Source organism: Desulfosporosinus metallidurans (genome assembly GCF_001936615.1).
Taxonomy (GTDB): Bacteria; Bacillota; Desulfitobacteriia; order Desulfitobacteriales; family Desulfitobacteriaceae; genus Desulfosporosinus; species Desulfosporosinus metallidurans.
In genome coordinates, this window is the sequence record NZ_MLBF01000005.1 from 115,344 (window position 1) to 160,733 (window position 45,390).

Sequence of the window (45,390 nt, forward strand, 5' to 3'; positions counted from 1 at the left end):
GGGCGGGCAAGAGGTAGAGGTTATTGTCGTGGATGATGGTTCCACAGACAGCACAGCGGAGATTGCCCGCGAATACTGCGGTCGCTTTCCCGGAATTGTCCGCCTTGAGCAGAAAGAAAACGGTGGCCATGGCTCGGCTGTCAACCGCGGACTGGAGGTAGCCACGGGTACTTATTTCAAGGTTGTCGACAGCGACGACTGGCTGGATACTTCGGACTACCTGTCGGTGCTTACGTTGCTGCGCAGCATTGGCTCCGTAGACCTGCTTATCACGAACTATGTTTATGAATATTCCTATAACGGTAAGCATAAAGTGATGCGATTCAGTAATGTTTTTCCACAAGGCAAGGTTATTTCATGGGACAGTATGCATCGTTTTCGCTTCGACCAGCTCATGCTCATGCACTCCATGTTTTGCCGGACGGATTTGCTGCGAGAGTGCGGCCTCAAACTGCCGGAACACACATTTTATGTGGACAACCTTGTGGCCTATCTACCTCTGCCTTATGTGAAAAGCTTAGTTTATCTGGACTGTTCTCCGTATCACTATCTCATTGGCCGGGGTGGTCAATCCGTCAACACGCAGGTCATGATCAAACAGATTGACCAGCAGCTTAAGGTGACGCGCATGATGATTGAGGCGTACGATCTCTTTAAGGACATTGAATGTGAGAAGCTTAGACGCTACATGATTTTCTATCTTTCAATGATGGTAGCCATCACCGTTACTCATATCTATATCGCAGAGGACGAAAGGCTTAGCTGCAAGGCAGACGAGCTTTGGGACTTTATAAGGCAAAGGGATGAAAAGCTGTATGCTGTACTGCAGCGGAGCTTTCTCAATTCCTGCATAATGTTCGGGCAGAAAATCAGCCCACGCCTTATAGCGCGAGGCCTTAATCTTATCAAACACATCTATAAGTTCAGTTAAAATAAGCTTGCCAAGTAGTATGACCTTTTTTCATAGCATGATTGCGTGTACCGTCGGGTTCACGAGTCCTAGTTTTAATCCCTCATGTCCAATTATTAAGGGTCCACTTCGTCAGACAACGCATAGCCAAAAGGACAGAGCTGCTCATAATTCATTCAGAATTATGAGCAGCTCTGTCCTTTTTGATCGTCCTGTCGTTGATGCTGTCGTATTATACACCTTGAGATTGAGCATGATCAACTGGACTCCTCTGCCTGCGGCGAAACCATTTCTCATTATAGCAAATGAGGACTTTTTACATCATGCCTCACGGAACTTCGTGTTCAGTCCTCCCACGCATAGCGTGGGGCTTAATATCTTACTCAACTGGACATGCCTATTTTTCCATTGGCATGTTTGGATCTGCTGCCCACTCATAAATAGATGCCTCGTAGTTTCTAACTTTATCAAAGCCAACGGCTCTGAGGACCGTGCTAAGGTAGCCCGATCTCATACCCATAGTTCAGTAAACTACAAAATCGTCTTCAGGTGTTACCCCCAAATCCACCATAATCTTTATGATTTCTTCAGGTGATTTTGGAGTTCCATTTTCATTGAGCACGGATGACCATACTAGGTTCTTTGCCCCCTGAATATGTCCTCCTCTTGCTTCTCCTGCATCTCGGCTTCCTTTATATTCCCTTTCTATCCTAGCATCTATGATGACCGTTTTGCCAAGGTTTGCATAGATAAAAATATGTTATTCTCCGTATATTATAATATTCCTTCATATAAAGTATTCCATTTTGGAATACTATCAGCTATAAAGCCCCCTGTCTACAATTAGTTCTAGGATCATATGAAAAAGTGTGTTATATTTTCTGAGTTTAAGAAAATATAACACACTTTTAGGCATCTAACTTGTACTATCACTATGTTCCGTCTTTATTACAGATTTCCGATCTCTTCCAAGGATTCATTGGGTTCCACAACATGATCCCTTATCATGACAAAGCTCAAGAGCAACGTGACGATGAGAGCAATACCATTAATCAGGAAAAGGTTACTAAGCCCAACGGCTGCAATCACTCTTCCGCCAATTGCCGTACCGATACCGCCTCCACCCATGAAAAAGAATGCTACCAGGGACATGGCGGCTCCTCTAGCCTTCTGGGCAAACTCTGTAGCTCTTGTAAGCAGCGTAGAATGAGTAAAGATGAAACCAAGTCCTAACAGGGCAATCCCTAGGATCAGCATCCCCAATACATCCCCATACAGATAGATAATGATATCCCCAACAGCGGCTGACACAAGTCCCAAGCTCAATACTTTGCGCGCACCCATTTTAGCCGCTAACTTACCACTCATTCTTCCGCCAATAACTGACATGATTCCGAAGGCCGTCATAATTAAACCAATATACAAATAGTTGAATCCATAGGTTTGGGCAATGTAAGCTCCTGCGTAAGAAAAGCTTCCGATGATGAATATACCCTCCAGTAAAACGATGATATACGTAAACAGACTCCTGCTCGTTCCCAACAGCTTAGCATACGGCGCAAATAGTTTGCTGTCAGGATGCTTTTCCGAGGGGAGAAGCTTGTAATTTTTTAGGATCAGTAAGGTTGGAATTATGGCAAGTATCGCATAGACACCAAAAACTCCTCTCCAATTAAGGAAGTAAGCAATTGTCCCTCCTATGGCCATACTGAGTCCTTGCCCCAGAAACGATATACCCATAAACGTTCCTATCGCACCCTGTCTTTCCTGGACCGGGAACATATCTCCGATTAAGGCTAAGGATATTGGCATAACCGATGCGGCAAACACTCCCGTGAGCGCTCTGAATATTGCCAAGCTGGTTAGGCTCGAACCTAACGCACAAAGCCCAGTCGCTATCGTAAACATGATCATCGCAAACGTTATGACTTGCTTTTTCCCATATCGATCTGCCAAGGGCCCAAAGATGATTTGAAAAATTCCAAAGGGAATCATATAGGCCGAGATTAAGAGCCCTGCTCTTGAAATATCAATCGTCAAATTCTGAGCAATGGCCGGTAGTATGGGAGACACCACCCAGTTGTCTGCCATAACGATAAAACCCGCTAAACCGAGCAACATAATAATCCTATTTCCATCCTTGTTCATATAACCGCCACCCTTCGATCCTTAGAATATTCTCGTTCGTTCATACGTTTGATCATTCGTTTTTGCTTTGAGATAATTGGTGATATTGCAAATCTTGACATCATTCTTGGCATCCTCCACATACACCCCTTTTTTACTAAATAATATTTTTATAATATAATAATATTAGTATACTACAATTTTTAAATTCTACAAGAGCTATTTTCAAAAGAACAAGACCCATATTTACAGAGATCCAAAAACGAATGATCCTATTGACTAGTTCTGCGACTCCTTGTTTTAACAACTAATCCATGCCCTAGCTGTCTGCTTTCAAAACGTATAGAAAAGAGACGCGCCACCTTAGACACGTCTCCCAAAGGAAGTATTTGATTATTAACAACCGCAACTACACGTTGTTTTAGGCCCACCTGTATCGCCATAATATTGAATTGCTTCTGCCGGACACAACGCCTGACAACCTGTACAGCGATCAATACATCCATCGGGATAAATGACCATCGGTTTTGCACTCTCTTTGTCGTAAACACCATGCGAACATTTATTGATACAGGCCCCACATTCAATACAATTCTCATAATTAATAATTGGATACCAATTCGTCGTCATTCTGATCTCTCCCCTATAAATTTATTCTTATTTCTGCCCTCAGCAACCGCAGCCACAACCTCCAGAGGACCCAGTTCCTACCATGGCAAGACCTTTAGCCACCTGATCTCTTTGAGCAGCCCTCAATACCTCGTCAAACTTGGTCGTTATCTCGCTGGCAAGTTTTTCCACCATGGCTTTGTGTTCATCCGTCAGGTTTCTGGTGGACAAGGCTCCTGCTTCGGCAACTTCTTTTCCTATAAAATCCGTAACATCGATTGCGGCACTCACTTTACCACTATATTTCTCAGTAGCTCTTTTAGCACAAGCTTTAGAACAGCCATCCACAGAAATGGTCGGGAACTTTTCGGCAAATCCTCGTTCTTCCACTCCACCTGCTAGAAAAAGCGGCAAACATATCGTCACAGTTGCATCCGGACGAACTTCGTCCAGCATTTTTCGAGTTGCCAATCTAGAGATCGTCCCTCCCAGACAGTCCTCGCCACTACAGGATACAACTCCGATTTTCACCATATTTATGGACATTTTTAGCCCTCCTTCCTTAATAATTTAACCTTTTCGGCGATTTCGCTCGCTATTTCATCTGCAATTAGCCAGCCTTCTTCCGTGAGTTCCGTGGCTGTTCCTGGCTTGGCTCCTTTGTGTTTCCGAAAGGAATCGATGACCCTCACCTTTTCTGTTACAATGCCACCGGCCAGCTCCGCATTTTTAGCCGCACACATAGCAGGGCATCCATCAAGGGTAATACACTTTTGTCCTTCAATTAATTCCTTGGCCTCTTGATCCCCTGTCACGATATAGGCGAGACAGACCGTACTAGCTTCCTGCGGACACAGCTCTTGGATAACCTTTAACGCGCTTTCCCTTGCCACAAGGCCGTAGACCTTGCCCATCCCACTGCAGGGAATTACTTTGATCCTCTCAGACATGGAACTCATCTACCTTTCTTTTTAAAATTGTGAAATATCCCTCAAAATCAAGCAAAAATTCTTTATCGCTTTCCAAATCGGATAGCTCCACTTCAGCGATCCAGCCTTTTTCATACGGATTCTGATTAATAAGTTCAGGGGCAACGGAAAGTTCTTCATTGACAGCGGTAATCTTACCTGACACAGGAGATACCACTTCGAAGACTGCTTTCCCCGATTCAATCTCGCCTAGCTCACCAAACTGCTCCACTTCGTTGCCGACGGCGGGTGGGGTAAAAAACATGATATCCGATAAGCTTTGCTGGACATAATCCGTCACGCCTATGCGAGCTTTGTTGCCCGATATATACACCCAACTATCGTTTTCATTGAATAACAGGCCTTCTTTGGGCACTCGGAAAATGAATTTGTCCTTTTTGTAAACTTCATAATCATACGTTTCAGGGTAGACTGTTTCGTTTTCTGCTGCCGTTTTACTTTCTGTAGCCTTTTCCGCTTCCTTCTCCAGAAGTAATTCATCGGCAACCATCTCAGCCAGTTTCACTTCATTTTCTCCGAGCCTTAAGGAGTCTCCCAGCTCAAACCCCCTAGTTTTTGCTTCTTCTGTTACCGTTATTTTGGCGGTAACTTTTAAGCCCTTTTCCGAAGCAAGCTTGCTAGCGCACCGCGTTTGGCAGCCATCAATCACAAGGAGCGGCTTTTCTTGGGCCAGTTTAGTATATCTGGCATCTGCCACTCGATATAATACAGGGCAAATTATGTCACTGTCTGATTTTTCGATAAGGTTTACTGCGATTTCCCGGGCGATACAACCTGCGCCTTTGTCCAGCCCATTACAAGGTAAGATAGCAAAGCTATTACTCATTGCCTGCCATCCCCTTTCGGGTTACCTTGATCTTCTTGGTTGTCTCTCCCTTATCCGGGAAGGTTATGGCATCCACGCCACAGGTTTTGCCGCACGCTCGGCAGAAGACGACGCAGTTATCTGGATTTTTTACAATTAGCTTTTTCTCCTCAGTCTCCCGAACTTCATACACTTGGTGTGGGCAAAATTTGACACACTCCATGCAGTAGTTGCATTTGTCATAGTCAATAATCGGGCTCCAGTCGATGGTATTTCTCGGGACCCCCATAAACGTTTCTTCACTCATGCTTATCCCTCCGCTTCGATTTGTTCTACCAAATCCTCCACCTTTTTGAACGCCGCTTCATTGGTCATATCTCGAATATCGAGCATATAGGCATCCTTTTCAATGTCCAGCCCGGCATCTTTAAAGGCCTGTTTGAACATCTTCCTCTGCATATTCGGGGCACAGGCGCCAATGATAACCTTTCTGTGGGCTTTCAAATAATCTGCCAGAAACCGGTCTCCATCTTCTTCACATAACTGCGGGTGAATAAATCCGTATTCCACCGGCAGCTCGACTCTGACCTGATTGATGAAATCCCAGATATCCATACTTTGAAAACCTGGGCATTTCCCCGTACAGACGCACATAATAAACCCTGGTAACTGCTTTTCCGACATTTTGATTCCTCCAACTTCATATTTAATAAGATTACTTCTAAGGAACTCCTATTTGAGGTTCGAACACAATTGGATTAGCGCTTTATCACTCGTAATAACGCTCCGACATCCGCCAACTAGGTCATCCCCAAGGACACCAATGCATAGGGATAGTTCCTTGCTGTTGATCGCCGAAACACCTCCTTGCTATTATATAATTATCATATACTAATATTATACTACCGTTCTATTTTCTTTGCACTATTATTTTTTCCAAAGTTGTCTCAATGACATTGAAATATGCCATATTAAAATTAAGCTAAAGCAAGCTGTTCATGAAATGGAAAAGCAAGAGAGGCAACTTACTTTCTGTACAAATGCCTCCCTTGCCTCTTAAGCCTGATCGAATCATTCCTTTGTCTCGATCTCTTGCATTAGCCGATGTTTATAGTTTAACGCATTGCTTATCAGCTCCTGACTTTTCTGCAATACTGCCAAAATCTCCAGGTGTTTAACTCGATACATAACTTGCAGCCCCTGTTTTCTCGACTCGATAAGATTTTCCCGACGCAGCACCGCCAAATGCTGGGATACATTCGACTGCCCAAGCCCAAGCTCGGAAATTATTTCGCAGACACACCGTTCACCGGAACTCAAATACTCCAGAATTTGCACCCTCGACGGATGAGCAATTGCTTTGAAAAGATTACTCGTCTTGTTTAACATTACAATTTTCATCGTAAGCTCCTTCGAAATTTCCTCTATTCAAAGATTGATATTGTCCTCAGCTACCTCTCTCACCGCCTGCAGAGCCGTCTCAATCTCCTCCTCACTCGTGAAATGGGAAGGACTAAAGCGAACGACCCCCTGTTCCAAAGTTCCTAGCATCCTGTGGGCATGGGCAGCGCAGTGTAACCCAGCTCGGGCGATGACTCCAGCTTTCTCTTCTAATATAAAGCTGGCTTCTACAGAATCGAGTTCCCCAATATTAAAGGCCACAATGGGAGACCGCCTCTCTACTAGCTCACTCCCGTAAAGCTTAACACCCGAGATCTCCCGTAAATCGTTCCATAATTTTCGGCAATGCGCCTGTTCTCGAACCCTTATTTTATCCACACCTTCCCGGAGTATGTAGCGCACTCCCGCTCCTAATCCGGCAATTCCTGCGCCGTTCAACGTGCCGCTTTCCAAGGCATCCGGCAGAAAGTCCGGTTGACGATCCTCCTCGGAAAGACTCCCCGTCCCACCGTAAATCAACGGTTCCAAGCGGATCCCCGGCTTGACGATAAGCCCTCCCGTTCCCTGAGGACCCAAAAGGCCTTTATGTCCTGGAAAGGCTAGTAAATCCACGGCTAGGCGTCCTAAATCGATAGGGAAAACCCCCGCAGTTTGTGCGGCATCCAGCAGATAGTAAGCACCGTGTTCATGGGAAATTTGCCCTATTGCTTTCACTGGTAACAAGGTGCCTGTTACATTCGAGGCATGTAAGGTCACCACTAACTTAGTGTTAGGGCGAAAAGCCTTGTCATAAGCTTCTAAATCAAACTCTCCCCCGAGTATCCCCTGAACTTCGCTTACCTCCACCCCTCGCTGTTTCAAAGCCCAGAGCGGTCGGGCCACCGCGTTATGCTCAATCGACGACGTGATGACATGATCTCCCGGCTGCAAAAGCCCAAATAACGCCTGATTCAAAGCATGGGTAGCATTCTGGGTAAAGATAACCCGGTTCGGATTATCTGTGCCAAATAAAACACACAAGTCTTCCCTTGCCTGGTGAATGAGTCTAGCCATTTGCATCGCTGCACCATGTCCCCCCCGGCCGGCATTTCCACCTTTGTGCATAAGAGCCTCTTCAATAGCATCCACAACTTGTTGTGGCTTTGGCCAAGTTGTTGCTGCATTATCTAAATAAATCATCTCACGACTTCCTTTCATCGAGCCTAAGTGGAGTCACAATCGATCATCGAATTTAGGTATGATCACCAGACTATTGAGAAGAATCCCTCTTCCCGTGCTTCGTACATCCCTGTCAGTACCACTCCGTCATCAATAAGATCATCAATGATCTCTTTGCGTTCCAGTGGAAAGCACAAGGCAGTGTTACAACCGGATCTCAAACGAATTGGGGTAGGAATAGTGGCAAAGGGACACTCATAACGGGAAAAAACCCTCTCTGCGCCCAGAGCCTCCGTTAACGATGGGAACGTGAGTAAAGCTCGATATTCTTTCAATTTTCCATATAACATTATTATCCCCCTCGCTCTTTAACGCTTTAGGAAGACTCAATCGTGCTTACAATTCAACTTCATTATTTCAAGCTAACCTGATTATTAATAATAATATTACTATTTTATAATATACTTAACATAATACTTTTAAGGACTCTTTGTCAATATCTGCGCAAAAATAATCAAGGTCCGAAGTCGCAATGACCTTGGACCTTGATTTACCCTTCAATCTTATTTCGCATTAAATCCAGCACGACTATTTACAAACATTCAAGCAATCGTTATAATGTATTTAAAATAAACAAACAAAAAAGGAGGACTCAGTTTGAACCGTCCAGGTCATCATCACCTCTGCCAAACAGATTGCCATACTCCACAACGTTTAAGTGAGTTATCTCATTCTGTAGCAGAGATCGAAGGGGTTACCCCTATTTTTAAAGCTCTCGCTGATGAAACACGGGTGAAGATTATTTATGCCTTGCTCCTAGAACCCGATCTTTGCGTCTGTGATATTGCTCAAATTACAGCGTTAACGGTCTCAGGAGCTTCCCACCATTTGCGTCTCCTTAAAGCCATGGGTCTTGCCCGTTCCCGCAAAGAAGGAAAGCTCGTTCGCTATAGCATCCACGACGAACACGTTAAGATTATCTTAGAAAAAGCACTCGACCATAGCAACCATCTTATGAAATAATCTGATTAGAACTCAAAAAATTTTAACCAAACATTCAAGTGTATGTTTTAATGTCAATATTATAAAATAAATCTTTAATCATAAACGAGGAGGAGATAACCATGTCAAAGCCTAATGAATCATCTGTTAAATCCCTAAATCATGAGCATGAGCATGAGCATGATCACAAACACGATCATCAACACGAGGCAACCCATGTTCATAATCAACCGGGGGCAGGTCACGCAGATGATCATGCCGGACACAACCACAGTGCACTCGGTGGACACGTGCATGCCACTGGAACCAAGTTAAAATGGGCCTTTTTAGCTACCTTCTTCATCTTGGCAGTGGAAGTCGTTGGCGGAAGCTTAGCGAATAGCCTAGCCCTTCTCAGTGATGCCGGACACGTCCTGACAGATGTTGCTGCCTTAGGCCTTGCTTGGTTTGCAGCCGTTCAAGCGCAGAAATCTCCCACCCTTGATAAAACATTTGGTTATCATCGCACAGGGATCTTAGCCGCTTTAGCCAATTCTCTTACTCTGATTATTATTGCTTTCGTGATTCTTTATGAAGCCTTCCACCGGTTTCAAAATCCCCAACCCGTAGAAAGCACAATTATGTATTTAAGTGCTGGGGTTGGCGTGATTGTTAATCTGGCAATCGCCTTTGGCTTCCGAGGCGGGGAAGATAATCTCAACGTCCGTTCTGCCCTTCTCCATGTTTTGGGAGATGCCGCAGCCTCAGCGGGCGTCATCATCGGTGCCATCATCATGCAATTTACCCACTGGTATGTGATTGACCCGATCATCTCCGTTTTGATCGCCCTGATGATCGCTTGGAACGCTTGGAAGATTGTCAAAGAAACCCTTCATATTTTAATGGAAGGAGCACCAGACAATTTTGAATATGATCGCTTATTAGCGTTTGTTCGGACCTTACCAGGTGCCCAGGATATCCACGATCTTCATGTTTGGAGTGTGACACCGGAACGTGTTGCCCTCAGTTGCCATCTCATCGTTGATCCCGAGGGTTCACTGGAGCGAAGCACAGAAATCATCAAACAGTTCAAGCAATATATTTTGAAAGAATTTGGGATATCTCACTCGACAATTGAACTAGAAATAGACCAGTGCGGATGTCCTGGGCTTCTTTGCCCAGAGACTCTCTGGGAAAGTGGAAAAGGTGCGCATTAAGCCAGTGGAGGAAGAAAATGAGCAACGTTTTAAATATTGGACTCGATGTTGGTTCCACAACGGTCAAACTTGTTGTGTTAGATCCGGAGCAAACGATTGTCTATAAGAACTATCTCAGGCATTTTTCCAATATCCGCACGACAGTCGTTGCCATGCTCGGAGAGGCCAAAGCCATCTTGCATGGGCATATATTGACCCTGATGGTGACAGGGTCTGGTGGCTTTAATATTTCCCAAACCTTAGATGTCCCTTTTATTCAAGAAGTGATGGCTTGCTCGCAGGCCATTAAAATCCTTATTCCCAAGACCGATGCCGCTATAGAGCTGGGCGGTGAGGATGCCAAAGTCACTTATTTCGGAGACTCTCTGGAGCAGCGTATGAATGGGACGTGCGCCGGAGGTACCGGGGCCTTTATTGATCAGATGGCTTCCTTATTACAAACGGATGCTCAGGGTTTAAATGAACTCGCTAAGAACTACCAAACAATTTATCCAATTGCCTCTCGCTGTGGCGTGTTTGCCAAGACGGATGTCCAGCCCTTATTAAATGAAGGAGCCGCCAAAGAAGACATTGCTGTCTCTGTCTTACAGGCCGTTGTCAATCAGACAATTAGCGGCTTGGCCCAGGGCCGTCCGATTACGGGCAACGTTGCTTTTTTAGGAGGTCCCCTGTTTTTTCTCTCTGAACTGAGAAAGCGTTTTACTGAAACTCTGAGATTAGAAAACGAAAACATCCTCTTCCCGGACGATTCTCAATTCTTCGTGGCGATTGGAGCCGCCCTTTCCTCACGGGAGCATGAGCCCTTTGCACTGGAGTGTTTATACGAACGCGCCCCCTTGATTTATGCCATGAATAATGACGGGAACGAAGATTTAAACCCTTTATTTGCCAACCCTGCAGAGTATGAGGCTTTTAAAGAGCGACATGCCCAACATAAGGTCCAGCGAGGGGATTTAGAGAGCTATGTTGGAAATGCCTATCTAGGCATCGATGCTGGGTCAACCACCACCAAGATCGCCCTAATCGCCAAAGACGGAGGTTTGCTGTATTCCTATTATGGCAGCAATCAAGGAAACCCGTTAGAATCAACCATGGAAGCCTTGAAAACCCTGTATAGAAAGCTCAATCCAACGACCCACATTCTCCACTCCGCCGTTACCGGATATGGAGAGCATCTCATCAAAGCAGCACTCCAAGTGGACATCGGAGAAATCGAAACGGTTGCCCATTATACCGCCGCCAATTTTTTCTTACCTGGCGTTGATCTTGTTTTAGATATTGGTGGACAGGACATGAAAAGTTTAGTCATCCGGAATGGAGTTATTGACTCCATAACCTTAAATGAAGCGTGTTCTTCAGGATGTGGCTCCTTTGTGGAAACCTTTGCCAACTCTTTGAATATGAATGTTCAAGAATTTGCTCAAATCGGGCTGGAATCCAAGCACCCGGTCGATCTGGGGACGCGCTGTACCGTCTTCATGAACTCCAAAGTCAAACAAGTCCAAAAAGAAGGGGCTGAGGTTGGCGATATTTCGGCGGGAATCTCCATTTCCGTCATCAAAAATGCCCTTTTCAAAGTGATACGCCTGAGGAACGCGGAAGGACTGGGGAAAAAGATCGTCGTCCAAGGAGGTACGTTCTATAACGACACTGTCCTCAGGGCTCTAGAACAAATTGCGCAGCGAGACGTGGTACGCCCAGACATTGCCGGACTTATGGGTGCCTTTGGAGCCGCTTTAATTGCTAAAGAGCGTTTTGAACAGGGCTATGCGACGACCCTCCTAACCGGAGAGGCACTCCAGAAGCTCTCTTCGGAGACCACCAACCAGCGCTGCGGGCTATGCGGAAACAACTGCCTCGTCACGATCAAGCGTTTCTCTAATGGGGGAGAGTTTTTCTCTGGCAATCGTTGTGAACGAGGGGCAGGCAAAAAGGTGGTGCACTCTGAGATCCCCAATCTTTTTGCCTACAAGTACAAACGAGTCTTCAACTACAAACCCTTAGCCCCGGACAAAGCCGTCCGAGGGACGATCGGGATTCCCCGCGTATTAAATCTCTACGAAGATTATCCCTTTTGGTTCACCTTCTTTACAGAATTAGGGTATCGAGTGATTCTCTCCAGTCGCTCCGCTAAACAACTCTATGAGCAAGGCATGGATACCATCCCTTCCGAGTCAGCCTGTTACCCAGCGAAGCTTGTCCACGGACATTTTGCCGATTTAGTGAAAAAAGGGGTAACCAAATGCTTTTATCCCTGCCTTCCTTATAACCGCACAGAAGATCCCGGCGCAGGCAACCATTACAATTGCCCCATTGTCACCTCTTACCCAGAGACCATTCATGCCAACATGGATCTCCTCCGAACTCCTCAGATGACCTTTTATCATCCCTTCTTACCGATCGATAAGCCAAGTCGCATGGGCAAACGCTTAATCGAAGAGTTGGCTCCCGAAGGAATCTCCAAAAATGAGATCCTTGAGGCGATGGATAAAGCGTATCTCGAGCTGGACAAGTATCAGGACGAGGTCAAGAAAAAAGGAGAAGAAACCCTTCTCTACATTAAAACCCATCATCTAAAAGGGATTGTCTTAGGGGGAAGGCCCTATCATATTGATCCAGAAATCAATCATGGAATCCCGGAGATGATTCAAGCCTATGGGTTCGCTGTTTTATCTGAGGACTCCATAAACCACCTCGGTAAGGTCGAACGACCGTTGCGCATTGTCGATCAATGGGTCTACCATACGCGGTTGTACGCTGCCGCCAGCTATGTTGCCGAGCAAGAATCTCTCGAATTAATCCAATTGACCTCCTTCGGATGTGGCTTAGATGCCGTGACGACGGATCAGGTCAAGGAAATTCTTGAGGCTTACGGGAAAATCTATACAGTATTAAAAATTGATGAGATCAACAATTTAGGGGCTGCTCGGATCCGCGTGCGTTCCTTAATCGCTGCCATTCAAGAACGCGACAAACGAAGCTTTCCCACTGAAAAATTGTTTGCCAAGCTCCCGAGAGTCGTCTTCACTAAAGAAATGAAGAAAACGCATACCCTTTTGGTGCCCCAAATGTCCCCGATTCATTTTCAGTTTTTCAAAACCAGCTTTGAACTTGCGGGGTATACCCTGGAAATCTTACCTTCAGTCGATAAGTCGGCGATTGATGAAGGCTTAAAATACGTGCACAATGATGCTTGTTACCCCGCCATTATTGTCGTTGGACAGATCATGAGAGCCTTGGGGTCCGGCAAGTATGATTTAAACAACACCTCAGTGATTATTTCTCAGACTGGCGGGGGATGTCGAGCGACGAACTATATCGCCTTTATCCGCAAGGCCTTAAAAGATGCCCAAATGGAACACATCCCCGTAGTTGCTTTAAATACAGGGAATTCCACCAGTTTAGAGAAAAATCCCGGCTTTAAAATCACCCTTCCAATGTTTAATAAATTGATGAGGGGACTAATCTATGGGGATCTTTTAATGCGGGTCCTCTACCGAGTACGCCCGTATGAGAAAGTTCCGGGCTCCGCCAATCGCTTATATGAGGAATGGGTAGAGCGCTGCCAAGAATCCTTGAAAAACGGAAAAAGCAGGGACTACAACAAGATGATTCGCCAAATCGTGAAGGATTTTGATCATCTACCAATTGATGAGGAACTGGTCAAACCCAAGGTAGGCGTCGTCGGTGAAATTCTCGTTAAATTCCACCCTACCGCCAATAACAACATTGTCGAGCTGTTGGAGGCTGAAGGTGCTGAGGCGGTCGTCCCAGACCTCGCAGACTTCCTATTATATGGTGCTTTGGATAATCGCATTCAATATGAAAAACTCTCAGGTAGTTTTTGGGGCATGGTGTCTGGCAATCTCTCCATCAACCGGATTGAATCCTACCGTAAAGAGATGAAGAAGGCTCTAAGCGCCAGTAAACGGTTTACAGCCCCAAAACCCATCGAGGAAATTGCCAAATATGCAGCCAACCACCTCTCTCTGGCCAACCAGGCAGGAGAAGGCTGGTTCCTCACCGGAGAAATGGTCGATCTAATTCGCTGTGGAGTCCAGAACATTGTGTGTTTACAGCCCTTTGCCTGCTTGCCCAATCATATAACAGGCAAAGGCATGTTCCGAGAAATCCGAAGGTCCTATCCTCAAGCTAACCTTGCCCCCATTGACTATGATCCTGGGGCGAGTGAAGTCAATCAACTGAACCGCATAAAGCTTATGCTTTCTGTCGCTGTTGAAAATTTAACCAAGACCTAGGCCAAATGGTCAATAAAACGAAAAGTCGCAAGGATTTCTCATCCTAACGGCTTTTCCTAGCCATGTCGCATTCATTGACCAATGTCACCTTGTTGTATTTCAAGTCATTGATGCCCTCGTCAAGCAATCAATAAAGTTCGAACTCACTCGGTATAGGGTCCCCTTGATGTTTCGTTGACAGACAATAATAAAACGATTATCCTTAAATTAAATATGTTAATATAAGAATATGTGAAAAAGGAGATCAAGATGGGGACTAATGCATTTCATTCCCAACAGAAATGGAACCTCGGATTTATCGTATTTCTTTCGTTGTTACTTGTTCTTCTTGCTCAAATGAGTACTAATCTCACTCTGATTTTTGCTCTAGGAATTAGTTTGGGCTTTGTCTTACAAAAGTCCCGTTTTTGTCTGGTGTCTGCTGTGCGTGATCCTATCTTAATCGGCATGACTGAGCTCACCCGAGCCTTTCTTTTACTTTTGGGGATTAGTATCCTTGGCTTTGCGCTGGTTTCCTGGGGAGCATCCCAGAGAAATATCCCGTTGATCCTCAATGTTTTTCCTTTGGGCGTGCATACCGTTGTCGGTGGACTATTGTTCGGGATCGGGATGGTGTTGGCTGGAGGCTGTTCTACGGGAATTCTAATGCGTATTGGGGAAGGATTTGCCATGCAAGGGGTGGCGTTTTTCGGTTTGGTGGTGGGCGCTGTTTTGGGAGAGCGGTCGTTAATAAACTGGAGAATCGTCTTTGGTGAATTGCCGGGGATTTTCTTGCCGGATATTTTAGGTTGGGCTCCAACCCTTATACTGGAAATAGCCGTGTTGTTGGCCTTATGGCAGTTGGCTAGATGGTGGCAAAATAAACAATTGGGGGAGTAGGTGAATGGCTGTGACTCGTTTTTCAATTGAGATATGGGGAGAAATGTGTCCAATTCCCCTAATTAAAGCAAAAAAAAAGTTGTTGTCCATGCAATGTGGTGATATTTTAGTCCTAGAGACTGAACACAGTTGTACCTCAAGGGGGATTGTTGTTTGGGCAAAAGCCAATCGGTATATTATTGAAGAGGAAGAAGTGGCGAATGGCATATGGCATCTTGAACTGACGAAAACGCATGATTAGAGAGAGTGTGAAACCATGAAAAAGACTTGGCAGACAATCATCCATGGCCCTTGGGCTTATTGGGTAGGGGCCATTATTTTGGGTGTGCTCAACCTACTTGTGCTGATCGTGAGGCGTCAACCTTGGGGGGTTACTACGAATATCGAACATTGGGCGGAATGGATTGGTACTAACTTGGGAGTGCTCGATGACCAAGGATTTACGTTTATGGGCTTAATGACTTCCTCTGGGACCTATTTGAACCTTGGGCTGCTGCTGGGTGCCTTTTGGGCAACGTTGGTCGCTTCGCAGGCTCGATTCCGGCCAATCAGGAATAAGAAGTTCTTTTTTTCCGCCTTAATTGGGGGGTTACTCATGGGCTACGGAGCACGGATTGCTTATGGTTGCAATGTCGGCGCCCTGTTGAACGGAATTGCTTCGAGTTCTCTTACCGGGTGGATTTTTGCAATCGCGGTCTTTTTAGGGACTTGGATAGGATCAAAACTCCTCGTTAAATATTTACTGTAAAGAGACAGCTTACGCTGTCTCTTTACTATTATTTCTATATTCTCAACACAGGCAGCTTTCTTCAGGATCTGTAAGAAATTTAATGAATAGCTTTGTTTTAGTGGAAAGGGAACGATTGTTAGGATAGACAATATTGAAGATTAGCGGCATTTCCATGTCGGCAATCGTAAGTACCTTAAGTATCCCCGTGTAAGCTTCTTTGCGCACGGCGAGACGTGGTACAACCGATCCACCTAATCCAGCCTCTACAGCAGCTTTAATGGCGAAAATAGTCGTCATCTCGGTAAACACGTTCAACTGATTCACGGAATAGCCGTGACGAGCTAGCGCCGATGCGAGAATTTTTTTTGTGCCTGATCCATCTTCGCGCAGAATTAGCGGCTGTTTAAGAAACTCTTGCAGGGAAATAACCCCTCCTTCAGCGGGATGGTTCGGAGGGACAATAAGTACTAATTCATCCGAGGTAACAGGAAAGGCTTTAAGAGAAGAAGACTCTGTATCTCCTTCCACAACGCCGATATCGACTTCATCAGCCATAACCATGCGCAGAACCTCTTCGGCATTGGCAATATTTAAGCAAAGCTCGACCTCAGGGTATTGTTCTTTAAACAAATAGATCGAGCAGGGAAGAGAGACATTTCCAATAGTGGTACTTGCCCCAATCATAATTTGATTGTTTTCGCGTTGGAAGACAATTTCGAGTTGCTGTTCCATTTCGTCATGAAGGTCAAGGATCTTTTGCGCGTGGGTATAAAAGACTTCGCCAGCCTTGGTCAGTCTCACGCCCTGCGAAGTTCGGTCAAACAATGGCCCTTGGAAATAGTCTTCCAAATTTTTAATATGTGCGCTAACGGCCGGTTGGCTCATATGCAACATTTTTGCTGCTTTTGAGAAACTTTGCTGGCGCGTTACTATGCAAAAAATCTTGAGTTGGTAACTATCCAAAACAATTTCACCATCCCCTAGTTCTTAGGTTATTAACATCTAAGAGTATTGTATAGCCCAGCTCTTAAAAATTCAATCAACTAAACTCTGCATCCTATAACTTGTGCTTATAGGTGCATAACGATGTCAAATATGATTTTAAAAGGTAACAAGAGTCAAATTGTCGAATTGAACTTGTGTAAATATTCTCAAATGGTTTTATTTTTCGCATAAGAGTTCAAACTTGAATAGGAGGGAAAAGCCGTGAAACGGAGACAGTTTTTAAAAGGTGCGCTTTACGGAACTGGCGGAGTCATAGTTGCCTTTGGTGGCTTTGGGACGCTAACAAAGCTTGGTCCAAAAAATGCTGTGGCAGAAGCCAAGGAATCTGAGAAGATCGTGTATTCGGCCTGTGAAATGTGCCGAAATCAATGCCCTATTGCAGTGCAAGTTAAAAATGGAAAAGTGGTAAAGGTGGATGGGCACCCCGATGATCCAGCGATGGGTGGGTCGCTCTGTGCCAGAGGGCAAGCTGGACCGTCACTTCTCTATGATCCTCAACGCATTAAAAAGCCGATGATTCGGACGGGAGCCCGCGGCGAAGGAAAGTTTAAAGAAGTGAGCTGGGATGAAGCCTATCAGTATATCTCAGATCAACTGAAAAAGGTGATTGATAAAAGCGGAGCGGAATCCGTTGCCCTGGCCAGTCGTAAAGGACCGCACGACCTCTTCTTCAGAACCATTGGTCAAGGAATCGGTACCCCTAATATCTTTTCCCATGAAGCCACTTGCCCTATGACCCGCTCTGTGGCACTCGACACGACGTTTGGCACCGAGGGGATTTCGGCAGATTATGGAAATACGAAATACTTGATCTCCTTAAGCCGCAACTGGTTTGAAGGGATTCACGTTCCTCAAGCAAAAGGAGTCATGAAGGCTCTGAATAACGGAGCCAAAATGGTAGTCCTTGATCCACGCTTCAGTGTCAGCGCTTCAAAAGGGGAATGGCTGCCCATTAAAGCCACGACAGAGCTGGCCTTTGTCATGGCAATGGCCAATATCATGATCAACGAGAACCTTTTTGATAAGGACTTTGTTGCACAATACGTTGAAGGATTTGAGCAGTGGGCCGAAGCAGTCAAAGACAAAACGCCGGAATGGGCTGCCCAAGAGACCGGTCTGGCGAGAGAAGACATTGTGCGCGTGACACGCGAATTTGCGGCTGCTAAGCCGCATGCCATTCTAGACTTTGGCTGGCGGACTGCTTTAACAACCAATGATTTTCAGTTGCGCCGAGCCATTTTGCTGGTCAACATGATGATTGGAAATTTCGAAGTGGCTGGTGGCTACTTTCAGAATAAAGGGGCAGGTGTTCTAAAGAAGTTTCCTGAGCAAGCCGGGTATGCCTCGCCCCTGGGTGGGTTGAAACGTCCTGCTTTCCCCAAACCTACTAAACCTCGGATTGATAACACAGGAGTCAAGGGAACACCCGGCCAACTTATCCCAGCGTATGATGGCGGTGTGGGTCAGATTTCCATCAGTATTTTGACAGGTCAACCCTACCCTATTCAAGCCTGGTTAGTTCATCGGTTTAATCCTATTATCACGCTAGGGAATAGCGAGCAAACCATCGAAGCCCTTAAAAAACTCGACTTTATCCTGACCTGTGATGTCTACATGACAGATACTGCGTACTACTCGGATGTCGTGTTACCAGAGAATACTTATTTGGAGCGTTATGAGCAAGTCTACGATATGTCCGGCTTGACGCCCAAGTATGTCTTACGCCAACCCGCCGTTTCCTCGGTTTACGCAGATACTAAGCCCCATTGGCAAATTTACAAAGAGCTGGGCGAGAAAATGGGTCTCAGTAAGTTTTTCCCCTATCAAACGATTGAAGAGGTCTTAAATCAACAACTGACTCCGGCAGGGCTTACCTTAGACCTTATGAAAGAAAAAGGGTTCTGGACTCCTTCCGGTATGAAACCGTTCTATGTCCGAGCAACTGACCCTAAAGCCTCCCTCCCGTTCATCGAGACTCAGAGTAAAAAAATCGAGTTCTTCTCCCCTGAAGTCGAAGAGGCTACTAAAGAGGGAATTCCAGTTTATGTTAAACATCCTCAACCAGAGGAAGGAACATTCCGCTTCGTTCAAGGTAAAGTAGCAGTGCACACCAATGCAGGAACGGCAAATGTCCCTGTACTCAATGAATTGATGTCCACGAATTCACTGTGGATCAACACAGTGAGTGCAAAGAAGCTCGGCATTAAGGATGGGGACGACATTATCATCACCTCTGGGAAATTCGAGCACAAAGGAAAAGCAACGGTGACAGAAGGGATTCGTCCAGACACCGTCTTTGCTTATCACGGTTTTGGTCGTATTTCTCCCGAATTGAAACGGGCCTTTGGTAAAGGGATCAATGTTAATAAGTTGGTGTCAGGTCAACTTGGTACTGTTGGAAATTCGGTGACATCTATGGATTTCGTGACCCTTAAGAAAGCTTAATCCGCCTTCAGCGAATTTTAACATTAATGCCCATAGACGCATGTAGCAAAACGGATTGAAGGTTTATGCGGGAGGAGAGTGAACCTTGAACGAGAACACGGTAGCAGAACTTTTTTTATCCTTTGCCAGTTTGTTTTATCGGCCTTGCCAAGATATTTCTGAGCACTTGGAAGAGTTAATCGATGTTTGGCGAGAAGAGCTTATTATCCCAGATGCAAAAATCGCTGAATTATCAAGGTTCTGTATCGACTATCCTGCTGGAACTGCTCGCCTCAATGCGTTGTGGGAGCACTATATCCCGCTCTTCGAAACAGGGGCAGTGGAAGCACCACCCTATGCTTCAGTCTATTTTAGCGAGGACGGTCTCGTGATGGGGCCCGAGGCGTTTGCCGTCCAGCATGTTTATGAAACAGCTGGGTATGGAATGGGAGAAAAGGCCGAAAACCTTCCCGACCACTTGGCCGTTGAGTTAGAATTCGCGGCACTCCTAGCACGCGACGGCGAAGAAGAGCGCTTGGAGGAATTTCGGCAAAAGCATTTGCTTCCTTTTTTAAGCAAGATATTACCGCTAATCCGGGAGACTCATCGCCCCGTGTATGCACAGGCTGCTGAAATCCTAGAGAACTGGCAACTGAATCTAAAGAAAGAGGGTGACTCCGTTGGCTAAACATTATGCAATGATTGTACAAGTCGCTAAATGCATCGGCTGCCAGGCTTGTACTGTTGCTTGTAAATTCCAAAATAACGTTCCCGAAGGACAGTATCGGACTAAGACGCCTTCCTTGGGCATCAAAGGGCTGTATCCTAAGGTCAAGATGACCTTCGAAAAAGAAGCTTGTCAAATGTGTCAGGATGCTCCGTGTGTCGCTGTGTGCCCCACAAAGGCATCTCATTACAATGAAGATAATCTTGTTCTGGTGGATAGTGATAAGTGTGTGGGGTGTAAGTATTGCATGACTGCTTGCCCTTATGAGGCGCGTTTTATTAATAAGGAGACAGGTGCGGCGGATAAATGTACGTTCTGTTATGAAACGAGAGTTTCCAAAGGACAGAAACCAGCCTGTGTCTTGACGTGTGTCGGTGGAGCCTTATTCTTTGGAGATATTAATGATCCTGCGAGCGATGCTGCAAAATTATTGGCTAAATTTAAAAGTAGTGTACAGGTTCGCAAACCAGAGTTGGGTACGAAGCCCAGCGTGTACTATATCTATGAGGGGGTGAAGTAAATGGATGTAACTTGGGGTGCAAATGTTGGAAATGAGGTAGCCTGGGGAGGGGTAATTGCAATTTATCTTTTCCTAGCAGGGGTCGCGGGAGGCGCCTTTTTAACATCAGCCTTAACTGATTTATTGAGTAAAAAACGGCCAGAAAAGGTGATCCGTTCAGGTGCCTATATTGCTCCAGTTGCCATCGTGATAGGTTTGATTATGTTGATTGTTGACTTGGGTCGCCCGTTAACGTTCTGGGAACTCTTGATTAACGTTAACTTTCATTCCGTTATGTCGTTAGGGGTGTTTATAGTATCCATCTTCACCGCCTTTTCCTTTGCCTACGCTTTCTTGGTATGGACGGCAGCGGCTTCCCAAAAACAGGTTCGGGTTACCACTGCGGGGATGGAAATGGCGGCCACGAGTTCCTTTCAAGGGCTGCAAGGTCTGCGTAAACCAATCGCTTTGGTTGGCTCTCTAGTAGCGCTGGGCACTGCAACCTATACCGGATTTTTGCTCTCAGCGGTCACTACAAATAGTTTATGGCATGTATCCTTGCTCGGAATTAAAAGCATTCCCTTCTTACCGATTCTGTTCTTAGTATCTGCTCTTTCTGCAGGCTTAGCCGTAACCTTGATCGGAGCAAATGGCAGCGATCTTACCCTTTATAAGAAAACAGATATCGTACTCCTTGCTTTGGAAATTATTCTTTTAGCCATTCTCTACGTTTCCGTGGGTTCCATGTATTTCAGCGGGAGTATGGCTTGGTTGTTCTGGCTTGGCGTCGTGGTCATTGGACTGTTACTGCCCCTTATCCTCTCCATCTATGGGGTGAGTACCCATAAAAATTTTGTGCTTCCCGTGAGTAGCATGGTTGTTATTGGGGGTTTGTGCTTACGTTGGTTTGTGATTTATTCCGGTCAATTGTTTAAATAAAGACTCCAGCTAAGCCTCCTTTGAGGTTCGCTTTAAAGCATGAGGTGTGGAAGCACGATAAACCCGAGAAACTGATGCAACAGTTTCTTGGGTTTATTTAGCATATTACTTATATTGGCAGAAAACTAGGGAGTATTCAAACTTTGGGATGTTCTTTGCATCCCTCTGGATAAATGTCCATAGGTTTTGTGCTGTCCTTTTCGTAAATACTGTGTGTACATTTATTAATACAAGACCCACATTTACTACAATAGTCGTAATTAATGATCAGATACCACAGCCCCCATGGAAGTATCCTCGTTGAGTCAGTCCGATGTCTTGAAATGTCCTTTTCAAACCTCCTTAAACATTACTTGCCTTATTACTATCTAGATTTATCTAGGTAGTTTTTATATGCCGCAAGCAGGGCTATCTTGTATTCTCTTTCAGCACCTTCTACGATATAATTTCTTCGCGCCACTATTTCAAACAGTTTTTCAGCAGCTTCTTCATTCACTAAGTCGAGGCTCCTTAAATCCAGAAAAGCCTGTTCAACTCCAATTAACCCCACTAGTACGCCACCAACGATTAGCGTATATACTTTAGGGGCTCTAGGATCACAACATTTGCTCATATATTCATCTTTCCCACTTCCATTTTATAATATAGAGGTGAAAGAATTGACATTTCTACCCTTCTAGCGGTCAGCAAGATGCCTCATCAAAGCTTCCCCTTCTTGAAATTGTTGGGCAAGAATTTTCTGGACCTTCTCCAGAATAGTTAATACTTCAGGATATTTGATACGGTACATGATTTTTAGGCCCACTTTAGTCGATGTAATAATTTGTTGTTTGCGCAAAATACTCAAGTGTTGTGATAAATTTGATTGTTCAACTCCCAGATCCTCAATCAGCTCACAAACACATACTTCCTTGTCGTTCTCCACCAGTCGTTCGAGGATACGTACCCGGGTAGGGTGCGCTAAGGCCTTAAACAAATCACTCTTCATGGATACGATCCGTTCTTCCATAAAAATCCTCCAAATCCATATTTTATAGCCTCCTGCACTAAAACAATTGGCACAGGAGGTTTTATCGGTTTATAACTCTGTTTCGCTAAGCCATAGGACTACATCTTTGATAATAATCGCTTGATTTTCAGATTGACCCTCGCCCTTTATTAAATGCTCAATCATCCTGTCTGATCTAAAAGAGCATCCTTCAAGACCCTTCCCTATCTCTCTGATTAGGCCCTCTTCAAGGGCATCCGAAAAAACTTGCACAGAATCTATGCGACCATTTTTTAAACAAAACCCTAATTCCAGTTCTCCCCAGCCAAATCGGCGGCTAATGGAAAGGTCAAATTTCGGAGTATTGCCAAACCGCCAATCCCAAGAGGAATACTTTTGAACCAATGATTTGATCTTGAAGTCATTGCGATCTACTGATATCTCTTGGGCATCTCCCCCGTAAACATCATTAAAACTCTCTTCCATCCCTTCGATCACAGCGGCCAAGGTAACAGTTTTACAAACTTCCGATAGATTAACCACTCTGGAGCGAACCGAATCAACACCCTTGGAGCTTATTTTTTCACGAGATACCTGCAAGTAACGACTAAGCTTTGTCAGGTCGCTATCAATCAGGATAGTGCCATGATGCAAAGCACCAGCTTGATTGAAAAAGTAAGCGTTACCTGAAAACTTCTTTTCCCCAATCACCAAGTCGTTACGCCCCGAAAACTCGGCCTTTATCCCAATTTTTGTTACCGCCTGCAAAATTACGGTCAGTTGTTTCGATAGATCATAATGCTTTTTATTCATAATGAAGGTAAAATTCAAATTACCTAAATCATGATAAACTGCACCACCTCCGGATAAACGCCGGGCAAGTTTCCCGCCCTCACATTCCAAATCAAGATGCCGACACTCTTTCCAGGCATTCTGATTTCTGCCGATGACCACCGTGTTGTCATTCTGCCATAAATAAAGTATAACCTCATCTTCGGTTACTTGGTCCAGCAAATGTTCTTCTATAGCCAAATTCACCCATGGATCATACACTAATGACTTGATGATACGAGTTTGAATTTGTGCAATCATACTACACATTCTCTTTTCTTTCTTCAATTTTTATAAATTTACGAACATAACCTTTGATTCATTAATTGATAACAACAATGTTTCTGTAGGCTGTTCCTGCGGCACGGGTTGCTGTGATGTTCCGAATGGACAATTTACATCCGTAGACCATTATTGATACTAATTTTCATTTTTCGCTTTCCTAATTCCTGTTCTACCAAAAGAAGGTGTTGTATAGGGGGCAGGGGTTCGCTATCCTCTACGATTCTTTCAATGAAATATAGGCAGTCGCATTTCTCCTCTTGTGAATTGCTCAGGGTTTTGTACTTAAAACAGCTTATGAGGTCGTTGCTGTCTTCAATACCCAAACCGCAGTTACGACATGTTTTCATGTTCACACACCCTCCTAGTATTTTCCTACCTCAGTCATCATCTCTCTTTTAACCTCTCCCTATCATGAATATGCTATTTATGAATTGCCCGGCCAATTGCATCCCCACACGCTTCCATCACAGCTTCGGCTAAGGCTGGATGAGGATGGATCATATCCGCCAAGATTTCTGCTTTGACCCCCAGGCTGACTGCCAACGTGATTTCTGAAAGCAACTCTGAAGCATGAGGTCCCAGTATCCGGGCTCCTAAAATAACCCCAGTACTCTCCTCCGTTATAACCTTAACAAACCCTTCCCGTTCTCCATGACATAAGGCTCTGCCGTTGTTTCGAAAATCAAAGCGTCCGACTTTGACAGCTATGCCCTTTTCCCTCGCTTGATCTTCACTCAAGCCTACCGAAGCCACTTCAGGATTGGTGTAAACGCAAGAGGGTACAGCTCTATAGTTTAGCCTGCTTTGGATGCCCATGGCATTTTCGGCCGCCACACGCCCTTCGGCAAAAGCCAAATGCGCCAGAAGACTGCCACCGATCACATCTCCGGCAGCATAAACTCCGGCTACGTTGGTTTCCATACGGTTATTGACCACGATGGAACCTTTCGTCACCTCAATGCCCAGAGCACGGATGTCAGGAGATAGCCCCGCTAATTTTCTTCCCACTGCGACTAATACCTTTTCTGTGTGCAGGACCATTTCTTTTCCTTCTTCATTAACCACTAAGGTTTCCAGTCCATTTTCGGACTTAGAAATCTCTCGAACCTTTGAACTGAGCGCGAATTTGATTCCTTGCCTCTTCATGATTTTTAAGAGTTCCAACGTTATTTCCTGGTCCTCATTGGGAATGATCCTCTCTTGAACTTCCACCACAGTAACCTTGGAACCCAGTGAATTATAGAGAGTAGCAAATTCCATACCTATGGCCCCAGCTCCTATGATAGTGATACTTTCAGGGATCTCCGTTAGTTCCAGCGCCTCATCACTCGTGATAACACCTTCTAACATAACACCTGGTATCTCTGGAATTAAAGGCTCCGAACCCGTAGTAATAATCAAACGATTGCAGTTGACCACAAGGTCTCTGTCTGCGGTTTTAACGATCACCCTTTGCGAGGATTCAATCCACCCCTTTCCCCGCAAGACTTCAACCCCATTTTTTGCCAGCAGATGCTCTACACCCATCCTGAGACTTTTTACCACTCGGTCCTTTCTGGCCTTGCCAACGCTAGTATCGACGGATGAAACCGTTGCTGTTATGCCCAATTCTTTAGACTTATTAAGCATGGATAAGACTTCCGATGTTTTAAGTAATGCTTTAGTTGGAATACATCCCCTATTGAGACAGGTTCCTCCCACATCTCTATCCTCAATGAGTGTCACTTTTGCACCAAGCTGAGCAGCACGTATGGCTGCTACATATCCAGCTGGGCCACCACCAAGGATACCGATTCCTATGGAGAGTTCCTTGCTGTTGATCACCGAAACGCCCCCTTTTATTATATATTATCATATAGTAATATTATACTACGGCTTTGTTTTCTTTGCACTATTATTTTTTCATAGTTGTCTCGACGACATTGAAATCTCCTATTCTATTAAGTAAGAACACGCATACCATAAACAGAAAAACAAGAGAGGCATCTGTACCTGTACAAATGCCTCTCTTGTTTCTTCATACCGATCGAATCAGACCACTGTCTCGCTCTCCTGCATTAGCCGATGATTGTCGTTCAACTCATTGATTGTGAAACAGGTACTGGTCTACACGATGCCAGACGTGTATGACTTGGTGAGGGCAGTTGAGGAATTATAGTGGGTCTAACTAAAGAAGAGTAGGGACTAGTCTAATGACGTGGTGCCCACAGCATTATTGACACACCAACTAAACAAATAGCCGTTCCTATCCAATCGTACATATCAGGTGCCTTCTTATCAATTCCCCAACCCCATAAGACTGCCAGAAAAATGAAAACTCCTCCATATGCTGCATAAACTCTGCCAAAGTTCGGGAACTTTTGCAAGGTGGGTATGACGCCGTAAAGAATGAGGATTAGTCCTCCTATAATCCCATACCAAAATGGCTTTGCTTCCCTGAGCCATAGCCATACTAAGTAACCTCCCCCTATTTCGGCTAAACCAGCTAGAATGAAAAGTGTAATTGCATTAAACATGATTAGCTCTCCTTAGCAATTGACTCCAAGAGGTGTTTTAGGTTACCGATGCAACAAGAACCTTCTGGATTATTGACCTCACAACCACAACGACCAGCTTTTGTATGTGCGGTTATCTCCTCTAAAGCGGTAGTTCTGCCCGTTTCCTCTAATTCTTGTACCACTCTTTTCTTAGTCCATCCGAAACAGTAACAGACGGGGCAGTCTTCGTCTTCGCTTTTTGTGTACACTTCCACTTTTATGTCCCTCGTTTCAAATACGTCTTGATTATCACTAAAATAAACTACGGAACAGGCTTTGTTGGTACACATTTTGTAAGAAGCTAAAGGTTCCAGTTTAACTAATGCACTTGGCAACAACAGGCTTTTCAAAGTAATAATTTTCATCGGTCTACCCTTATCGCCACACTCCGGGCAACTAAACCCTAAGTCAAATTTTATTGGTTCGATTTGAATAGCACAACAGTCCTCCACTTTTTCACCATCTTTCCAAATAATTGTGTTTATTATATCACTACCGCAAGGGTACATACGGCCACGTTAGCGTCCCTGTTTCCGACGATATAATCTCCTTCGACAACAGGCCATTTTTCTTGACTTTCTAGCGGTATTCTAGCGGTATGCTTTTAGGTTGACAGGATGTACCGCAGTCGCATGACGTATTAGCAATTGTGAACAATCCAAGATCATTCTTAGTTAAATTTTCTAAACTGCGAATAGCCATGCACTCAAAACATCTGTTGATATTTGATGGATAGTTCCTTAGTAAGGCCGTATACCTTGTTGGCAATATCCGTTGTAAGACTTCCTACACCACAGCTTGGGGTAATCATCATCTGTGCAAGCAGGGCATTTCTGTCTATTCCCTTGCCTACCAATGTGTCAATCTGACCATTAAGCTTTTTGGTTAATTGGTCCGAGTCGTAAGCCCAAACTTTCTCGGACGTGGGAACTATTCCCCAGGCCAGAACTCCCTCTCTATGCAGGAAATTCTGAATATTCTCGGGATACAGGGATAAGGTTGTGAAGTACTCAAAGGCATCGAAGTTTAGTATATCAATCCTGGATTCGAGCAGCATTCCCCAATCCGTACTGGCACACACGTGTATCCCAGCACTACCACCGGCAGAATGAATCGTATCGACGATAATGTTAAGTTCATCAATGATTTCCTGTTTATTGAGGGTTATATGGGTTGATTGTCCGTAAGCATAAAGACCCGGTTCATCAATGAAAATTACGACTGGTATGCCGAATCTGTTTAAGGTCTCAACTTGCCAACTGGCTTGCAAGGCTAAGGTTTTAACAACAATATCCCGTAGTTCCTCATCGTAGTACGACGACCTTCTATTTTGGTCTGTGAGTTGCAGCCCCAAAGTGATTGGGCCTGTAACCTGACCCTTGATATATTTAGCATTATGAAAACCACCGTTAGACAATTCATCGACGAATGCCCAGAATCCCTTGGCATATTCATAAGGTAAGCCAAAGTGACTTAATGCTTCGTCGTCACCTTCGGATATTCTCAAATACAAATCGTAAAACTCAGTGAGCCGGTCTAACCAATTTGATTGCCGGACAAAGAAGGGTGAACTACCAGACTCTTTATCCACCAGACCAAGCCGGACAAGTGGGGCAATGTATTGGCCGATTAACCCTTCAGAAGTATTGTTGCTTGGTAGCTGTGGCCAATGAGGCATATCTGGAAAGAACTGTTTTACCGTTCGAACAGCTTCCACAGGGTCGATATGTGGTAAGCTACCAATCCCAGTTGCTATAAATGGAGGTATCAAGTGTAAGTTCACCTTCCTAACTCTTGCTGATTAATGAAGGCATCCCCATTGGATGCCCCTGTCAAAATACCCTGTTTACCCGAAACAGGAATTTAGACAGTTCAGGTCTTACATTCGGTGAGTTGTTCCTCCTTTGTTTCCAGTCGGGAGGGTTCACTATTAGTGGGGTGAATTTTGTCTGCTAATGCTCTAATCTTTGTCGCACCCACCGTCATAGCAATAGCTATCGTTTCGTTTAATTCATCTTCCGGAATGTTTAGTTCCTTTGCAACTGCAAAGCAATACTGAGTTCAGGGTTCACAACCTGCTGCCAGGGAAGCCGACAGGGCAATTAAATGTTTGGTTTTCCTGTCAATAACCCCTTCGCTGTAGACTGATGAAAAGAACTCATCGTATTTCTTTAGCACCCCGTTTTCTCCTTTCACTATAACAGTATCTTTGCCGAAATAGGAACACTTTTCTTTCCGGCACCCGTGAGGATGTCGTTCAACATGTTTACAAATTATGTTCTCACTGACTATTGGCAGGGAAACACTTAGATGCTCTTTCACCAATTTTACTGCCTCTGTCAATGATTTTCGAACGAAGTTCTTACAACAGCAAGGACCTGTTTCGTTAGCAATAGTGTTAACCATCTTGGCCACAACTCTCATGGTAGTTGCCGTTTCCTGGTCTTTGGGACAAGCCGCTCCCAGAATAACACTGAAGCAAGCGCCTATAGATACAGCGATACCGCATACGCCTGTCAAACCACAGTATCCGCCAATAGCCTGCTTTGCCGTTCGGTTTAGCACCTCCAGAACCTGATCATCTGTTACAGTGATACTTCCTTCGTTCCTGATGGCCGTGATCAAAGCCCCAGCCGCTACCCAAGCGTTTTCACAGCCAAGCATGGGAACTTGATCGTTATACCCCATGAGTGTTTCGGCAATTTCCAAAGGTTTTTTAGACTTACAACCAATTACATAGTCCTTAACTAAGTTAAAAACCCCTTTTCCGTGGCACTCGTCACAAACATAATGACCATTAGAGCAACAGATGTTAGCTATCTCCTGCCTGCCACACTGGGAACAAGTCAGTTCTCTGCCCTGGTCAAAGTACTCCAAGGGATTTCTGCAAATTTTACAGTGTTCAGTGTTTCCATCAACGTGCTGACCAGCACTAGATGAAGTACCTCAGCAGTCACTAGCGCTAGGTAGAACCACGTTATTTATCATCTCGAACATAAGGAAACTCCTCTCCCGTTTGATTGTTTTGTAAATCTAATAAGTTGTTACCTTTGACCTGCGCCCTGTTTTGCATGAAATCTTTTGATTGTGAGATGATCTTCCAGATCACGTCGTCGGTAATTCAATAGAAGGCAAAACTAGCTCGATTTTCAACACGGGTTATACCGACGTTTTTCAGCACTTTCAAATGGTGAGAAGTCAATGGTTGGGATAGACCCGCCGCCTTAGCGATTTCGTTGACGCTTTTACATTCTTTAGATAATACCTCAATGATGCGGAGGCGGTTTACATCGGCCAAAGCCTTAAACAATTGCTGGATGTCCGTATATAATTCCATCTATTCACCTCTTGTTCTACAACTAAGATAACATAAATACACCTTTATATCAATGGTAGTTTATATGGTAGGCAATAGAGCAGCTTTCTTCGCTTTCTTCGCTTGGTTTGTCATGTTAGAGTCATTCATGTTTCCTGAAATTTGAGGATTCTTTGTTTACACCACATTGTGAGATTGCAGCCGTTTTATGGCTCTTTTTACAGTGCGTTTTCGCCATTGGTGTCTAGCTGTAAGCTTTGTTAGGCCTAAATTTGCTGAACACCAAAGAAAATTAGTCTAATTCCGAACATAGCAAAAGCTACAACTAATTCTCAACCAAACTTATATATTTATAATGAACCTCTTTACCATCGGCAGATAGATATATCCGTTAATATTGTTTTCAAACAGGTCATGGGAGGATTCTGCTATCATAATATCCTTGTTTAACGATTCCCTGCAAAATTCCTGTAAAGGCTTCGGCACACACAAACCCAATTTATGGATGTCCATATCCTTGCAAGCATTTAGTACTTGCAGATAGTCTTTTGCCTCATGGGGCAGGATGCTTCCGCAGAGCAGACGGATGTCCGCCTCCCTAAATATCGTGGGTGGTTCTTTGATTTCCCCGCAGTCGTAGATGATAAAGTTATAATCCTTATCCAGCTCATTGGTAAAATAGCAGTCGATACCGCCGACCGGATAGGCTTCTCCGTCTTTTTCCGCGTCATAGATATTGACGATCCAGTTCAAATGCCGGTTGGTATTGGTCTCCACATAGCAGGCAGAAGCCCCCCGCGCAATGAGCCAGGCCGCCAGGTTAAAGGCGGTGACGGTAACGCCGCTGCGCCGCTGTGTGCCGGCAACGGCAATCTTCATATTCCGGGCGTCCCACCTGTATTTGACAATCTCTTTTGGTATCAAGGCTTCGGGAAGGGCGGTATCCTGCATAAAGCTTTCCGGTGGCCGCTTATACCTTTGCATACCGTCCTCCGAAAGACACTCGGCAAACTCATCCCTGATACCGTCCATGCTGTCGGCGGTCACAATATCCGTTACGCCGATATCCACCAGCCTGCCGATATAGGCGTCTGCATTTACCATATCCGACAGGATGGGGATGATTCTCACATTGAGCATCATTTGCATGGATTGGAGGGCAACGATGAAATCATCAAGCTGCTCCTCTATACAGGAAACATCCACAAGGAAATACTTGCAGCCTATATAATTCCTGATGTCCTTTGCGACAAAAAGCTTCAAGGAAAACCTGCCGATGAGCTTCTTTATCACAAGCTCCTGCCCTTCCATAAAGTCGGTCAGTCCGCTTTTCCCATTACTTGAAAGATACAGCAGCAACGCTCACACCTCCGTCATAAGGCTTGTTATCCTGCTTTTTGAGATTTGCAGTAAGGAGCAGGATAATCCCGATCACCACAATCAGTACATAGATAAACAATTCAATCAGTTTTTTCCGGTTATTCATTGTCTACCTCCGGATTAAAATACTCAACCAAAGTAAAGTGCTTGTTATGTCGATATAATCCAGAATGGGCCGCCCGCTTCGGCGCTTTTATGGGCTTCGTTCAGTATGATGGATAAGTCCCACTCCTGTTCGCTGCGCTTTTTGCTGGCTGGGTCCGCCACCAGGATTTTTCCCCCGGCGGTCACGCCCCTGAGTACGATGAAATGCCCGCTGGACGTAAAATGCCCCTTTCCCATCAGTGCGACCACCAGCTTGCCGGAAGACAGCGCGTCAACAATTTTTTGCGGTTCCTTTGCCGGGCAGCCTTCTACCTGCAAGCCAAAGGCTTTCGCTGCGCCCGGAATAAGGGAATGATAGGAACCGCCGCCGGGAGCCCAATACCCGTTATCATAAGACCATTCTGCCATTTCCACCGGGTCAACCGTTTTATCCGTCAGGCTGGATACTACCATAGCCATTGCGGTGGGACCGCAGCCATACCCGCCGATGTTGTCTGTCCCGTAAGACTTGTCTCTGAACCGTTCATCTCTCTGGTTGTAGTACACCACCGGCGTGGCTCCATCGGTAAAGATCACGCCCTCATAGGATGTTATGCCGCTTTCATAATTCGTTGCCGCAAGGTACTGGTACATCCCGTAGTCGTTTTGCAGCCGCTCTACCTCGGTAATGGCTCGGCTATCGAAAAACTCACCCAAAAATTCCAACGGGTGGGTAAGGATATAAACGAAGGCCGCCAGGATGAGAACTACACACAGCAAGGGTGTAAGAATAATAATCAGCAGCTTTTTTCTTGCTTCTTCATCGGATGCAAGCTTTAAGGCCGCCTGGGCAAGAAGCTTTGCCGTTGCCGGATCAATTGCCATAAAATTACCTCCATTATAAAAGGCGCTCCTGTCAGTAGGAGCGCCTTTATGGTTCATTGGGCTGTGTCGCTAGTGTTTATTAGAATCAGTTCACATTTCAAAGGTATTGGGGTCAATCAGAATCACAGTCTTTCCCAGGGTGCGGGCAAAAGCAAGGATGTTGCCCGCGCCGCCGGGCTTGCCGTTCCATACCGCAAGCACATAATTACTTTGCTTGACCATGTATTCCTTTTTCTTTTTGATGCAATCCTTAGTGTAATGACGCTGCAAAAGGGTTTCCTTATCGCATCGTTCTACAATAGAAAAGTACCTGTCACGCTGCGCTATCGTCCATTTTGCCGCCTGATCCTCACAGGGAATAACGCACTCCAGGGTAATTTCGGGATAGTCTCTTTTGAGGTCAAGGACGATTTCTGCGGCAAACTGGCCGACACCTAAATCAACACCGCTGATGAAATGAGTAACTCCCAAAGCTTCAATCAAATAGACCGCCTGTTCCTTCAGTACCTGCTTCAACCGCAGGCAACCGGCGTTTTCTTCGTCAAGCCCAAGGGGAAGGCTTTGAAGGCGGGGTCCCGCAAAGCAGCAGGCAGGCCTTATATTGGCTTCTTTAATAAGCATCGTCATTTTAGGCAACCACCTTTCTCATAATAATAAGGAATTAAGGCATATATTTTCTTACATTATATGGAATACAATTCCCTATGTCAATAGAAACATATGCTGTAATTCCGTATAATGAACCGATGTATTGTCTATAATCATATATACAAGGTGGTGAATTGTAATGTATGAGGATTTGTTTTACGAAAGATTAACTAGGCTCCGCACACAAAAAGGGGTTTCCGCAAGGGATATGAGCCTGTCTTTAGGTCAAAGCGAAAGCTATATCAATAAAATTGAGAACAAAAAGTCGCTGCCGTCCATGACAGGATTTTTTTATATCTGCGAATATCTGAATGTCCCTCCAAAGGATTTCTTTGATGACGAAGTAAGCTTTCCGACAAAATTAAATGACTTAATGGATGAGTTAAAGAAGCTAAACGATGGCCAGTTGGAGCATCTTCTGGCTATAATTAAGGACTTAAAGACAAAGTGAGAAAAGCAGGCTGCATGAGATATACAGCCTGCTTCTTTTTTTATCTTCCTCCAGCCTTACCCATATAGTCAAACTTGTATTCAGGTATCTCGAAATTGACGTGCAGACGCTTGGAACCGATCACAAATAAGGCGTGGCCTCGTTTCTTGCTTTCCAGCAATTCTTCCTCCGCTTCGGTAAGATTGTAAAGCTCCTTTGTTTCCTGCAAATTCTTTCCGTCGGTTCCCATGATGACTTTGATACAGGGGATGTCCAGCAGGGCCTGCCCATACATCTTGATTTCAGGGGAAAGAAAATCCACGACGCTGTGGGAGATGATGATTAGTCCTGCTTCATATTTTCTTGCCCGTTTTTCTACATTGCGCAAAAACACAAGGCTCTGCGGCACCTGGGGATCGATCATCAGGTAGGCTTCATCGCAAATGAGCAATACTCGCTCGGTCCTGTCTTTGGACATCTGCTCCCAGCACCAGGTCAACAGGTTGAAGTATTGCGTCCTTTTGATGTTTTCGCTTGTGTTTTGCAGGGAATGGGTGTCCAAACAAATACAGCGGGAATGGGTTTCAACGGCGGTGTGGCCGTTCCATAAAAAGCTGTCGCTGCCGTTGGCTACATCATACAGCAGCAAAGCCAGGTCACGATAGACGGTGTTGCTCTTGTCCTTCTCTGCTTTTTCGGAAATCAGCTTATGCAGATCGCTAAAGGTGGGAAACTGTGTGTTGGACAGGGTGGTAATATCCGTGTCCCAATAAATTTCAAACCGGTTGTAAAGCTCGATGACGCTCTGCTTCAGGATGGCCTTCTGCATGTCCGTGAGGCTGGGCAGATAGAGATTGAAGAAGATTTCCAGATTCTTAACGTGGAGCGCCATGTCCGACATGCCGTTGCCCTCGTCCCGGTACAGTTTGCCGCCCTTTTCGTCCGGCTCGTCCTCGCTGTCCCTGGGTGCAGGCCGGATTTGCAGGGGATTGATTTTGCCGTTGGCGCCACCCCCCGCGTTAATCCAGTCGCCGTTCAAATTCAGGCACAGGTCACGGTATTCCGATTCGGGGTCGATGAAAATCAGCTTGGTACCTTTCATATATTCCGCTAAAGCGATATGCTTGACGGCGGTGGATTTGCCCACGCCGGCCACACCCATAAAGACCATATTGGAATTGGTGCGGTCATTGCCGCGCTTCCAGGTGTCTACTATGATCAATCCGCCGTTGTTGTCCTTCGCAAAATAGTACCCGGTGCCGTCATTAAAGCCGCTGGACGCAAACGGAAATCCGCCCACAAAGGTGCTCATGGGGATAATCCTCTGCACAATGCTCTCCACCACCGGACTTACGGGATAGGTCGGGGAAATGGTCTGCAAGCCCTCTTTTTGCAGGTTGGCAAGGGTTCTGACCTTGCATTTCATCACGTTGACGACTCTCTCTACCCTTCGGCACCCCTTGACAAAGCTTTTTTCGTCATGGGCCACCGGCATGATGACAAGGCTCATCAACGCCACAGTTTCGCCGTTTTGGTCGATCTGGAGCATAATCCGCTCCCCGTCCTCTGCGGCTTTTTCGCTTCTCTGCCGGGTCAAGGGGTCCTTGGCACCGTCTGCGGCAGCCCGGTTTTGAATAATGCTCTTGGATATGGCTGAAATCAAAGCACTGTTGTCCACCGGCTGGATGCCGATGGAAACAAGGGTACCCGGTATGTTGGTGATTTTACTCAGCCAACCCGTATCCACCTTTTGAGGATAGCGGACAACGCCGTAAATCTTTCCCGTGTTTTCACCGATCACCAGGCTATTTCTCTTAATTTCAAGCCCCATCGGAGAAATGACGTTTAACAAGGCCTCATTCACCGGTACAAACTCGGTCTTTTTTCTGGAGATTCCTATCAAAATACAACACCTCCGCCTAAAATGGGAATGGAAGGCGTAAAGTCCGTCTCCTCCAAGTGCATATAGGCGGGGTTGTTGATGAGGTTGCAGAGCCGCACAATATCCTGCTGTTCCAGGATTTCGCAGCCAATCCCACAGTCACCGAGGTTTCCGGCAAAATCCTTGGCCTTCACCAGCAACTCCTTTTCGGCGCCCTCGTCGGCTTTTTCCCAGAGGACGATGTAAAACTGGCGCTCCACCACCTCGCCAGACAGGGCAAAGGTGGTCATCTCCAGGATTTCCTGCTTCAAAAGCTCCTTTTGCTTGGGGTCGGAGGTGGCAAGCGCCGCTGACAGCTCGGAGATCAGAGGTGTAATGTCCACCGGACGGGATACGGCAAGAAATTTAAAGGGGTGCTGTATGCCGGACATATTGGCTGTGAGCTGCTTGACCAGTTGCTGTTTTTCGCCCTTGCTGAACAGGTCGATGGTGAGGGGGTTTAGTTTCAGATAGCAGAGTACAAGCTGGTCTCTTGTGTAGAGATATTTGCCTTTGATGTCCTTGACGTTGACAAACTCATTGGCTGTCTTTTGCTGGCCGTCCGCAGCCGCAACCTGTTTTTTCCTTTTGTCCGACAGCCTGATGAAAAGAAAAGCGCCGCCCCCCAGGGCAGCGCACACCATAATCATAATGATTGGGAAAATCAAGCCATTTCCACCTCGCTTTCTTTGATTTCCTGAATGCCTTCGCAATCTACCGATTTGAATAGGCTTCTATGCCCCAGGCCTAACCACCTCCAGAATCGGGTAGGAGGCCACCCATTATTTGAGTGGCCGACCTCCCACACCACTTATCCCGCAAAATGCGGCATTCCGACTAATTGTCACAAGCCCTCATATCAAGCCCTTCCTTCACAAAAATGGCGGGATAATATTTACTGGCTTAACCCATATAACTGCCTGATTAACGCCTCATCATCTTCCCATTCAAGATATGCAGTTTCGCCGGATAGCAACGGGTTCAATTTTGAAGTAGCTTTCATGATAGCCTCTTTTTTCATTTCAGTATCAGCATTCGCATAGATCAATGTCGATGAAATTTGTGCATGCCCGAGCCATTCAGCCAGCAAAACCATTGGCATCCCACTTTTATACAGGTGCATGCTGCGAGAGTGACGAAACATGTGGCAATGCAGTGACTCTGGGACTTTTGGATTGACGTTATGCGCGGCGGTACCGTATTTCTTTACAAACTTTTCTGAGCAGTCTGGCGACATAGCAGATCGGTTCCCTTTTCGTTCGATGTAGAAAAGATGATTGCTAAAGGAAATTTCAGGGTGGAAGACATCAACATACTTTCTGAAATGATCAACGGTTTTGGGCATTACTGGCACCAAGCGCGTTTTCCCACCTTTCCCAGTAATGACAACGTAGGGCGATTTACCTTCGAAGTGGATGTCACTTAACCTGATATCTAGCAACTCTTGGTTTCTGGCTCCGGTATCATACATCAGTATCATAAAGAACAGATTTCGTAGCCCCTTCTTCTTTCTGGCATCTGGCTGCTCAAGTATAGTTTTCAACGCAGATTCACTGAAGAACTTAATGACGGCGGTCTTTGCCACCTTTTTCTGAGGGATAGTGCATAAATCATTAACGCATGCCTGAACACTAACATCCCTGACACCGGCATATTTAACGAAAGACCGGATACATGCAAGGCGATGGTTGCGTGTGGAAACACTGCAATGCCTTTTCTTTTCAAGATACTCCAGATAGCTCTCAACTGTCTCCCTGGAAAGATATTCGAAACTGAGTTTTCCCAGAGCGAAACCGTTTCTGTCGCAAATATAGCTCAACAATTGATTGAGACATTCACGGTACGACTTAATAGTATTGACGCTCACAGCCCTTTGATCTGGGAGATATACCGTCAGAAAGTCCCGTACTAATTTGAAGAAGCGGGTGCTTTTCTCATTCATCTTCGGACACCTCCGGGATCAAATCCGAGAAATGGCTCCAGTCGATAGCCGATGAACGAATGAGGTTTTCCGGTAAGAGGTGGATGTAGTATGCCGTATCCGAAAAATGAGTATGTCCCATAAATGCGCTTAGATAAGGGAGTTTTGCGAAAAGATCAGCACCTTCGTCCAGCCATTTCATCATCATCGTCGTTGCATACCGATGCCTGAGATCATAAACAACGGCGGAAGCCTCATTACTGGTTGCGCGGGCTTTGTGCCAAATCATTCGAAACTGTCCGGAAAGCCAGCGCCGATTGTATGGCAAGCCGTTCGGAGATGGGAAAAAGTTTGTGTTACCAGTGAAAATGTCGGCATTGGAAGTATGATAATCCTTGCACATCTGCAACACATCATCGGACATGGCGACATAACGCTCTTTGTGAGATTTGTTTTTTCGGACAAGCAAGATGCCTTTGTCGAAATCTATGTCGCAGCTTTGCAGTTCCCGTCCCTCGTTCGGACGCAAGCCGCAAAAAAAAATCAATCGCAATAATACAGGAAGAATCAGGTGCCGGTTAGGGGAGCATTTATTAGGCAATAGATCGTCGCACTCCTTGAAAATGCTCTGTAATTCTTTGTCAGTAAAAATATACGGCGTCCGTGTCTCTGGCCTTGGGAGAAAACTTGATGGGATCACATAGCAATCAATACCGATTGCAGATAGGTATTTAAGCAACTCCCGAACTGATTGAATCCTTCTTCTCGCGCTGGTCTGGGATTCGCTTTCCCAGCGTGAACACCAACTTAAGACTATTTCTTCTTTGAGATCGGACACGTCTAATTGCTTCGTCACTATATAATTACAAAAACGCATCAGGTCGTACTCGTAAGATTTTCTGGAATATCCTATGGATTCTTTGTAGAGGAGCATAGCCTCAATATATTCGTTGAACGTCTTCATCGTTTGGAGCCCTCCCCGACAGAGTCGAACCCCAATGCGCATTCGCGCAAGCCCTCAATATCCAGAGAAATATACGGTTTAGTCGCGTGAGTGTTTTGATGACCAAGTATCTGTGCAATCGTTGTTATGGGCACGCCTTCCATTGTCATTTGGGTGCCAAGCATCCTCCGAATGCCATGCATCGTTTTTCCATCACCAAGCGTATGTGATACTCCCGCTGCCTTCATCCGTCGACGCAAGACACATGCTACCGAGACGCCATCCTTAAATCCTTGAAAAGGCGCAAGGCTTCTTAAAAATATCTCCGGGGATTTCGATTCCGGACGACTATTAAGAATGTAGTCGGCCAAGGCGGTTCCAACGCCCCTTTGCAGCGGAAGGTTGACAGGCGCTTGAGTTTTCCCCTGAACTATATGAATCTCGCTTTTTCGCCAGTCAATATCTGAAAGTTTGATTTTCGCTATATCCCCAGCCCGCATACCACTGCTTGCAGCCAACAGCAAAATGGCATAGTCGCGTTTGCCGATTGCCGTGCTTAGGTCAATTGACTTTATGACTAATCCCAAATCATCTTGGGGCATACACGGATATATTTTTCCTTCTCTTGCTCTCGGTGCCATAAGTAAGCCTGCGTATGGAAGACCGGATAGTCCCGATCCAGTAAGATATCGATTTAATTTGCGAAGAGCGCCGACAACATCATCCATGCTTTTTGCACGTGACTGGGAAACATCGCTCAGAAACATCTGTACATGCTCTGACTCAATTTGAGAAATGTTGTTGATGTCAAAACTGGCAAGCAGCAACAGAAAACGCCTAACTATGTACAGCGTATCGCGGCTTCGCATCTCCATGCGGACTGCATCGGCGAGACCGTTGATAATATGCTCAAAGCTTTCCGGTAAAACGGGGATACTTTTGCTAACTGGTCCTTTCCAGACGAAATTGCCTGTCTCATACACCTCTCGCAGTATTCTGGTACCTCGAGTACGGAGGTTATATACATTCCGTGAAATCGCCCCTGTCTTCAGATTCTCCTGATAGCGTTGATCTAGCTCGTTCAGCAAATCTGCACTGTAATATACCTCCTGCTTTTCCTTGAAGAATTCGGAGATCGGTTTGAAACTACGAGATGCGACTACATCAAGTGTAGATTTTGCTAATCCTACTTCCTTTTCTAAGATTGCCAATGACTGTTGGATGATTCCAAAAATCGTATTGTCTTCCATGTAAGCCTCCTATTGAATTTAGTAAATTCAATATACAGCATAATGAAAGAAATATTATCCCGCCATTTTTGTGAAGGAAGGGCTTGATATGAGGGCTTGTGACAATTAGTCGGGATGCCGCATTTTGCGGGATAAGATCTGTTATCCCGATATCGGGATAAGATATCCGTGCGTACCGTTCGGTACACGGCGGTTCCTCAGTTTACGCTGTAACTTGTCGATAATACTCTGAAAAGAACAGGAATCCAAATCCTTTAATAACATTGTTTGTTAGGGATTTGGCTAGGATTGGGCTATTGGATGTTCTCCAGTAGCTCTTTCTTGTGTTTGCGTATTCCCATGCTTTCTGCTCGCGGATCCCTAGTGACTTAAGCATTTTCAGCTTTGTCCTCACTCGTTTCCATTGTTTCCAGTAGATCATGCGAATACGTCTTCTCATCCAAGAATCGGTTTCTAACAGCAACTTCTTTATGTCCGCCAACTTAAAGTAGTTTATCCACCCCATGATGTAGCGTCTGAGTTCTGTTGCCCTGATTTCATTGCCCATTCCGTTGCTTCTGGAAGTAAGCTCTTTCACTTTGCAACGCATCTTTGCAACCGATTTTGGATGTATTCTGACCCTCATTTTGCCTTTGGTTCGGTAAAACGAGAATCCAAGAAATTTTACCTTCCCTACGTAATCGACCACCGTTTTCTCCTTATTCACTTTAAGAAATAACCTTTTCTCGATGAAGGGGAGGATGTTGTTTAGCACACGTTGTGCGCTTCTTCTACTTCTGCAGAAGACCATTAGATCGTCCGCATAACGGACGAACCTGTGACCCCTTCTCTCAAGCTCCTTGTCCAGTTCATTTAACATAATGTTACTAAGAATTGGACTAAGAGGGCCGCCTTGCGGTACGCCGACTTCTGTTTCTTCGAAGCTGTCTCTAATAATGACTCCTGCTCTCAGGTATTTATGGATAAGCGATATTACTCGACCATCTTTGATTGTTCTTGCTAGTACTTCGATCAATTTACTTTGGTTCACAGAATCAAAGTACTTCTCCAAGTCCATGTCTACAACATATTTATATCCTTCATCTATGTTGTTCTGACATTTCTTGATGGCGTCATGAGCGCTTCGTCCAGGTCTGAATCCATAGCTATTGTCCGAAAACTGCTTCTCGAAGATCGGGGTAAGCACTTGGCCTATGGCCTGTTGTACTACTCGGTCTACTACCGTAGGTATTCCTAATCTTCTTTTCTTCCCGTCTTCCTTTGGTATTTCTACCCTTCGGACGGGATTAGGACGATGTTTACCGTCCAGAATTGACTGCTTGAGTTGGTCTCCGTTTTCTTTGAGATATTGCAGAAGTTCATCTACTTTCATCCCATCGACACCGTGAGCCCCTTTGTTGGATTTAACTCTCTTGTACGCATAGTTCATATTGTTTCTATCCACAATCTTCTCAAGCAGTCTATCCTTCGACATGTCTGCGTCGGTGATGTTGTTTTCAGTTATCCTCGCAGAACTGTGCACTCCTGCATATTCTTCGTGTTCCGCACTATTCGTTTGCAGTGAGCCTTCCTTACGTCCGATGTCTACTGGAAGTTGGCTGCACTTTGCTCCTGTTCTGGTAACATTCATTGACTACCACCTCCTAAGGTTCAACCCTTCCCCGATGATGTCGACTTCCTCGGGTACTATGGTATCTGCTGACTCCTCATGACAAACCTTGTTTCAACCGTGATTCAAACTGATCTCCTCACGTCCATGAGACCTCCCACGGTAAGACGATTCACTTTCATTCCATGTACCCACATCATTTACATTGGTATGTCTGTGTAGTTGATTGGACTTCGTTTTGTTTAGCAAACTCGTCCCATATCCTATGCCTGATGATGTTCGTGTTCCTTGGGTCGGAATTTTGCCTCCAGCTTCCTTCAGATTCCACCTCACGATGGACACCCTTGCTCTTGGCTAATGGTTGGCAACTACAAGCCCCCATAGTGGACTTTCACCACCAAGTTAATCGCCATGCGTGGCGCACTAAAAAAAGAGCTGCACCCGTTTAGGTACAGCCCCGAAAGCCCTGCTAATTATAGCTCCATTTCGTCTTCGTCTTCATCTTCGTCATTAAAAAGAGCCTTCAAGAAGTCGTCACTGCTATTGTAAGATTTAACGCTGACATAGCTCGCGTCCTCGACCTCTTGGATTGTATATAATTCCGGCTCCCTAAATCGTCTCATGTATTTTTCGATTTGTTCATCCGTAAGAGAAGCTTCTTCACCTGTTCCATCTTCACGGCAGATTATAAAAGTCCCCGCCACAATATCACCGTTATCCAGCTTGCGATTTCCTGGAAGCCCCAACAGCTTGCCTTCCTCATTGCAATAGAAGAAGGTGTCCCTGTCAAGTCCGACATACTGTATATTTCCGCCCACCATCTCCTGCAAGGACCGGAGATTGTTTTCAATTTCAGCTACATAAGGCGGCTTTTCAGGCTCTACAACCAAAACACGAAATTTTTTCAGATCCGTTTCGTTTTCCATAAAAATATAAAACCTCCTTCCGTACTTATGGGTTAATGGGCGCAAGGTGCCAATCGTCATAGAGTGAGCCGGAAATGCTTACAGCATCCCGTATGCTGATTGACAGCATACCGGCAGGGGTCCAGGCGTCCTGAATGTAGGTATCCACCGTGTATTGTCCGTTGGGATACCAAATCGGAAGAAAATGCACCCTGCGGTTGTAGGTGGAATAATTGTTTGTCTTAAACTGAAACTGCGCGGAGTATCCGCTTGCCGTCAGGTCCAGCAAACGCCAGTAATCCTTGTAATGGAATTCAGGAAAATAGGCGGTCGCCGTCTGCGCACCCGTCACATGAGAGGACGGCGCGTTGGTTGTAAACTGTGCATTAACGGTGGTTTTTACCCCATAGCCCGATTTCATGGTGCTGCCGCTGGCGGTGGGCACTTTATCATCCGGCAAAAGGCTCATGCTGCCGGAAAGGGATGCGGAATAGTTGTCTCTGAAAAAATCATACCAGCCGTGGTCCTCCCACCGGCCGAAATCATACCAGCTTCCGTCCTCACCGCCAACCCACACCCAATGGGATATCCATACCCAATAGGGATGCCACTGCGCCCACCAAACGCCCCAGGAGGCCGAAGCTTTCACTGCCCTTGACGGAAAACCGACTGTCGAAAAACCGTCGTTTCTATCCGTTGCCGTGGGATTCGGCGGCTCATTTTCGTCCAGACGGATAATCTTTGCAAGAATTGACGTTTGGCTTAATGTGCCTTTTGTGCTGCTTACCGTAATGGTGATTTCCTCCGGGCTGGAGGGTGTGTGCCATTTGCACCACACAAGCTGGCTTTCGCCTGCGGGTATGACGATATTGCTGACGGTGTACGTACTGCCCTTGATCCTGAAAGTCACTTTTGCGGGACTGTCGGGATTAATTTCCCCGGAAGCGTAGAGCGTGACCGGAGTGATTACGTCCGTATCTACCCTGTATTGGTAATCATAGCTTGTCACAGGAGGCGGGGTTGGGGGTTGTCCGGCAAACCGCACGATACCCAGTCCGAGACAGGCTATAATGGTATCGTTAGACTGGTTTTGGCCCGTTGCGCCGGAATAGGCGGTAAAACCCAGGTCCGGGGTTTCCAGGAACATCGAGAAAGGCAGGTTTTTGTGGGTCAGAGAGCCCATCTTGGAGCCCAGACCACCGCTTAGCAAATTGTCGTACATGGCGGCTTCCGTTGCAGTCATGGCTACTTTCTGCCCTTGAAAAGTAAAATAGGCAATAGGCTCTAAGAAGAGTTTGTATTCTCCACTAATGAGTGTGTCATAGGAAATCCCTGTTGTTTCTGCAATAGTTTGTACTGCATATTCAGAACAGAAATATGCTTTAATTGCGTCAATATTTACGCTACCGTCTGCGCTGACAATTCTTGGCATAGTTATATCGGGATTTTTATAGTTGTATGTCCCGGTAATGACAGATAGTGATGTTCCACTTAGGTATTGGATTTTGCTGACTTTCCCGAAATGATATTGTACTGTCGGCGTTATATTGGTAATGTCAATAGACGTTGTCACTGGTGAGCCTGTATTCGCATTGACAACCGTTACACGAACCCCGTCATTACCGCCGTTCCAATAGTTTTCACCGCTTCCTCCTCCAAGGCCGCCGCCACCGCCATCCAGGTTCCCACTGCCACCCGTATCGGCAAGAGCAGCAGTTGGCAAAAGGCTGCACAGCAGCACAAGGCAAAGCATGAAGGACATAATTCTTTTCAAATGAGCACCTCCAGTCAAAATAAAAAGGAGTACGGTTTTTTACACCATACTCCTTGCACTTTATTCATTTCTTATCAATTCATTTGGCCTACCTGTTTATTGATGTCACCATCAGAGCCAATTATTTCGCCCTGACTGCCGCCGCCTTCATCCTTCACCCATCCAAAGCCGGGGATATATACCTGGCCGTCCTTTTTGTCCCCGCTTTTGGGCTCACTGCTTTTTTTCTCCACAGTGGTCTGCACTTTATCATATACAGGCGGCGTATCGGGATTTTTCAGGGCACCTTCATCCTTGACCACAGGTTTTTCCGGTTCAGCCGGTTTTTGTGGGGTTTCGGCAATCGGTACTTCAACGTCCTGCTGCTTGCTTATATCAAGGACTACATTGCTTGATGTTTGGCTTTCCGTCCCGTTGGTGGGGGCCGTAATATTGGGGACGGATACCCCGGCCTTGTCGTCGGTTTTTATATCATCTACTGTTACGTTATTGCTTATGTTATTTGCGCTATTTGATTTATCCTTTTCACCGCTACCTCCGACAAGGGAGAAAACGGCAACGGCCAGAACGAGACATATGGCGGCAAGTCCTGAAACCAGCAGCCTCTTTTGGGTTTTGGCATTTAATTTGCTCATAAACTCAACCTCCTTCATAGGCTTTATCTATAAAATCGAAGTATATTTCCATACATATTATACCATTACAATTTGGACCGCGTCTAGCGGCCATTAGTCCTATAATTTTTTATCCCTTCGGGATAAAATGCACAATCCTTCTAGAATTTTGGTGTAAATCCTCCTTTCAACTTCATGGTAATTTTCAAGGGTGGAAGATGTCTCCACCCAAAGGATAGGGGCACTTCCACATCCACTGTCCCCGTCGCGGATAGCTGCGAAATGCCGCTGGTACTGGCCGGGGCAAGGGGCGCGTTCTGCATACTGACGGACAGGTCAGACAGGGTGTATTCCACATCGGGGCCTGTGTATTTTACATATTTTGTGCCTTCTTTTTTTACGCCCAAGGTGCTTTCCAGGCGGGAGTATACATCCCCGGTGTCCAGCTTGACCACCCAATCCGTCCCGCTTAAGGTATAGCCTCCGCTGTAGCCCTCACGCAGTCCGTTGTAGGCGTCGTCCCAATTTTCGGTGGCAACGTCAATCATTGCGGACTGAATTGCGTCCCGCACACCGCTTGCTATAACCATCAGCCGCATATATTCAAAGACCGCGCAGGACAGGATAATCACGACAAGGACAATTGCCAGCGTCAAAGGGGCGGAATTACCGGAGGTATGCCGGAGGATTTTTCCGAACTTCATTTATGATACACCTCCGATACGCCTGTCGCCTTCGCGGGCAGAGTAATGGGGAAGGAAGAAAAATCACCAAACAGGCCGATATTGACCGTGGTGGAAAGTGTTACGGTAAATTCTTCGTTCAACTGAAGGTTGCCGGTTTTCGACCAACTGATGGCTGGGTTCAGGCCGGTGTCATCTTTCAGCCGGTTGGCTCTTGCCGTAGTTTCGCTCCCCACGCGCCCGGCGATTTCAGCCGTGCGGCAAAGCTCCGCTGCAAAGGTGTCAAGCTGCTGTTTGGCGACAAACACCGGCGCAACCCTGACCACTAGGGCAAGCACCATCATCACCGCAAGGACCACCACGACCGCATCAATATATCCTTTTCCGCTTTTGGATTTCAGCACGTTTAGCATGGCTCCACCTCCGGGTCTCCTTCCTGCTCATCATCGGGAAGCAAGTCATAATCTGCTTCCTCGTTTCGTCTATCTTCCGTTTCCCACAGATGATGCTCCAATTCTTCCTGCATACTGAAAGAATTTTCATAATTCCATGAATGAGCAATGACAAACAAAGGTTCTTGAAATTTCATAAGGTATTCCATCTGTTCCTCCAAAGGCTCAACGCTTTTCGTGAGCAGGTGGTAGACCAGCCGCATATTGGCAAATTCCCTTACCTGTCCTATAATCTCGGCTTTGTCCATGTCGTTTATTTTATTGAGATAGGCTTC

50 protein-coding genes and 1 pseudogene (1 of these 51 cut by a window edge) are annotated in these 45,390 nt (G+C 45.6%); 12 read left to right on the forward strand and 39 right to left on the reverse strand.

Going from position 1 to position 45,390, the window contains the following annotated elements; genetic code table 11:
• A protein-coding gene (locus DSOL_RS05565) for a glycosyltransferase family 2 protein (RefSeq protein ID WP_075363935.1) crosses the window boundary here: on the forward strand, positions 1-931 show its 3' portion. Its footprint begins 86 nt before the window's first position; only the last 931 of its 1,017 coding nucleotides appear in the window; its start codon lies off the left edge, out of view; it ends in the stop codon at positions 929-931.
• A gap of 502 nt (positions 932-1,433) precedes the next feature.
• Here DSOL_RS05565 and DSOL_RS29940 read toward each other — a convergent pair.
• The 11 genes from DSOL_RS29940 to DSOL_RS05620 all read right to left on the reverse strand — a co-directional run bounded on the left by DSOL_RS29940 (position 1,434) and on the right by DSOL_RS05620 (position 8,349).
• Positions 1,434-1,667, reverse strand: coding sequence for a rhodanese-like domain-containing protein (locus tag DSOL_RS29940; protein WP_083642337.1), 234 nt, complete (start codon positions 1,665-1,667; stop codon positions 1,434-1,436).
• A gap of 191 nt (positions 1,668-1,858) precedes the next feature.
• Positions 1,859-3,058, reverse strand: a complete 1,200-nt coding sequence (locus DSOL_RS05575) for an MFS transporter (protein WP_075363876.1) — start codon at positions 3,056-3,058, stop codon at positions 1,859-1,861.
• Positions 3,059-3,433: 375 nt separating this feature from the next.
• Entirely contained in the window at positions 3,434-3,667 is a 234-nt protein-coding gene (locus DSOL_RS05580) for a 4Fe-4S dicluster domain-containing protein (RefSeq protein ID WP_075363877.1), read from the reverse strand.
• Positions 3,668-3,706: 39 nt separating this feature from the next.
• Positions 3,707-4,192 carry a putative zinc-binding protein gene (locus tag DSOL_RS05585; RefSeq protein WP_075363878.1) on the reverse strand — a complete coding sequence of 162 codons (486 nt, stop codon included), beginning with the start codon at positions 4,190-4,192 and terminating at the stop codon, positions 3,707-3,709.
• Between the two features lie 2 nt (positions 4,193-4,194).
• Positions 4,195-4,596 (reverse strand): putative zinc-binding protein, encoded by a 402-nt coding sequence (locus DSOL_RS05590; RefSeq protein WP_235838706.1) that lies wholly within the window; start codon positions 4,594-4,596, stop codon positions 4,195-4,197.
• On the reverse strand, positions 4,589-5,461 hold the full coding sequence (locus tag DSOL_RS05595; RefSeq protein WP_075363880.1) for a putative zinc-binding protein: 873 nt from the start codon (positions 5,459-5,461) through the stop codon (positions 4,589-4,591). Before DSOL_RS05595 ends, DSOL_RS05590 begins: the two co-directional genes overlap by 8 nt.
• Positions 5,454-5,747 carry a 4Fe-4S dicluster domain-containing protein gene (locus DSOL_RS05600; RefSeq protein ID WP_075363881.1) on the reverse strand — a complete coding sequence of 98 codons (294 nt, stop codon included), beginning with the start codon at positions 5,745-5,747 and terminating at the stop codon, positions 5,454-5,456. Before DSOL_RS05600 ends, DSOL_RS05595 begins: the two co-directional genes overlap by 8 nt.
• Before the next feature lie 2 nt (positions 5,748-5,749).
• The gene (locus tag DSOL_RS05605; RefSeq protein ID WP_075363882.1) at positions 5,750-6,124 is read right to left on the reverse strand and encodes a hypothetical protein; all 375 of its coding nucleotides are present in this window, start codon (positions 6,122-6,124) and stop codon (positions 5,750-5,752) included.
• A 387-nt stretch (positions 6,125-6,511) separates the two neighbouring features.
• Positions 6,512-6,841, reverse strand: coding sequence for an ArsR/SmtB family transcription factor (locus DSOL_RS05610; RefSeq protein ID WP_075363883.1), 330 nt, complete (start codon positions 6,839-6,841; stop codon positions 6,512-6,514).
• 27 nt (positions 6,842-6,868) lie between these two features.
• Positions 6,869-8,020, reverse strand: a complete 1,152-nt coding sequence (locus DSOL_RS05615; RefSeq protein WP_075363884.1) for an aminotransferase class V-fold PLP-dependent enzyme — start codon at positions 8,018-8,020, stop codon at positions 6,869-6,871.
• 62 nt (positions 8,021-8,082) lie between these two features.
• Positions 8,083-8,349, reverse strand: a complete 267-nt coding sequence (locus DSOL_RS05620) for a putative Se/S carrier protein (protein ID WP_075363885.1) — start codon at positions 8,347-8,349, stop codon at positions 8,083-8,085.
• Positions 8,350-8,656: 307 nt separating this feature from the next.
• Between DSOL_RS05620 and DSOL_RS05625 the strand changes: the two genes are divergently transcribed.
• The 6 genes from DSOL_RS05625 (at position 8,657) to DSOL_RS05650 (ending at position 16,083) form a co-directional block, all read left to right on the forward strand.
• Positions 8,657-9,022, forward strand: a complete 366-nt coding sequence (locus tag DSOL_RS05625; protein WP_075363886.1) for an ArsR/SmtB family transcription factor — start codon at positions 8,657-8,659, stop codon at positions 9,020-9,022.
• 101 nt (positions 9,023-9,123) lie between these two features.
• Positions 9,124-10,197 (forward strand): cation diffusion facilitator family transporter, encoded by a 1,074-nt coding sequence (locus DSOL_RS05630; protein WP_075363887.1) that lies wholly within the window; start codon positions 9,124-9,126, stop codon positions 10,195-10,197.
• A gap of 17 nt (positions 10,198-10,214) precedes the next feature.
• Positions 10,215-14,456, forward strand: coding sequence for a 2-hydroxyacyl-CoA dehydratase (locus tag DSOL_RS05635; protein ID WP_075363888.1), 4,242 nt, complete (start codon positions 10,215-10,217; stop codon positions 14,454-14,456).
• A 249-nt stretch (positions 14,457-14,705) separates the two neighbouring features.
• The gene (locus DSOL_RS05640) at positions 14,706-15,335 is read left to right on the forward strand and encodes a YeeE/YedE thiosulfate transporter family protein (protein ID WP_075363889.1); all 630 of its coding nucleotides are present in this window, start codon (positions 14,706-14,708) and stop codon (positions 15,333-15,335) included.
• A gap of 4 nt (positions 15,336-15,339) precedes the next feature.
• A complete protein-coding gene (locus tag DSOL_RS05645) occupies positions 15,340-15,576 on the forward strand; it encodes a sulfurtransferase TusA family protein (protein WP_075363890.1) in 237 nt (78 codons plus the stop codon).
• A 15-nt stretch (positions 15,577-15,591) separates the two neighbouring features.
• Positions 15,592-16,083, forward strand: coding sequence for a YeeE/YedE thiosulfate transporter family protein (locus tag DSOL_RS05650; RefSeq protein WP_075363891.1), 492 nt, complete (start codon positions 15,592-15,594; stop codon positions 16,081-16,083).
• Between the two features lie 42 nt (positions 16,084-16,125).
• Here the strand turns inward: DSOL_RS05650 and DSOL_RS05655 are convergent, their stop codons facing one another.
• Entirely contained in the window at positions 16,126-17,028 is a 903-nt protein-coding gene (locus tag DSOL_RS05655) for a selenium metabolism-associated LysR family transcriptional regulator (protein WP_075363892.1), read from the reverse strand.
• A gap of 243 nt (positions 17,029-17,271) precedes the next feature.
• Here DSOL_RS05655 and phsA point away from each other — a divergent pair, with 243 nt between their 5' ends.
• The 4 genes from phsA (at position 17,272) to nrfD (ending at position 21,659) form a co-directional block, all read left to right on the forward strand.
• Complete coding sequence (gene phsA, locus DSOL_RS05660) at positions 17,272-19,515, forward strand: thiosulfate reductase PhsA (RefSeq protein WP_075363893.1); 2,244 nt, start codon at positions 17,272-17,274, stop codon at positions 19,513-19,515.
• Positions 19,516-19,600: 85 nt separating this feature from the next.
• The gene (locus tag DSOL_RS05665) at positions 19,601-20,182 is read left to right on the forward strand and encodes a TorD/DmsD family molecular chaperone (RefSeq protein WP_075363894.1); all 582 of its coding nucleotides are present in this window, start codon (positions 19,601-19,603) and stop codon (positions 20,180-20,182) included.
• Positions 20,175-20,741 (forward strand): 4Fe-4S dicluster domain-containing protein, encoded by a 567-nt coding sequence (locus DSOL_RS05670; protein WP_083642338.1) that lies wholly within the window; start codon positions 20,175-20,177, stop codon positions 20,739-20,741. The genes DSOL_RS05665 and DSOL_RS05670 overlap by 8 nt, the downstream gene beginning before the upstream one ends.
• Positions 20,742-21,659 (forward strand): NrfD/PsrC family molybdoenzyme membrane anchor subunit, encoded by a 918-nt coding sequence (nrfD, locus tag DSOL_RS05675; RefSeq protein WP_075363895.1) that lies wholly within the window; start codon positions 20,742-20,744, stop codon positions 21,657-21,659.
• A 364-nt stretch (positions 21,660-22,023) separates the two neighbouring features.
• Here nrfD and DSOL_RS05680 read toward each other — a convergent pair whose 3' ends face one another.
• From DSOL_RS05680 to DSOL_RS05740, 15 genes and pseudogenes are all read right to left on the reverse strand, one after another.
• Positions 22,024-22,209: a hypothetical protein gene (locus DSOL_RS05680; RefSeq protein WP_075363896.1), complete on the reverse strand. Its 186-nt coding sequence runs from the start codon at positions 22,207-22,209 to the stop codon at positions 22,024-22,026.
• 126 nt (positions 22,210-22,335) lie between these two features.
• Complete coding sequence (locus DSOL_RS05685; RefSeq protein ID WP_075363897.1) at positions 22,336-22,668, reverse strand: ArsR/SmtB family transcription factor; 333 nt, start codon at positions 22,666-22,668, stop codon at positions 22,336-22,338.
• A gap of 69 nt (positions 22,669-22,737) precedes the next feature.
• Positions 22,738-23,739 carry a lipoate--protein ligase gene (gene lplA, locus DSOL_RS05690; protein ID WP_075363898.1) on the reverse strand — a complete coding sequence of 334 codons (1,002 nt, stop codon included), beginning with the start codon at positions 23,737-23,739 and terminating at the stop codon, positions 22,738-22,740.
• 134 nt (positions 23,740-23,873) lie between these two features.
• Entirely contained in the window at positions 23,874-24,110 is a 237-nt protein-coding gene (locus DSOL_RS05695) for a PH domain-containing protein (RefSeq protein ID WP_075363899.1), read from the reverse strand.
• A 73-nt stretch (positions 24,111-24,183) separates the two neighbouring features.
• A complete protein-coding gene (gene lpdA / locus DSOL_RS05700; RefSeq protein ID WP_235838707.1) occupies positions 24,184-25,587 on the reverse strand; it encodes a dihydrolipoyl dehydrogenase in 1,404 nt (467 codons plus the stop codon).
• A 365-nt stretch (positions 25,588-25,952) separates the two neighbouring features.
• Positions 25,953-26,279 (reverse strand): YnfA family protein, encoded by a 327-nt coding sequence (locus DSOL_RS05705; RefSeq protein ID WP_075363900.1) that lies wholly within the window; start codon positions 26,277-26,279, stop codon positions 25,953-25,955.
• Positions 26,280-26,281: 2 nt separating this feature from the next.
• A complete protein-coding gene (locus DSOL_RS05710; RefSeq protein ID WP_207649605.1) occupies positions 26,282-26,752 on the reverse strand; it encodes a putative iron-sulfur cluster-binding metallochaperone in 471 nt (156 codons plus the stop codon).
• A 32-nt stretch (positions 26,753-26,784) separates the two neighbouring features.
• Positions 26,785-26,889, reverse strand: coding sequence for a hypothetical protein (locus DSOL_RS29945; RefSeq protein ID WP_139314395.1), 105 nt, complete (start codon positions 26,887-26,889; stop codon positions 26,785-26,787).
• A gap of 117 nt (positions 26,890-27,006) precedes the next feature.
• The gene (locus DSOL_RS05715; RefSeq protein ID WP_075363901.1) at positions 27,007-28,083 is read right to left on the reverse strand and encodes a methionine synthase; all 1,077 of its coding nucleotides are present in this window, start codon (positions 28,081-28,083) and stop codon (positions 27,007-27,009) included.
• 431 nt (positions 28,084-28,514) lie between these two features.
• Positions 28,515-29,240, reverse strand: a pseudogene (locus DSOL_RS05720) (DUF5714 domain-containing protein); the annotation flags it as partial.
• Between the two features lie 181 nt (positions 29,241-29,421).
• Positions 29,422-29,637, reverse strand: coding sequence for an ArsR/SmtB family transcription factor (locus DSOL_RS05725; RefSeq protein ID WP_075363902.1), 216 nt, complete (start codon positions 29,635-29,637; stop codon positions 29,422-29,424).
• A 321-nt stretch (positions 29,638-29,958) separates the two neighbouring features.
• A complete protein-coding gene (locus DSOL_RS05730) occupies positions 29,959-30,975 on the reverse strand; it encodes a hypothetical protein (protein WP_235838709.1) in 1,017 nt (338 codons plus the stop codon).
• A complete protein-coding gene (locus DSOL_RS27845) occupies positions 30,953-31,102 on the reverse strand; it encodes a hypothetical protein (protein ID WP_170871444.1) in 150 nt (49 codons plus the stop codon). The genes DSOL_RS05730 and DSOL_RS27845 overlap by 23 nt, the downstream gene beginning before the upstream one ends.
• A 44-nt stretch (positions 31,103-31,146) precedes the next feature.
• Positions 31,147-31,965 carry a C39 family peptidase gene (locus tag DSOL_RS05735; protein ID WP_075363903.1) on the reverse strand — a complete coding sequence of 273 codons (819 nt, stop codon included), beginning with the start codon at positions 31,963-31,965 and terminating at the stop codon, positions 31,147-31,149.
• A 90-nt stretch (positions 31,966-32,055) separates the two neighbouring features.
• On the reverse strand, positions 32,056-32,592 hold the full coding sequence (locus DSOL_RS05740) for an SLOG family protein (RefSeq protein WP_235838710.1): 537 nt from the start codon (positions 32,590-32,592) through the stop codon (positions 32,056-32,058).
• Positions 32,593-32,752: 160 nt separating this feature from the next.
• Here DSOL_RS05740 and DSOL_RS05745 point away from each other — a divergent pair, with 160 nt between their 5' ends.
• Positions 32,753-33,064, forward strand: coding sequence for a helix-turn-helix domain-containing protein (locus DSOL_RS05745; protein WP_075363904.1), 312 nt, complete (start codon positions 32,753-32,755; stop codon positions 33,062-33,064).
• Positions 33,065-33,104: 40 nt separating this feature from the next.
• Here DSOL_RS05745 and DSOL_RS05750 read toward each other — a convergent pair whose 3' ends face one another.
• The 12 genes from DSOL_RS05750 to DSOL_RS05810 all read right to left on the reverse strand — a co-directional run.
• Positions 33,105-34,937 carry a VirB4 family type IV secretion system protein gene (locus DSOL_RS05750; protein ID WP_075363941.1) on the reverse strand — a complete coding sequence of 611 codons (1,833 nt, stop codon included), beginning with the start codon at positions 34,935-34,937 and terminating at the stop codon, positions 33,105-33,107.
• A gap of 5 nt (positions 34,938-34,942) precedes the next feature.
• Positions 34,943-35,632 carry a hypothetical protein gene (locus DSOL_RS05755; RefSeq protein ID WP_075363905.1) on the reverse strand — a complete coding sequence of 230 codons (690 nt, stop codon included), beginning with the start codon at positions 35,630-35,632 and terminating at the stop codon, positions 34,943-34,945.
• A gap of 227 nt (positions 35,633-35,859) precedes the next feature.
• On the reverse strand, positions 35,860-36,906 hold the full coding sequence (locus tag DSOL_RS05760; protein ID WP_075363906.1) for a tyrosine-type recombinase/integrase: 1,047 nt from the start codon (positions 36,904-36,906) through the stop codon (positions 35,860-35,862).
• Positions 36,899-37,849, reverse strand: a complete 951-nt coding sequence (locus tag DSOL_RS05765) for a tyrosine-type recombinase/integrase (protein WP_075363907.1) — start codon at positions 37,847-37,849, stop codon at positions 36,899-36,901. The genes DSOL_RS05760 and DSOL_RS05765 overlap by 8 nt, the downstream gene beginning before the upstream one ends.
• Positions 37,846-39,078 carry a site-specific integrase gene (locus tag DSOL_RS05770; RefSeq protein WP_075363908.1) on the reverse strand — a complete coding sequence of 411 codons (1,233 nt, stop codon included), beginning with the start codon at positions 39,076-39,078 and terminating at the stop codon, positions 37,846-37,848. Before DSOL_RS05770 ends, DSOL_RS05765 begins: the two co-directional genes overlap by 4 nt.
• Positions 39,079-39,280: 202 nt before the next feature.
• Positions 39,281-40,708: a group II intron reverse transcriptase/maturase gene (gene ltrA / locus DSOL_RS05775; protein ID WP_075363909.1), complete on the reverse strand. Its 1,428-nt coding sequence runs from the start codon at positions 40,706-40,708 to the stop codon at positions 39,281-39,283.
• A 452-nt stretch (positions 40,709-41,160) separates the two neighbouring features.
• Positions 41,161-41,613 carry a DUF3846 domain-containing protein gene (locus DSOL_RS05785; protein WP_075363910.1) on the reverse strand — a complete coding sequence of 151 codons (453 nt, stop codon included), beginning with the start codon at positions 41,611-41,613 and terminating at the stop codon, positions 41,161-41,163.
• A 25-nt stretch (positions 41,614-41,638) separates the two neighbouring features.
• On the reverse strand, positions 41,639-43,366 hold the full coding sequence (locus DSOL_RS05790) for a DUF8193 domain-containing protein (protein WP_075363911.1): 1,728 nt from the start codon (positions 43,364-43,366) through the stop codon (positions 41,639-41,641).
• Between the two features lie 74 nt (positions 43,367-43,440).
• Positions 43,441-44,001, reverse strand: coding sequence for a DUF6550 family protein (locus tag DSOL_RS05795; protein WP_075363912.1), 561 nt, complete (start codon positions 43,999-44,001; stop codon positions 43,441-43,443).
• Between the two features lie 140 nt (positions 44,002-44,141).
• On the reverse strand, positions 44,142-44,579 hold the full coding sequence (locus tag DSOL_RS05800) for a hypothetical protein (RefSeq protein WP_235838711.1): 438 nt from the start codon (positions 44,577-44,579) through the stop codon (positions 44,142-44,144).
• A gap of 101 nt (positions 44,580-44,680) precedes the next feature.
• On the reverse strand, positions 44,681-45,076 hold the full coding sequence (locus DSOL_RS05805) for a DUF4320 family protein (RefSeq protein WP_075363914.1): 396 nt from the start codon (positions 45,074-45,076) through the stop codon (positions 44,681-44,683).
• On the reverse strand, positions 45,070-45,390 hold a 321-nt coding region (locus DSOL_RS05810), incomplete at its 5' end, for a hypothetical protein (protein WP_427854376.1). The genes DSOL_RS05805 and DSOL_RS05810, both read right to left, overlap by 7 nt.

What these genes read in the sequence shown, in the direction of transcription:
- DSOL_RS05575 (WP_075363876.1), bottom strand. Translation starts at nt 3,058, where the DNA reads ATGAACAAGGATGGAAATAGGATTATTATGTTGCTCGGTTTAGCGGGT.
- DSOL_RS05580 (WP_075363877.1), bottom strand. Translation starts at nt 3,667, where the DNA reads ATGACGACGAATTGGTATCCAATTATTAATTATGAGAATTGTATTGAA.
- DSOL_RS05585 (WP_075363878.1), bottom strand. Translation starts at nt 4,192, where the DNA reads ATGTCCATAAATATGGTGAAAATCGGAGTTGTATCCTGTAGTGGCGAG.
- DSOL_RS05590 (WP_235838706.1), bottom strand. Translation starts at nt 4,596, where the DNA reads ATGTCTGAGAGGATCAAAGTAATTCCCTGCAGTGGGATGGGCAAGGTC.
- DSOL_RS05595 (WP_075363880.1), bottom strand. Translation starts at nt 5,461, where the DNA reads ATGAGTAATAGCTTTGCTATCTTACCTTGTAATGGGCTGGACAAAGGC.
- DSOL_RS05600 (WP_075363881.1), bottom strand. Translation starts at nt 5,747, where the DNA reads ATGAGTGAAGAAACGTTTATGGGGGTCCCGAGAAATACCATCGACTGG.
- DSOL_RS05605 (WP_075363882.1), bottom strand. Translation starts at nt 6,124, where the DNA reads ATGTCGGAAAAGCAGTTACCAGGGTTTATTATGTGCGTCTGTACGGGG.
- DSOL_RS05610 (WP_075363883.1), bottom strand. Translation starts at nt 6,841, where the DNA reads ATGAAAATTGTAATGTTAAACAAGACGAGTAATCTTTTCAAAGCAATT.
- DSOL_RS05615 (WP_075363884.1), bottom strand. Translation starts at nt 8,020, where the DNA reads ATGATTTATTTAGATAATGCAGCAACAACTTGGCCAAAGCCACAACAA.
- DSOL_RS05620 (WP_075363885.1), bottom strand. Translation starts at nt 8,349, where the DNA reads ATGTTATATGGAAAATTGAAAGAATATCGAGCTTTACTCACGTTCCCA.
- DSOL_RS05630 (WP_075363887.1), top strand. Translation starts at nt 9,124, where the DNA reads ATGTCAAAGCCTAATGAATCATCTGTTAAATCCCTAAATCATGAGCAT.
- DSOL_RS05635 (WP_075363888.1), top strand. Translation starts at nt 10,215, where the DNA reads ATGAGCAACGTTTTAAATATTGGACTCGATGTTGGTTCCACAACGGTC.
- DSOL_RS05640 (WP_075363889.1), top strand. Translation starts at nt 14,706, where the DNA reads ATGGGGACTAATGCATTTCATTCCCAACAGAAATGGAACCTCGGATTT.
- DSOL_RS05645 (WP_075363890.1), top strand. Translation starts at nt 15,340, where the DNA reads ATGGCTGTGACTCGTTTTTCAATTGAGATATGGGGAGAAATGTGTCCA.
- DSOL_RS05650 (WP_075363891.1), top strand. Translation starts at nt 15,592, where the DNA reads ATGAAAAAGACTTGGCAGACAATCATCCATGGCCCTTGGGCTTATTGG.
- nrfD (WP_075363895.1), top strand. Translation starts at nt 20,742, where the DNA reads ATGGATGTAACTTGGGGTGCAAATGTTGGAAATGAGGTAGCCTGGGGA.
- DSOL_RS05685 (WP_075363897.1), bottom strand. Translation starts at nt 22,668, where the DNA reads ATGGAAGAACGGATCGTATCCATGAAGAGTGATTTGTTTAAGGCCTTA.
- lplA (WP_075363898.1), bottom strand. Translation starts at nt 23,739, where the DNA reads ATGATTGCACAAATTCAAACTCGTATCATCAAGTCATTAGTGTATGAT.
- DSOL_RS05695 (WP_075363899.1), bottom strand. Translation starts at nt 24,110, where the DNA reads ATGAAAACATGTCGTAACTGCGGTTTGGGTATTGAAGACAGCAACGAC.
- DSOL_RS05705 (WP_075363900.1), bottom strand. Translation starts at nt 26,279, where the DNA reads ATGTTTAATGCAATTACACTTTTCATTCTAGCTGGTTTAGCCGAAATA.
- DSOL_RS05725 (WP_075363902.1), bottom strand. Translation starts at nt 29,637, where the DNA reads ATGGAATTATATACGGACATCCAGCAATTGTTTAAGGCTTTGGCCGAT.
- DSOL_RS27845 (WP_170871444.1), bottom strand. Translation starts at nt 31,102, where the DNA reads ATGAATAACCGGAAAAAACTGATTGAATTGTTTATCTATGTACTGATT.
- DSOL_RS05735 (WP_075363903.1), bottom strand. Translation starts at nt 31,965, where the DNA reads ATGGCAATTGATCCGGCAACGGCAAAGCTTCTTGCCCAGGCGGCCTTA.
- DSOL_RS05740 (WP_235838710.1), bottom strand. Translation starts at nt 32,592, where the DNA reads ATGACGATGCTTATTAAAGAAGCCAATATAAGGCCTGCCTGCTGCTTT.
- DSOL_RS05745 (WP_075363904.1), top strand. Translation starts at nt 32,753, where the DNA reads ATGTATGAGGATTTGTTTTACGAAAGATTAACTAGGCTCCGCACACAA.
- DSOL_RS05760 (WP_075363906.1), bottom strand. Translation starts at nt 36,906, where the DNA reads ATGAATGAGAAAAGCACCCGCTTCTTCAAATTAGTACGGGACTTTCTG.
- DSOL_RS05765 (WP_075363907.1), bottom strand. Translation starts at nt 37,849, where the DNA reads ATGAAGACGTTCAACGAATATATTGAGGCTATGCTCCTCTACAAAGAA.
- DSOL_RS05770 (WP_075363908.1), bottom strand. Translation starts at nt 39,078, where the DNA reads ATGGAAGACAATACGATTTTTGGAATCATCCAACAGTCATTGGCAATC.
- ltrA (WP_075363909.1), bottom strand. Translation starts at nt 40,708, where the DNA reads ATGAATGTTACCAGAACAGGAGCAAAGTGCAGCCAACTTCCAGTAGAC.
- DSOL_RS05785 (WP_075363910.1), bottom strand. Translation starts at nt 41,613, where the DNA reads ATGGAAAACGAAACGGATCTGAAAAAATTTCGTGTTTTGGTTGTAGAG.
- DSOL_RS05795 (WP_075363912.1), bottom strand. Translation starts at nt 44,001, where the DNA reads ATGAGCAAATTAAATGCCAAAACCCAAAAGAGGCTGCTGGTTTCAGGA.
- DSOL_RS05800 (WP_235838711.1), bottom strand. Translation starts at nt 44,579, where the DNA reads ATGCGGCTGATGGTTATAGCAAGCGGTGTGCGGGACGCAATTCAGTCC.
- DSOL_RS05805 (WP_075363914.1), bottom strand. Translation starts at nt 45,076, where the DNA reads ATGCTAAACGTGCTGAAATCCAAAAGCGGAAAAGGATATATTGATGCG.